This is a genomic window from Pseudoalteromonas sp. BZB3 (assembly GCF_040104455.1).
Taxonomy (GTDB): domain Bacteria; phylum Pseudomonadota; class Gammaproteobacteria; order Enterobacterales; family Alteromonadaceae; genus Pseudoalteromonas.
On sequence record NZ_JBECOS010000009.1, the window covers coordinates 170,894 to 228,564 of the forward strand.

The window sequence follows — 57,671 nt, forward strand, 5'->3', positions numbered from 1 at the left end:
TTCAACGGCCACTTTTAACGCTAACTACGTTGAATTCACTTACAATAGGCTTGCTATTGACGCGCAAATTCGCCTTGTTATCCCTAAAAGTTTCCGGCTGAAGACTACAACAGTATGTTTCACCTAATAAAAATGTATTTGTAAACTTCTGAACCAAAGTTCAGGTTATCTAAATAGATCATAAATATGCTACCTTTGACGAAAGAAAAAGAAAGCCAAATTTGATTGGCTTTCTTTAATTGAGTATGGATTATCTAAACACCAGTCACCCAAGAAGGTAAATAATTAAGTGCGATTGTTTCAAGTGTTTTATCAAATCCGGTTATGACCATAATAGCCAAAATGAGTAACAGAATTCCTAACAGCTTTTTTAGTTTCTCAACATTACTGAATACGTTCGGTCGAAATTTCTGTAAAACGCTGGTCGAGATAATACTGGTAATGATTAAAGCGCTGCCAGTGCCTAAGCCAAATAGAAATAGCACAGAGCTTGCCATCAGTAAGTCTTGACCTAGTGATGCTAGAGCAATGGCAGCGCCAAGTGTTGGCCCAACGCATGGCAGCCACACTAAACCAAGCATCATGCCAATCATAAATTGATTTAAAACACCGTCTTGCTCACTCTGTTGTGTTCGTTGCTCTGGTGTCAGTTTTGTTAATACCAATGATAGCCAACTCGCGACTTTAGGGAGCAGCAAACTGAGGCCCATAAGTACTAACATAGTTGCCCCAAACCAACGTAAAACTTCTGGCGATAGGCCAAGGCTAAATAAAATAAAGGTTAACACACCACCTGCAAGTGCAAATGCCACGCTTAAACCTAATGCCAATGCAAGTTGACCTGTTTTACCGCTATTTGATGATGAAGCCATCACAATGGGAACAAGAGGCCATACGCATGGTGAGAGTATGCTTAGCACACCAGCCATTAATGCTAATGGCAGAGAGACAAATTCAATACCCATGATTAAAACTTAAATGCGCTATTTAGTTTTTCTTCAATAACATTGAAACGGGTTTCAGCAACCGAATACCAAAACTGCTTGTCACCTTTGTATAAAAGCAACGTTGATTGCCTTGGGGCTCTAAATTTCTTTACCCACTGCTTATCGTTGTCATAATCAACAACAAGTACATGAAACGGTTTATCTGGGTTTTGCTCATGGTATTGTTGGAAAAGCTTTTGTTGCTTCTTACAAGTCGGGCACCAAGGGGCGTATACATCAATCATGATGACTGCATTTTGTGCTTGTAGTTCTGAAAACAATGCTTCACTAAAAGGTTGTTTTTCAAATGCAGAGGCAGAAAATGCCATAAATAAGCTAATAAAACAGGTGAAAATATGCTTCATGTTACTCTCTCTAAAAGACTGATTAATTGCTCTAGTAGAGAGAGTAAGTGCGTTTTTAATTTCAATAAAACATAAAAATAATTTTTAAACTAGGTTTAGTTATAAAAATCAACAAACAATTTAAGACTGACTAAAAGGCAAAGTTATTGTGATAACTCTGAAATATCATCAATTAAATCATCAATTTCGCTTAAGAGGTGCTGCTTTTGTTTGTCGGTTAAACTTAGAAAAACCCCATATAAAAAATCTTGGTAGCTTTGACGGTTTTGGTTGTTCAATTTGTTTAGCTCGTCGCTTCGAAATCTTTCGGGGCTTAGTAACAGCGATTTAAGCTTGTCTTGATCTTTACTCTCAGAAACAATATTTAATAACACTGTTTTGAGAGAGGCTTGATAACGTGCTCGATAATTTGACCACAAATGAGATGTAGGCGATTGAGCAAGGTAAAGTGATTTGACCATTTTGTGTTGAGATGAGGTGATGTCACCCAACCAATTTTCTAGTGAATTCTCTGTGCGAGTAAACCAGCGTTTTTGGCGTTTTTCATCACTGAGTTTTGCTCGCTTCTCTTGTTTTTCTTTTTCTTGCTCTGCGAGTTCTTCGAACAGGTTATTTACTTGTTTTTTAGTTAAATTAGGTGCTAAAGCGACTAGGTCGGGTACAATTTCTGCACGTACAGTATGCCAATGCGCAACGGCTTTATCGTTATGATAAGCAATACGCGCTGGGGTGATGTTTCCTTGTTCGATATCTGTTTTGATTTGTTTTAAATGGGCGATATAAGCAGGCAATTCGTTGCTTCTGTGCCAATCAAGCCAAGTTTTTAGGTGCTCATCGAGTAGATCTTCTTGGGCATCGTTTAATGACACATAATCGTCAACATACCAATAAGCTAACCAGTCCGCATTCTTATAAGCAAACTTAGTCGAGCAGCCTGTTAATAGTATGAATAATAAGAGTAAGTAATGCTTTTTCATAAGTTTTCCTTTCTGAGCTTACGTAAATCTACGTTGTTAATTTTGTTTTAGATTATTAACAAGCTTGTGTTGCCATGACTGTATCAGTCGAGGTTTTACTAAACATACTTATTTATTATTTAATGCTCAGACTTCGTGCCGCGAAATTTGTTCACTTTTTTGACCATAAATTGATAAAGTTCAACAAACTCGTGGCTAGCTTGGTTATAATGCCGTCAGTTATTAAGGTTTATTTTCGTGATATGGCAATTTCTTCTAAACGTGGACATGGGCGTTTTTCTACAACGCTTTTAGAAAATAATATTATCAGTGCAAAGCTAATTGGCAGCTTCAATGAAAGGGGCTGTTTTAATTATACCGAATCGGTAAAACACATAGTTAATGCATTAAATGGTGAGCCTTTTGCAATGCTGATTGATGATCTAGAACTTGAAGGTGGCACGCCTGAGGCGTATCAAACTTTGCAAGCCTATAATGTTTGGCTCAATACTCAGCCTATTATTGCTAAAGCATTTATCGTCAATGACAGAATGACGAAACATATCATACTGCAGCGTTCACCTGCTTTGCTCGAGCAAAAGATTGCTTTTTTCGAAACTCATGAGGAGGCTGAATCTTGGTTATCTCTGCAGCTATATCAAAAGTGCAGTTAAGTACTATTCTATTAAATAACCATACCTAGCATAAATGGATTTAATTTTTCCGGAGCTCTTTAACTGGCGCAAAGCATGGTTCAGAATCGGGATTAAATGCGCGTGTTGTGGGTGTACCCTCATGGCTACAGGGTATTCTGAAATTTCAAAAACCTTTTTAAAATCCCGATATCTTTCAATATTAGCGATATAATATGCGGCAGTAGCCTCGCCGATTAAAATATATTTGAACCTATTTTTGAAAAGTTGCTCAACTAGCATTTTTTCTGATTTATTGTCTACAGCAATTAATTTATTTTGCCCAAAGTACCTATCAAACACGCCATAGCTATACCCTCTGACTTTACCTATGACTTGTCCATATAATTCAGAGATATGCTTAATTTCTCGAGCTTGATTAGAAACGATGATTTCTTTGGAGGTAGCATAACTTATAGAATATAACCCTTGAATATGTTCGTTCTTTCTCCATATTGGGCTAATGCCGGGCTCAATGTCGACTTTTCCTTGTTCAAAATAGAGTTTTCCTCTTGCTACAGAGAGGGGGACGAACTCAAATTCTAGATTAGTTAAAATACTTATTTCACGAAAAATATCAATGAAAATACCTTCTTGGTTCTGTGCTTTTACAAAACTATATGGTGGGTTTGCTTGGTGATACAAAATAACGGAATAAGACCTAGGGGGCGCAGCTTGCACGAACTTGTAAACGAAAATAAGAAGTATAAGTAGCGCTTTCATAGTTGCTCTATATTAAAGCCTTTATTTTATTTTAGTACTAGAAATAAATTTTTACAGGGAACTGATTAATACTGACTATACTTATTTGAAGTCTTGGTTATGAGCGAAAGATATGTCAGATAGCAAAAAAAAAGTTTTGGCTGGCATTTTTATGTTTATTGGCTTTTTAGCTTTGGTAGCAGCTTTTGCGAATACGGTCAGTAAAATCAATGAGGCTACTGACAACCTTTATCAACACCCTTTTATAGTGTCAAATAGTGTTCAAAAGATTAAAACCAATCTACTACAAAGCCAAGTGCTTTTTCATTCGATAGTTGAGTCAGATTTTTATAATGAAAACTTTTCTGTTAATCAGTTAAAGGTCAGGATACAAACTTACAATGCACGAATAGAGGAGGACTTTTCTCAAGTAGAAAAGTATTACCTGGGTAATCCTAATAGTGTTAAATCTATACAACTCAATTTAGAAAAGCTTAATAAAAAATATAATAATTTCTATAACGCCATTGCAATAGAGCATAAAAAAGAGCCTTACGACTTACTTATTGCACAAATAGACCCTCTCTTTTTAATGATGCTTGATGATTTAGAGCAGTTACATGTATTTGCTCAGAATAAAGCGATAGAGTTCAAAAATGCTGCCCACCAAGACTACTTCGAGTCAATTGCCATCTTAGTTTTTATTATTATTTATGTATGTTTACTCGTTGCATATATTTACTTTTTAAATATTTCTCATGTTAAAAGAGCACTTAAGAGCCTTGAACTTCATTACAAGTGGCGTAAGAACATACTCAATTCAACACCTGATGCAATATTGATCATCTCTGAAAACGGAAAAATAATTGACTGTAATGAGCAAGCTACTCTGTTATTTGGATATACATCAGATGAACTAAAGCAGTTAGAAGTTGAAGCGCTCATTCCTCAAAAGCTCAGAAGGATTCATAAAGAACATAGAAAAGTACATTTAAAGTCTTCATTTATAAGGCCTATGAGTAATCTAGATGGGCTAAAAGTTTTGTTAAGAACAGGAAAGGAATTAGATGTCGCAATCAGCTTAAATGAAACTGAAATTAATAATAAAAAGGTTTATATCTCTGCGATACGTGATATTACTCGAGAAGTAAAAATAAGAGATGAGATTGAGTACCAAACCAATTTTGATGTGTTAACTGGGCTTGCTAATCGAAATATGTGCGAGAAACGGTTTGAACAGTTAGTTTCAAAAGGTAACGATCAGAACAGTAACCTAGATATCGCTTTGTTTTTCATTGATCTTGATGACTTTAAAAAGGTTAATGATACTTTAGGGCATGACACTGGAGATAAATTGCTTTGTCAAGTTGCAGAGAGGCTGAGTGGTACCGCAGAAAAGCATGGTCTTGTTGGTCGACTAGGGGGAGATGAGTTTATTCTCATTTTAGAGGTTGATAATGATGAAGATAGTGTTAAAAATTTAGCATTTGAAATAGTTAGCGATTTTAAGCGAACATTCTTCATAGATGCGAGTACTTTAAAAATCTCCTGCTCTATTGGTGTTGCCCTGTATCCATGTGATGGAAAGACATATTCTGAGATCCTCAGAAAAGCGGATGCGGCTATGTATCATGCTAAGTCGTTAGGCAAAAACCAGTTTACCTATTATTTTGATTCTCTAACGGTTGGCTTATCAAAATACTTCAAAATAGAAGAAGCCTTTCTTACTGCAAATATAGAGCAAGAGTTTTATATGGTTTTTCAACCGCAAATTGACTTCAGTAATAATGAAGTTATCGGTGCAGAGGCGCTTATTCGTTGGGAAAAAAGAGCGAATGAATTAATACCACCTCAAGAATTTATACCTGTAGCTGAAAATAATGGAAAAATCTTAGAGTTGGGTGAGTTTATTATTCGCGAGTCGTTAAATTTTGCTTTGATGGCTATTAATTTAACTGGAAATAAAAATTTTAAAATATCTATCAATGTATCACCTAAGCAATTGATGGATCACTCTTTACTTGAAAAGCTTATTGAGCATATTGATGATAGAGGATTATCAGCGAGTAATTTAGCGCTTGAGATTACCGAAGGGGTTTTACTTGATAGCTCTTCAAGTACGATTGAAATATTAGAAAAAATTGCTAATGCAAATATTATTCTATCCATGGATGACTTTGGAACAGGTTACTCTTCACTCAGCTACTTAAGAAAGTTTCCGTTTAAGCACGTTAAATTAGATAAGTCTTTTATTGATGACTTGGCAGTTAGTGATAACGCCGAAGCTTTAATCCGATCTTCTATCATGATGGCCCATGCCCTTGATTTAAAAGTAGTCGCAGAAGGTGTAGAAACTAAAGAGCAGTCAGATATATTGGCGTCATTTGGTTGTGATTATGCTCAAGGTTATTATTACAGTAAACCATTGAAAAAAAATGAGTTTAAAACACTTATCCGTGATGCAGATAAATATATATCCAAGATTGAAGATGCAAAAAATAAAAGGCAAAGAAATTAAGGCACAAAAAAAGCAGACACTGTCTGCTTTTTTAAGAGTAATTTAATTAAAAAATTAAAGTACTACGATGTTTTCAGCTTGAGGACCTTTTTGACCTTGAGTTACAGTGAACTCAACTTTTTGGCCTTCAACTAGAGTTTTGAAACCATCGCCAGAAATTGCACTGAAGTGAGCAAATACGTCTGCGCCAGACTCTTGAGCGATGAAACCAAAACCTTTAGATTCGTTGAACCACTTAACTGTACCAGTTACTTTAGACATAATCATATCCTAAAAAAAATATTGTAAAAATGTGCCCGAAGGCGGTATTGCTTGGAAAATAAAACTTGAACTTAAAGCTTCAGGACGAGTATTACGAGTAGTACAACGAAATGTAGATTTTAAATTTAGACTTTCTTTCTAGCTGATGCGCACTTTATAGGCAATGGTTGAGTAAGTCCAGTGATTTCTTAAAAATTTTTCTTGAGTGAATGGTAACTAGACAGTAACTGGACAGCTCAAAACATCTGAAATATGATAACTGTATTGATATACAGTTGTTGTTTGTTATGAAAGCCCTACCTGAAAAGTATTACTTGTCACATTTCAATGAATTAATGAACTTCTTGCGCTCGACAAGTATGCATCTATTCACTGATAAACAACGGCAGCAATTAGAAAAGTTGTCTGTATTAAATGAATCAGCGCTGTGTTTGTTATTGCGTATCGTAAATAGAAAAAGTGAGTTTGTTTTTAAAGATCACTTAAACTATGACGAAATAACAGATGTTGAGCGGGCTCTCAGTGAGCTACTTGACGCTGAGCTAGTTAAGTTTGCAACTCATAAACCACCTCATGATTTAATTAAAGAGCTGAAAAAGCAAGATCTTCAGCAAGTATGTATTAATTCAAATCTCGAAAATACGCCCGTTAAATCAGCTAAAAAACAAGCTTGGCTAGAGGCGGTCTTGCAGCAAGTGCAGCATATAAATGTGCAGCAGTGCTCGGTGTTTAATCGTTATGTATATTCTGATTTTAAGCCGACTTTTGAGCTTTGCTTATTTGTTTATTTTGGCAAATTAGGCGGCACACTTTCGCAGTTTTCCATGCGTGATCTCGGTGTTTTAAATGTACATGAAAAAGTGAATACTCAAATAAACGCTCATTTTGACGAGCAAGAAGAAACGCAAACCGCTTTTTATTTTTCTAAATTACTTCAATCTTTAAAAACATTGAGTGATGATGAAAAACTGACATTGGCACACACCCTTGCAAGTTCTGATGTTCTTCAACCAACAGGTTTTCAAGCCGAATCTAAATACAACACGCTGACTTATAAACTCGCTGTGTTTTGTCTGCCTGAGCATACTCAGCTTGCCACACAGCTAATGATGCTTAGCGGTCATGTCAGTGCGCAAGAAAAGTTAGTAAGAACTTTATATGCTCAAGGTGACATAGAGGCTTGTAAGCAAAAGCTTGACGATATTATCGAACACTCAGCGGATGAGGGCTTATTAATTTTTGCCGAGGACTTTTCAAGAAGAAAGTTTGGCGCTGAGCGCACTTCAATTTTAACAAATATGCTCAGAAGTGCAGGGGAGGCAATTCCGTTAGATGAAGCATTTGTTGGCTCGCCAGAGCAGGGGCTGATAGATAACTTTGCCCGCCAAGGGATCACCGCGATTCACTGCGAGAATGCTATCTGGCGTGCACTATTTTGTTTAACATTTTGGGCCGAGCTATATGAACATGAACTCAGTGGATTAGGTAATGAATTTTCTCGACTACCTAAACCCATAAAAGAAAATATTTTTTACGACATATTTGAAGCAAATATTGAAAAGCGTTTAGCTAGTTTTTCGAGTAATCATGACTTATACACTTGGTTGCTAAAACAAACTACAGCCCATTATGGCAAGCCTAACGGCTTTATTGCTTGGTATGAGAGTCTGTTTGATGAGCTTTCATTATTAATAAAGCATGCACCCATTGAGGCGCTTTGTGCGCATCTTCGAGCCATGGCGAAAAATTATAAAGGGCTAAAGGACGGCTACCCAGATCTTATTTGTGTTAAGAATACAGAGCTTTTTTGTGTCGAAGTCAAAGCACCGGGTGACAGTTTAAGACGCAATCAACTGGTGACTATGAACCAGTTATTAAAAGCAGGCTTTGATGTCTCAATTAAAAAAGTCGAATGGCAAATTGATCCCGCTCAGCCTTATGTGATTATTGACGTAGAAACCACAGGAGGTAAAAAAGAATACGAGCGCATTACCGAAGTGGCGATGGTTAAAGTCATTGGTGAAGAGATTGTTGAACATTGGAGTTCATTAGTTAATCCGAACAAGCACATTCCAAAATACATTACTGAATTAACAGGCATTGATAATCAAATGGTTCGCGATGCGCCTGAGTTTGTTGATATTGCTGAACATATAGAATCATTTACAAGGGGGTGTATATTTGTTGCCCATAACGTGAATTTTGACATGGGGTTTATTCGTGCTGAGTTTGCACGCTGTGGCATGTATTATAAACGGGCTAAGTTATGTACCGTGTCACTCGGCCGCAAGTTTATTCCGGGGCATAAATCATATTCTTTGGGCAATATTTGCAGAGATTTAGGTATTAGCCTTGTCGGTCACCACCGCGCGTTAAATGATGCGATGGCGACCGCTGAGTTGTTTATTAAGATTAATAAGTCTCGTATAACTTAACGACTTTTAATGTATAGAGTACATTCGCATTTTAAATGTCAGCTAGACGCCAAGTCTCATCTAGCTGAATATATTTTGTATTTTTAGACTTAGCGTTCACCCATAACTTCGAATTCATCTTCAATAAGACGCGCTTTGTTATCTGCTTCAATACGCCATAGTTCACGATGCACAACACCAAATGCTTTATTCATGGTCCATTTTGAAGTCAAAATGAAGCTCGTATCATCAAATTTGCGCCACTCTACATTAGTATATTCAACATCTCTGAAGCCTTGATCAATAATGCCTTGCCAAAATGACTCTATCATTTGCTTGCCTTCAAAGGTGCCAAATGGTCGCGCTTGCATAACAGCATTATCATTATATTGCTCAGCACAGCCTTTAGCGTCTTGGTTGTTGAAGGCTTTTTGCCATGTTGCGATCCCTTCTTTGCATGCCTCTAGTACTTATTGCTCGGTCATTTCTAGTCTCTCTTTTACATCAATATTTGTGAGGCTAGATTAACGAACTGAAAAGTTTTGAAAAACAGATATAATAGAAAAAACTGTTTTCCTATACAGAACAATAAAATGAAACGTTTAAAACAAATGATGATTTTTGCCGCGATAGTTGAAGCTGGATCTATCTCTGCAGCAGGTGAGCAGCTATCGCTCTCAAAGTCAGTGATCAGCCAAAACTTAAAAGACCTTGAGCATGCACTTGGGGTTATTTTGTTAAAGCGTACAACGCGAAAGTTGTCTCTCACAGATGCGGGAAATCGGTTTTATTTTCAATGCAAAGAGATAAACCTGATTGCCAGTAATGCGTGGGAACAGGCTCAAACTTTTCTAAATGAACCTAAAGGGCGAGTAAGGATCACAGCGCCAAACGCCTTGATGGAAACTCTAGTGACGCCAGTGATTGCTGAGCTGATAAAGCGCTACCCAGACCTGAAACCTGAATTGGTTAATGCCGATGAGCAGTTAGACTTTATGGAGCATGATATTGATTTGGCCATTAGAGTTGGCCGGTCTTCTGACAGCAGTTTAACGCAAAAGCGCATTGGCTCATTCAAAGATGTACTTTGTGGTATGCCAGAGTTTGCTGGTCAGCAATTAGGCTCGTTACCCTATATTGCCAATGTGTGGCAAGGTAAAAAGATTTCGCACACCTTTGTGAAAGAGAATAAAGAAGTGCAGCAATTCTCTACAGAGGCACAATGTATAACGAACTCGTTTTACTCATGTATATCATTGCTTAAAGCGGGTGCGGGCATTGGAGTTGTGCCTGATTTTTATTTGTCTAAATTTGCCGATGAGCTGGTGGCTGTAAATTCTGAATTAATACTGCCTAGTAACCCTGTTTTCGCAATGCATCCTTATGGCAAAAATCAACCATTGAATGTCAGAGTGTGTACTGAAGCGATAACAGAGCAACTAACAAAAATTAGTTGCTCAAAGTACCCATTAATTTAAACTTGATAAAGTTCATAGAATGATACTTGATCAGGCTTACTGAGCGCCTTAGGGCGCATTGCTTGTACTTTTTCTTTCGCTTCAGCTTTACTGTAGCCCAGCTCAACGAGCAATATGGCAATCATTAAGCCTGTGCGACCAGAGCCGCCTTTACAATGTACTGCGACAGTTGCCGATGTATTCAGTAAAGTCAGCAGCGCTGATTTTTGCTTATGCCAAGCATCAAAAAATCGTTCATCAGGTCCTTTATCATCAGAAATAGGTAATTGAAACCAAGTGATGTCTTGGTTAGCACAGACTTCCCCGAGCGTTGAGGCACTATTTTCAGCAAGCTCTTCATCAGACATTAGCGTCACAATGGCACTGGCACCAGCCGCTTTTAATTGCGTTACAGAGTCGACCAAGCTAGCGTCTTTTATTCCTGGGCAAGGCGTGAACAAAAAACTAATGTTATTTTTTACAGTTAATTTATCAAATGGATGTAAAGACATAATCTTTCCTATCTAGAGTTATGGACAACAAGCTGAAATACGAGCTGGTCTGTCACCCATTTCATTTAAGCGCGCCAAATCATTAGCTAAAAAGTCAGGGTTATTCTCCGTAGTGCTGCTCAGTACAGTTTTAGCCCACTCAGGAAGTTCGCTATTTATGCTGTAAAAGACCCATTGACCCTGACGCTTGTCGGTCAGTAAACCGCATTTTCTGAGCTGAGCTAAGTGACGCGATATTTTGGGCTGGCTTTCTTCAAGTGCTGCCATTAATTCACATACACACAGCTCTTGTTCTTTCTCTATGAGCAGCAAGCTTTTCAAGCGAGTTTCATCTGCAAGACATTTATAAAATTGTACAGGTTCCATCATGTTTCCAAGTATTCAAGCCGATTGGTATGAGTTTCAACCAATATATGGAAAATCATATGTTTTAGCTTTTAGTTGATCAAGTATTTATAAAATTATGTGTTAAAAATAAGGTGACTAAAATTATTGGTGCCATATTGGCACTAATGTTTTTAAGAATTGCGTATTTTTCTGCACAGATATTCTCCGTACGATCACATTAGTCACTTTTATCGGAGAATGTCATGAACAAACTTAGCTATACACTTAGCGCAGTTGCTTTAGCCTTAGTGCTGAGTGGCTGTGGTCAATCGAATGCACAACAAGGCCAACAACCGCCGCCATTAACTATTGATGTGGCTAACGTTCAATTAGAAGAAGTTCAGTCTTGGCATACGTTCACGACTCGCTTAGAAGCACCTGAACGTGTTGTTCTTAAACCACGCGTATCTGGTCAACTTAAAAGCATGGCATTCAAAGAAGGTGAGCGAGTAGAAAAGGGTCAATTACTTTTTAGCATTGACCCTCGTCCATTTGCAACTCAGGTTGAAAGCTTGAAAGCACAACTTGTAAGTGCAGAAGCAGCATTAAGCCAAGCGCAAGGCGAGGCAGAACGTGCACAACGTTTGGTTGCTAAAAATGCCATGTCGACAGAGCAAGCAGATCAACGTGACGTGACTTTACGCCGTGCCATTGCAAACAAGAATGCCATTGCTGCTCAGCTTGAAAAAGCGCAATTAGACCTAGAGTTTAGCCAAGTAACAGCGCCAATTAGCGGTGTTATTTCTCGTGCGGATGTCACGCAAGGTAACTATGTGAGTGCCGGTGATACAGCCCTTACAACCATTGTTTCTGATGATTTGGTATATGCGTATTTTGATGTAGACGAACGCACATGGAGCAAGCAGTTTGCTGGCATGAATGCAGATACTGGCGTGATGGTGCAGTTACAACGTATTAATAGCCAACAGCCAATTGCAGGTAAAGTCGACTTTATTGATAACGAAATCAACCCAACAACTGGTACGTTGCGTGTTCGTGCAGTTTTTGACGCGCAAGCGCATAACTTAAAGCCGGGTGCCTTTGCACGTATTTCAATGGCTGCACAAACGCCAAAAGCCTTGGCAATTGTACCGGAGCGCGCAATTGGTACTGATCTCAAAAACCGCTTTGTTTTAACTGTGGATGAAAATAACACCTTGCAATATCGCTTGGTTGAGCTTGGTGAGCGCTACGGGGCGTACCGTGCCATCAAAAGCGGTTTAGTCCGTGGCGACCGTATTGCAGTAAATGGTCCAGCACGCGTTGGTCCGGGTATGCCAATTACACCGAAGAAGGTGGCATTTAATTTTGAGAATACTCAGTTTGTTCTTAAGTCTGCAAATACCTCAAGTGATTTATTAGTTAGCGCAGCTAAGTAGAGAGTATTATGAACTTTTCACACTTTTTTATCTCAAGGCCCATATTCGCGGCCATGCTCTCTCTGATCTTCGTGATCACTGGAGCAATTTCATTGTTTCAGCTACCAGTAAGTGAGTATCCGGCAGTGGTACCACCTACGGTTGTGGTAAACGCAACGTATCCGGGTGCCAACCCAAAAGTTATCTCACAAACAGTTGCAACGCCTCTTGAGCAAGAGTTAAATGGCTTAGAGAATATGCTTTATCACTCGTCTCAAGCTACCAGTGATGGCCGTTTGACGTTAACTGTGACATTTGCACTGGGGACTGATCTTGACCAAGCGCAAGTACAAGTGCAAAACCGAGTGAATAACGCCTTGCCCCGTTTACCACAAGAAGTACAACGCTTAGGTGTAACGGCACAAAAGTCGTCACCAAACTTGGCGATGGTGGTGCACTTGGTTTCACCTGATGGCACTCAAGATACCGCTTATATGGCGAACTACGCTGATATTTATATCAAAGATGAGCTTAAGCGTTTACCGGGTGTGGGTGACTTACAGCTATTTGGTGGCTCAAAATATTCAATGCGTGTGTGGTTAAATCCAGATGCATTAGCGGCTCGTAATCTCACAGCGACAGATGTAATGGGCGCTTTGCGCACGCAAAACCAACAAGTGGCAGCGGGTTCTTTAGGTGCACAACCTTCGCCTGAAGAAAGCCAGTTTCAAATTCTGTTAAACGTTAAAGGGCGTTTAGAAAGCATCGAAGAGTTTGAGCAAGTCATTATCAAAGTGGGTGAAAACGGTCAGCTTACGCGTCTTAAAGACATTGCTAAAATTGAGTTGGGTCAAGAGAACTACGCACTGCGTGCCATGCTAGATAACCAGCCAGCACTCGCTATGCCGGTATTCCAGCGCCCTGGCTCAAACGCAATTCAGCTGTCAGATGACGTTCGTGAAACTATGGCGCGTTTGCAGCAAGATTTCCCAGCAGGCATGACGTATGAAATTGCTTATGATCCAACGGTTTTCGTACGCGGCTCAATCGATGCCGTGATTGCAACCCTAGCTGAAGCGATTCTATTGGTTGTTGTGGTCGTGGTGCTGTTCTTGCAAACTTGGCGCGCCTCTATTATTCCTTTAATTGCTGTGCCAGTTTCACTGGTGGGTACTTTTGCCATCATGCAATTACTAGGCGTGTCTATTAATACCTTGTCGCTGTTCGGTCTTGTGTTGGCAATCGGTATTGTTGTGGATGATGCCATTGTAGTTGTTGAAAACGTTGAGCGTAATATTGCCGATGGTCATAGCCCATTTGAAGCAACTAAAATCGCTATGAGCGAAGTAACAGGGCCAATTATTGCGATTGCGTTTGTACTGTGTGCGGTTTTCATCCCTACTGCGTTTATTACCGGTCTTTCAGGACAGTTTTATAAGCAGTTTGCATTAACCATTACTATCTCAACACTTATTTCAGCGTTTAACTCATTAACTTTATCACCTGCATTGTCGGCAATTTTATTAAAGCCACATGATGCACCACAAGATAAGCTTACAAAACTACTGAACGCGTTATTCGGTACTTGGTTATTCAAACCATTCAATCGCTTATTTGATAAAGGCGCACAAGGATATGAAAAAGTCGTGAAAAAGCTGATCCGTATGAGTGTGGTTGTCGGTGTAGTGTATCTTGCTCTAGTTGGCTCAACTATAGGCTTATTTAACTCTGTTCCGGGTGGCTTTATTCCTCAGCAAGACAAGCAATATTTAGTTGCAGTGGCACAACTGCCAGATGCGGCAAGTCTTGATAGAACTGAAGAAGTAATTAAGCAAATGCAAGAGATTGCGCTTGAAGTACCGGGCGTTGCGCATACGGTTGCTTTCCCTGGTTTATCGGTAAATGGCTTCACCAATAGTACCAATAGCGGCATTGTGTTCACGCCACTGGATGATTTTAGCGAACGTAATGACCCTAGCTTGTCAGCCTTTGCCATTGCAATGCAATTAAACCAACGTTTTGCTGCCATTGATGAAGCGTTTGTGGCTGTATTCCCACCACCGCCAATTCTGGGGTTAGGCACAACGGGTGGCTTTAAACTTCAAATTGAAGATAGAAGTAACCAAGGGTTTGAAGCGCTGTTTGCTGCACTGCAAGCAACCATTGGCGCTGCACAAAAAGACCACGCACTCATGGGTTTATATTCAAGCTTTAGAATTCAAGTACCGCAAATGGACATTAACATTGACCGTGAACAAGCACTAATTCAAGGCATTCCGTTAGACGAAGTATTCAACGCACTACAAGTTTATTTAGGTTCTGCATACGTGAATGACTTCAATATGTTTGGCCGTACTTATCAAGTAAAAGCGCAAGCTGAAGCGAAGTTTAGGTCGAAGAAAGAGCAAATCAACAACTTAAAAGTGCGCAATGCTGCAGGCCTCATGGTTCCTCTAGGTTCTGTTGTGACTGTAGAAGAAACCACAGGTCCTGATCGTGTGATGCACTATAACGGTTATGTTACCGCTGAACTGAACGGCAGCCCTGCACCGGGTTATAGCTCAGACCAAGCGCAACAAGCCATTGAAGCGGTCCTGACCAAAACACTGCCAGAAGGGATCACCTATGAGTGGACTGAGGTGACGTATCAACAGATCTTAGCGGGTAATACCATGGTGTATGTATTCCCACTGGTGGTTGTATTGGTCTTCATGGTATTGGCAGCGCAATATGAAAGCTTACGCTTACCATTGTCGATTATTTTAATTGTACCAATGACGATTTTCTCAGCGCTGGCAGGTGTTTACATGCTCGGTGGCGATAATAATATCTTTACGCAAATTGCTTTGATTGTACTGGTTGCGCTGGCTTCCAAGAATGCAATCTTAATGGTCGAATTTGCCAGAGATAAGCACTTACAAGGTGCAACGCATCTAGAGGCGATTATTGAAGCGTGTCGTTTACGTCTTCGTCCAATACTGATGACATCGATTGCCTTTACGGCTGGTGTAGCCCCTCTGGTACTGGCGTCAGGTGCAGGGGCTGAAATGCGTCAAGCAATGGGTAATGCCGTATTCTTCGGCATGATTGGTGTAACGGTATTTGGCTTGTTATTCACGCCAGTATTCTATCGTCTAGTAACGGCTAAGGAGCAATAAAATGCGCGTATTTAAAATGACGTTATCGGGCATTGCTCTGGCTGTGTTGGCAGGATGTGCAAGTGCCCCAAATATTGACCAAGCACAGCACACGTCGCAAACCTTCAGCAATGCGTTAAGCACACATGTGTTGTTATCTGAAGTGGCGAAACAAAGCGAACAAAACTGGTGGCAGCAACTGAACATCGCTGAGTTAGACCAACTTGTGGTTGATGTATTGGACAAAAACCAAAACTTAAAAGCATCGTCGGCGCGTTTGCGCGCCGCCCTTGCTGGGTTATCAGAGCAGCAACGCGCAAACCTGCCGCAAGGTGGCTTAGCGGTATCTGGTAACCGTTCTAATACGCCTAGTAGTTTAAATCCAAACGCAGATGTTGTGAGTACAGCCGCCGCGGGTGGTAACGTGAATTGGAAACTGGACTTATCGGGTCGCATTGCTGCACTTACTTCAGCGGCAGAAGCGGTTGCAGTTGATAGCCAAGCGCAATATCAGCAGTTACTGACTGAGCTAGTTAGCACGTCTGTTCGTAGCTTTTTACAATGGCAGAACTTACAACAGCAACATGCATTAACCCTTAATCAATTAAAAGCACTCGAAGACTCGATGGAGATCATTCAAGTGCGTATTGAAGAGGGCATAGCGACTGAGCTTGAGTTAAACAGAACACGTGTGCAGTACTTTGAGCTTAAGCAACGATTACCTCAAATTGGTGTTGAGCTTGCCCAAGTTGAGCAAATTCTAAGTGCATTAACCGATAAACGTGCCGATGAACTTAGTTTCACTGTGTTGAGTCAAACAGACTACGATGCGCTTAATTTAACAGTGAATGTGCACTCGGCAGATGATGCGCTCATGCAGCGCGGTGATATTCGTTCAGCGATGGCCAAGGTACATCAACAAGGTTATTTGGCACAAAGTGCAGAGCGTGCGCTTTATCCTGATATTAGCTTATCGGCCTTTGCTGGCGTGTTAAATATATCGGGTATGAACTTCAATAATACCCAATCGAATTGGCAAGTTGCGCCAAGCATCAATTGGTCTTTATTCAGTTACCCGCAGTTATTGGCTCAACTTGACGCTCAAACTGCATTATCAGAAGCAAGCTATCGTAGTTATAAGCAAACTTTGACCGATGCATTGTCGCAAACTGAGCTGTCTTTACGTGCTTTACAACATGCTCAGCAGCAGTTTGCACTCTCTACGCAAACTGTAAAAGCCGCGCGAGCTGCTTATCAACAAGCTGAAGCGGGATATCAAGAAGGGCAATTAGCCTACCTTGATTTACTTGCAGCAAGACAAGACGTGCTCAGTGCTGAGCGCAGCCAAGTGTTGATCCGTAACCAATGGTTAAGTGCTTCTGTTGCAGCATATAGCCAATTGAGCGGTGGCTGGTCATCACAATTAATTTCTAATCTCTAACAGAGGAGGCCTCATGTACAAGGATAACAACAAAATGAATGCATTGGAGTTACGCCAACATGGGGCTGACTTCGATTTGGAAATGACACAACTCGATTTGCCTATTCCTAGAGGCAATGAGCTATTGATAAAAGTAGAGTATGTCGCGTTAAATCATTTAGATGCCAGCTTTGCTGTAAAAGGCTTTAGCCAGTGGCAATATCCGCATATTTTGGGCTCGGATGCTGTTGGTACGGTTGTTGACGCACCAAAAGGGGTGTTTCCGGCTAAAGGCGCACGGGTTTTATTTCATGCGAACCTTGCAGAGCAAGGCATGCTAAAGCAATTTACTGTTATGCCAAATCATGCGGTTTCTGAGTTACCAGAGCAAATCGAAAGCGAATTAGCTGTAGCATTGCCAAACTCGGGAATGGCAGCATTACTTGCTCTTGAAAAAATTAAGCTGCAAGAAGGGGATACACTCGCAATCAACAGTGCACAAGGTGCAGTGGCTCATTTTGCGATTCAGTATGCAAAAAAACAGGGAGCACAAGTATTTGCGTTTGCTCAAAAGCCACATCATAAACGTTTGAAAAAACTGGGTGCTGACTTTGTGTTTGATTGTAGTAAAAAAGACGATGCAATCTGTGCGCAAATAAAGCACGAAATTGGCCCTGACGGCTTTGATTGTGTGATCAATACTATTGGCAAAGAAAGCGTCGTTCAAGATATTCAAAAACTAAGGTTTTGTGGGCGTATAGCTTGTCTAAATGGGTTTTCTGCGATCCCCGAAGAGTTACTATTCGAAAAAGCACCTAATATTGGTGTGGTGTCGATTGCAGGTGCTTGGTTGGCAAATAGTTTATGCGCACAGCAGCATTTATGTTTTATGGGCGAAACGCTTTTAAAGGATATTGAAAGTGGTGCCATACAAGCACCAGAAATAGATTTGATAGAGTTTAACTCCGAAAAAGTCAAAGAGGCGTTACAGTGCCTTTTGAACCAAACCTGTATCAAGCGACCGGTTGTAAAAATTACTTAATGTTACTAAAAGCTTATTGAAAATAAGCTTTTACAAAGTCGATAAATACTCTTAGTTTGTAAGGCGGGTAAATGAGCTGATGGTAGAGCATATAAAGCCCGCCACTGTTTTTTATTTTCTCTTGTTGTAACACTTCAACGAGCTGACCTGAATCTAGCTCATCTTTAACGAAATAATTCGCGATCCTGAAAAGCCCACCGCCTTGTTGAGCTGAGCGCTTTAACATGTGATTGTCGTTACTAGATAGCCAACCATTGATGTTTACTTGCTGGGAAGCAAAAGGCCAGATGGTTTGCTCAGTCACTGTCAGGCAATGGTGGTTTTCTAAATCAACAAGCGAGTCTATTGGGCCACTTGATTTCAGATATCTCGGTGAGGCAACAATGATATGCTCATAGTCGAACAGTTTATTGGCAACCATGTTATCTGGCGGTGATGAGGTGGCACGAAAAGCCAAATCAAAATCTTGTTGGTTTAAATTAAACGTTCGGTAACTTGAGTTAATTACAAACTCAATATTCGGGTGCAGTTGTTTAAATTTATGGCAAATGTCGAAGAGAAAGGTGCTCGCAAACATTTTTGGTGCAGTGAGTCTTATAGTCCCAACAACTTGTTGCGAGTCAGTGGTTTTTTCTATATCAAACAACTGGGTTCTTATTTGCAATGCTTGTTCATAAACGTGAACACCTTGAGCGGTAAGTTTGACACTACGCGTTGTTCTGATAACTAAAGGCGTTTTTAAATGGGTCTCAAGCTGTTTTATTTTTTCAGAAAGATAACCTTTAGAGATCCCTAACTGTTCAGCGGCTTTTGTAAAGCTAAGTTGTTCTGCTAGTGTTAAAAATAGCATCAGCAACTCAACACGTTTATGTTCATTTATAATCATTACTGTTTGCTATATAAAACAATGTTTTCTTAATTATACTCTTTTATTCATAACACAGAACAATAAACTAGTGAGACTAAAAACAAATTAAGGTGACTTGATGACGAAACAGACTTTACCACTTAAAAAATATTACCCTGATGTCAGTCGCATTGCCTACGGATGTATGGGTTTAGGCGGTGAGTGGGATAACTCTGCGATTGTAAATAAAGATATCTCGCAAGCTCACTCTGTGATTGAAGCGGCCATGGCTTATGGTATTAATTTCTTCGATCATGCTGATATCTATCGAAATGGTAAAGCTGAGCAGGTTTTTGGTGAAGTATTAAAGAAAAAGCCTGAACTGAGAGAAAACATGATACTGCAATCTAAATGCGGGATCCGTTTTAAAGAAGAGGTTTTACCTGGCCGCTATGATTTTTCTGAGAAGTGGATCAAACATTCAGTTGAAGGCAGTTTAAGACGTTTAAATACTGAGTACTTAGACATTTTAATGCTGCACAGACCAGATCCCTTAATGCAAATTGAAGAGTTGACTGAGACATTATTAGAATTAAAATCAGCAGGCAAGGTTAATCATTTTGCGGTTTCTAATATGAGTCATCACCAGATTTCATATATGCAGAAACTTCTTGAGCTGCCAATAATCGCAAACCAAATCGAGATGAGTTTAGGAAAGCTGGATTGGCTCAATGACGGTGTCATGGTGGGCAGTGCGGGCAACCATCAGGTGGACTTTGTGAGTGGTACTTTAGAATATTGTCAAAATGAGCGGATCCAACTCCAAGCTTGGGGATGTTTAGCTAAAGGTCGATTCTCAGAGCAAGGTTTGCAGTCAGAGTGTCATGTGACGAGACAAACTACCAAGCTCATTTTTGAATTGGCAGAAGCACACCATGCAACACCAGAAGCGATTCTACTGGCATTCCTATTAAAGCACCCGAGTAATATACAGCCTGTTATTGGCACAACTAATTTAGATAGAATAAAAGGTACGACTATGGCGCTCGATTTCGAGCTTACAAGAGATGAATGGTATAGCCTTTTCGTGAGCGCGAGAGGGCAAGTACTGCCTTAGAATGAAGAGGAATTAATAAGTGCTATTGGTTGTTAAAAAGGGTGACATAATGTCACCCTTTTAGTTTGAAACTCTCTTATAAAGAGAATGTTCTTGCTACTGACAGCACGATACGTTCATCGGCTGTATCCCAATCTAGGTTGGTGTTTTCAGCAGCCACTTCAATATTAAAACCTTCGTAGCTTGTCTGATAAGCTAGACGATAATGATGGTAAGACTTGTCAGTTGCTTGCCAGCTAAATTTATCACCATCTAATGAGTTTGAGATATCAAAGCTGGCTCTTAAATTGTGGTTTGGCGCAAGCTCAACGGTGTGTGCTACCATCGCAATAGTATGGCCTGCATCTGTTCCAAAATAATCCCAGCTATACCAGAAGTTAAACTCGGTATTACCTAGCTCATTGTTAAAACCGAACTTGGCGTATACTTCAGGGTAGTTACCGTCGCTAGAAGCGCTTTCACCATGATACGTGTAATAAGCGATACCATAATCAATGCTCCATTGGCTGTTTAATTCAGCGTAGCGGCCTACATAGAAATCCCACTCTAAGTTAGTGTCGGTACCAAAATCGACATTCGATGCCCAAGAGCCTGCATATACGCCATTATCGAATGCTTTATCAAGACTCGCTTGAATAGCTGGGCCATTATCAGTTTGGCTAACACCATTGAAAGTATAATCAGATGCGCCAGTAACGGTTGTACTCCAATCTGCCATTGCCAAATTTGAGCATAGCGCGAGAGAAATAAGAGATGTTTTAATCATTGTTGTCATAATTAGCTTACTGTTTCTATTTTTGTATAGTCGATTTCATTTTCTTTTGGTGAACCTTCAATATTGGCTACGGCTTTATATTTTTTCACTAAGATATAACCAAAACAGGCGAAGAAAATGCCGATCACAATGGCGCCAACCCATTGGATCTGTAAAAAGTTGAGTTTGAAAAGTAGGGTCAGTAGAGACAATACGCCAATGTTCAGCGCGATGTACTTTGCTTTACCTAATTTCTGTACTGTCATGCCCAAATTGTCGGTGTACAAACGCACAAGCGAGTCGAGAGAGTTGATCACAAAGACAATACCAACAAACACCATGGCAAAATTCACTAAGCCATTTGTGGCAATGCCAGCTTCATGGTAGTGATAAAGCACTGCAAACCAAGCCGCAATTGGAATTGATGGGAATATCAACATCGCAGCGAGTACTTGATAGGTCTTTAGTCCACCCACGAAACGTGAAGTAAATTGACCGATCATAATGCTCCAAGCAAACCACCAGAATAAGTAAAATTCATGGTAATCATTGATCGGTAAAACAAACTGATGCATGTTGGCAAAATAGTCGCCGATCAAAGCAAAGTTACTGAAGTAGCCCGAAATCACACTGTCACCAAATACGAAGGCATTGGCCCACATTAACCCAATTAAACCAATGAATACCCAAGTGGTAGTGATACTTAAAAAGCGCACATACTTAATGTCAGTACTTGAGTACACAGCAAACGCGATAGCTGCAAACACAATGAGGTAGAAAGTTGGAATGATTGACTCACCGTCTCCCATGCTCGGTAAGTACCATGGCAGGTTTGAAAGTAATAGGTATGCGGTAAACGCACAGGTGCCGATGATCACCACGTTATTAATAAGCTTTACTAGAGGGATCTCGAAGAACTTTACTTTAGGTTCAATTACACAGAAATAAAAGCAGGTAAGGAAGTAGAATCCCCAGATCAAGAAACCCCAAAAACCAAACTCGATAGCAAGTGGGTTTGTGAAGCCATATTCTGGGCTTGCGTTTATGTCTGCATAACCTGCAAACTCAGTGAGAGGAAACATCACTAAGCCAACATCTAGGCCTGAAGTAAACAAGATAGCAATAAAGGTAAAGGTTTTGACCGGTGTCACACCGACCACTTCGACGTTGCCCCATTTATAAATAATGAAAGCAATTGAAAGTAGGGTAAATAAAATGCCCGCACTAAGCCATAAGGTCATTGTCACCCTCCCAAAATAAGTAGAAATAACTCATATTTTCTCCCGTTATGATTGTTATATGTCGTTGCTCTCATTCAACCTAAACGGCTCACAGTGAGAACAAGGTGCAGCAATAAAGTGCACCTGTGTGATTCTTTTTATCTTTGCTTGTTACGCCAATCTTCATGTAAATGCACCTTGGCATTCATAGGTGCCAATGGTGCGTTACCTAAAATCATATCTGCGGCTTTTTCAGCGACCATGACAGTCGGTGCATTCAAGTTGCCATTCGGAATAGTTGGAAAAATAGAAGAGTCCACCACTCTCAGGCCTTGAATACCGTGAACTTGGGCTTGCGAGTTCACAACGGCCATATCATCTTCGCCCATCTTGCATGAACAAGAAGGGTGATAGGCGCTCTCAACAGCTTGTCGAACAAACTCATCAATCTGTTCATCAGTTTGAATATGTTCACCAGGTTGAATTTCGCCATCACGATAGTCATCAAAGGCAGGTTGAGAGATGATCTCTCGCGTGAGGCGCACACAGGCTCTAAAACCCTCAATGTCATCTTGGTGTTGCAAGTAATTAAATTGAATTTTCGGCGGCACCAGCGGGTCATTTGACTGAATGGTTACACTCCCTCGACTCTTAGGTTTGTTATGTCCAACATGTACTTGGAAACCATGGCCATCAAATGCAGACTTACCATCGTAACGGATCGCCGCTGGCAAAAAGTGATATTGAATATCAGGCCACTCAATACCGGCTTTTGAGCGAATAAAAGCACAAGACTCAAAATGGTTAGTGACGCCAAGACCTGATTTATTCAACACCCATTCAGTGCCGATCAAGCCCTTTGAAATCAAGCCAAGTTTACCGTTTAAAGTAATTGGCTTTTTACACTTGTATTGGAAGTAAAACTCAAGGTGATCTTGTAAGTTTTTACCGACTCCCGGCAACTCATGCTTAACTTCGATACCCGCATTTTCTAAGGCTTTGCGTTCACCGATACCAGATAATTGCAGAATATGAGGAGAGCCTATTGGGCCCGCACTTAAAATGACTTCTTTACTAGCATCCGCTTGGCATACTTTGCCATTAACACGATATTCAACGCCTGTGGCTTTTTTATCGATCAAACACACCTTACTGACAAGGGCACCTGTGACCACAGTTAAATTGTTGCGATGTTTAATTGGGTCTAAATACTCGCGAGAGGTTGAACTACGCACGCCGTCTTTTACTGTCATGTGCATAGGGCCAAAGCCTTCTTGCTGCTCACCGTTGTAGTCATTTGTCACTGGGTATCCGGCTTGAGCGCCCGCATCAATAAAGGTGCTATAAAGCGGGTTTTTCATTTCATTACCGTTGTTGACGCCCAGTTCACCTCTACCACCACGATAAGTGTTTTCGCCTTGATACCAGCTCTCAGCTTTTTTGAAATAGGGCAAGCAGGCTTGGTAATCCCAGCCTTGCGCGCCGTGCGCTTGCCATTCATCAAAATCTTTGGCGTGACCTCTAACGTACACCATGCCATTTATTGAGGACGACCCACCTAGCACTTTGCCACGTGGGCAGTGCATTTTGCGATTATCTAAATAAGGTTCTGCCTCAGTATGAAATTGCCATGCATACTTATCGGTATTCATCGGAATAGACAGCGCCGTAGGCATTTTGATAAAAATACTTTTATCAGAGCCACCAGTTTCTAGTAATAGCACCTTATTTTTTGCATCTGCTGAAAGGCGGTTTGCCAGTACACAGCCCGCAGAGCCTGCACCGACGATGATGAAATCGTACTGCATATTAGACTCCTAAAATGGGCTTTCGATTTGACTCATACCCACATAAACAGACTTGGTTTGTGTGTAGCTATTTAAAGTTTCGATGCCATTTTCGCGACCAATACCTGATTGTTTGTAACCGCCAACAGGCATTTCGGCAGGAGAGTTACCATAGCTATTTATCCAACAAATACCGGCTTTAAGCTGGTGGATAACACGGTGTGCGCGTTGAATATTTTGACTAAATACACCTGCGCCTAACCCTAGATCTGTATTGTTAGCGCGCGTGATCACATCAGCTTCATCTTCAAAAACTAACACGCACATAACAGGGCCAAAGATCTCTTCTTTGACAATGGTCATGTCGTCAGTACAGTCAGTGAAAATAGTCGGAGCAACGAAGTAACCGTTAGGGGCTGATTCAGGTGATAAAACATGACCACCTGTTAATAAAGTGGCACCTTCGGCTTTGCCTTTTTCGATGTAATCTAGCACCAATTCTTGATGCTTTTTAGAAATAAGCGCGCCCAGATTAACATTAGGATCAAGGGGATCTCCTGCGATAATATTTGCTTCAGTGCGCGCTTTAAGCTGGTTAATAAATTGTGTGTAGACAGATTTGTGTACATACACACGAGTACAGTTAGTACAGATCTCGCCCTGGGTGTAAAAATTACCTAACATAGACGCACTTACAGCTTCTGTGATATCAGCGTCATCAAACACAATTAAAGGTGATTTGCCACCAAGCTCCATGGTCACATCTTTTAAGTTCGATGCGGCGCTTTGCATGACTTTTTTACCAGTGCCAACTTCGCCAGTGAACGATACTTTTTCGATCTCTGGGTGTGACGTCAGCCATTGTCCAACTTCAGCTGCACCTTGTACGACGTTGAATACACCTGCAGGCATACCCGCTTCAATGAAGATTTCAGCCAGCTTAATTGCACCAAGAGGAGTTTCTTCTGATGGCTTAAAGATTAAAACGTTACCAGCAGCAAGTGCAGGGCCTGATTTCCAACAGGCAATTTGTAGCGGGTAGTTCCATGCGCCGATACCAGCACAAATACCTAAAGGCTCTTTGCGGGTATAGAAGAAGTCGTTACCAACGGGTTGTTGTGTACCGACTTGTGTTGGTGCAAGACCTGCAAAGTACTCAATCACGTCAGCGCCAGTTTGAATGTCGACGCAGTCCGCTTCTTGAATTGGTTTACCTGTGTCTAATACTTCAATTTTTGCTAGCTCGTCGTTACGTTCACGTAATAAGTACACTGCTTTATTTAGAATTCGACTTCTTTCGATTGGAGCCATTGCTGACCAAGCTGCAAAACCTTCGCGTGCACTGGTAATGGCTTTTTCTTGAATTGTCTCGTCTGCAACTTCGACATGATAAATTACTTCGTCAGTTGCAGGGTTTTTCACTGCAAAAGTTTCTTTACTTTGGTTTGGCACAAATTGGCCATGGATAAAATTCTGATAAACAGGTGTGGTCATTTTTAAGCTCCACAAGATGAAATGAGGGAAGACACATAATGTTTTGCAAGCTGCTCAGCTTGCTTAAATTCTTGCTCTGAGGCCTTACTTAAAACAGCCCTTAGCCATAAGCCATCGATCATACCCGCCGCTAATTTAGCAGCGCGTTTGGCATCGTTTTCTGGCATTAGTTTTTTGAAAGAAGATGCTAGGTTACTATACAAGCGTTTTGCATTTACGGTTTGCAATCGGTGCAATTGTTCATCGTGCATTGATTGCGCCCAAAAACTTAACCAAGTTTTTGTACTACTGGTTTGTTGTTGGATAACTGAAAAGTTAGCTTCAACAATAAACATTAACCGCTCTTCAGCAGAGCAAGATTGCTGAGTTTTACTGATCAAACTGGTTTTTAAACTATTTAATAAAAAGCGTACAGTGGCCTCGATGAGACCCTGTTTTCCCCCAAAGTAATGGCTAATGATCCCTGAGGATAAGCCCGCTCTCTTACTGATGCTGTTTATGGTCGTAGCATGTAAGCCCACTTCTGCGACCGACTCCAACGTTGCTTCAATGAGTTGCTGGCGACGTATCAGTTCCATTCCTACTTTTGGCATAACTTTTTATTAATTGACTGTTCAATTAAAATAAATTCTATAGAGTTCTAAGTAATTTTTCAAGCTTGTATAGGTTTTTGCTATTTGTGCTTATAAATGTGCTTGGTTTAACTTGTTGTTTATTATTAGTTTTAACTTTTTATTATTGGTTTTAATTATTTTTGTTTGAGTAGTTAAATTTATAGTTAAAATTATTTGTTCCTGTGGTTTTTTACTGGTTTTTACATTGATTAAGTTGTTTTAAATTGCGGGGAGGGGCGTTTTTTATGGTGCTATTTTAAAATTTACAGGGTGTTTGCTGAAAATATAGTCTGAAATAGTGCTTGTGCGGCTAGTGTTCCTAGTGATTTGTAATTTGATTCGAGTTCTAATAATTGTTAATATGCTTCGAATACAAAGTATTTGAAAGCCACTTTGTAGCGTCATGCCTTTCTTGGTTAAATTTATAAATCACTGAATATAAAAAAATAACCTTAATTGGATTATTCGGGTGTGTGTGCGTTTTAAAGTTTTAAATCAAATTATTTTCGACAATGGTTTGTATTTAGTAAGTGTTTTCTCGCATTAACTTATTTATGGAGAGATCATGTCAGCCGTAGCAAGTAGTTATTACGACTGTGATGAAATTGTTGAATTTAATCAAATCCGCCATGGTCAGTTAAATAGCAGAATTTATGTGACTGACTCGACGATAAAAACCCCAAATACTTTCCATGAGGCATTAGTTCAAGTCGCTTTAGAGCAAGGTTATGGCAAGATAATCGCAAAAGTAAAAGGCTCACAATTATTATCTTTTTTGAAAAAGGGCTATAAGATTGAAGCGACAGTACCGGGTTACTTCGGGAGCGAAGATGCGGTATTTATTTCTTATTTTTTAGATAGAAATCGTGAGCAAAGTGAATTCAGTCAACAATACGATGAAATCGTTGCCGAAGCCTTAAAAGCTAACCCTTGGCATCTGGGAAAGTTTAACGAGCCGGTTCAATTCAGAAGCTGTAATCTCACCGATATTCGTGCTTTAAGTAAATTATATGGGCATGTTTATACTAATTACTCATCCCCTGTAAGTAATGAAGAATTCATTAAGACGAGCATGAATAGTGGTGTGCAATACTACTGCGCTGATTATATGGGCGTTATTGTTGGTTGCTTGCGCGTTGAGCTAGATAAAGACACCAGCAATGCGCGTATTTACGATCTAGGCGTGATGACGCAATTTCAGAATCAAGGCATAGCATCTGCGCTTTTAAACAAAGTTAAGCAGTTTTTACAACAACAAGATATTAAATACGTTTATACCTTATGTTTGGCGACTTCATTACCTATCAACAAGATATTTTCGCAGCAAAAATATGAGTTTGGTGGACGGCTAACTAATAACAATCGAATTGAAGATGAATTCAAGTCTTTGAACCTCTGGTTTAAAAAGTTAGCTGAGTAATAATACCAATCCTCGAAATAGATCACTTAATTAAGAGGATTGGTAAAATCAGAAGGGTGACAATATAAGATTACTGCCTTTGATTAAAAAGCTTATTCTGCTTCAGTTTGTTTTTGGCTGCTGAGGTGCATCGGATCAATTTCAAGCACAGGTGCAGCATCGATTTCTGTTGCATCCATCATAGAAGCAATACGTTGCATAGAGGAAAGCAATAAAGATTGCTCCCATTCTTCTAGCTGACAAAACTTTTGGATAAAGTGCTCTTGTAGAGGTTGTGGTGCATCAATTAATGCTGTCTTACCATCTTCAGATAAAAACAACCCAACACGTCGTTTGTCTTCAGAGCTTCTAACTCGTTGGATCAAGCCGCGGTTTTCAAGTCTATCTAATATGTTCGTTACTGTTGCTGCACTGAGGTTAATTTGTTTGGCAACCTGACTCGCCGTCACACCTTTAACTCGCGCAATTTCTTGCATGATAAGTAACTGTGGACCTGTTAGACCCGATGATTTATTTAATTGCTTAGAATGCAAGTCAATCGCACGGATGACTTTTCTGATTGAGACTAGTAGCTCTTCGTATTTTTCCATGATTACAGCACTGATAGACTATTTGTGCCGATAATAGCATCTATCTCAAAAGGATTAAAATACTGATGAAGAATCAGTGATTTTAGTATTTAGTGTATGTTGGAAAGGTACTATCAGGCAAGTTTTGCGTTTATCAAAATCTTTTTTAGTGCCTTAAATTGTTCTTTTTGTAAATTTTTTGTTCTTTTAAGTCTAATTAAGTTCATCCTTTTGCATTAAATTTGTTGCTATAAATACTCTCGCTCATATAATGTTCACAAAAAGTGCATAGTAGTGCACTTTACTTTGTGGTGCGGTGTGTATGCGGTTTTGTGTTCTAACATTTTTTCTTTTACTTCCTAATTTGTGTTTTTCACAAACGCCTTTGGTGGTAGATATCATGCAAAGTGAAAACTTTACGCAGCGTTATCAAAGCTTTTTAAATGGTCGCTCACCTTATGAAATCAGAGACTTTCATGCCACAACAAAAGGGTCACACATCGAAATCATCGAAATGATCCTTTTGCAACAAGCGTTAAAACTTGGAGGTATTGATAGACCTATCGTTTTTAACCCAAAACCTTCTATTAACATTTTAGAATATTCAGATTTAATTGCTGGAGACAGTCTGGTTTTGGCTCGCTCTGTGTGGCATGAAGACATTCTCAATTATCGAGGGTCATTGTTTGTAAGTGAACCTTTAGTTAAATTTGGCGAATACGAAGCTGGTTTATATGTTGCTAAGCGTAACGTGCATCTCCACAATTTAGCTAAGGCTCAGCTAGAAAACCTAACTGTTGTTGCAAACCCAAGATGGAAGGTAGATTGGCGTGCACTTCATAATACCGACTTAAACATTGTGAGCTTTATTGGCCCTTGGGAAACCATGTTGGAAATGGTAGAGACCAGTGTGGTTGATGCCATGCTGATTAATTTTAGTGTCAGTAATAGTTTAGAGCTAAACTTTGAAAATCGGCTATATGTACCGATCAATAATATTAAGGTATTTTTGCCTGATTCTAGACATTTTGTAGTAAGTAAGCGCCACCCAGAAGGTCGCGCCGTATTTCATGCACTGAATAAAGGTCTCGGCATATTGAGAACAAATGGCACAATAGAAAAAGCGTTGAAACAGTCAGGTTTCATTAATGAGAAAGTCACGGATTGGCAAACGATAAACATCCAAATGCTCAATCCGGGATTGCAATGATTAAATATACTTCTCAGCTTATTGCGCTATTCATCTTCTTTTTTTGTTTTGAATCTTCCAGTAAAACACCTGCATCTAAATTACAAACTAAAAGTTTTGCTGAGCTTCCCGCAAAGCTAGAGGTATATAAAAAAGCAGTATTGGCAACATATGACTTAAAATTATTGCCAAACCTAAAGGCTCTCGAGCAAGAAGCTGCTTCTGTTAACAATGCTAAAGTTCAAGCTGAAGCATTATTATTGGTGGCATTACTAAAACACCGTTACGGAGACTATAAAGAGAGCTTAACGCTTAATCAACGGGCCCTAGATATCGCGGTAGAGCTGGCCGATCCCGCTTTGTTGATCAGTGTTTACCTTTCAATTGTTCATCTTGAGGTATCGTTAGAGCGTTTTAAACAAGCATCAGAAAAAATGGATAAAATAGCACTTTTGGTTAATCAATTGCCTAAAGTCAGTATTTTGAGGGCTAAGGTTAGTCTTTGGAGGGCTAGGATCTATTTTAGTAAAGGAAGTTATTTGCAAGCATTGTATGTGCTTGATGATGCACAAGACAAACCAAATATGAGTAAGTCGATTTATATTGAGTTGCTGATTGAGAAAGCAAAAGTAAAGTTAGAAATGGGTGAGCACATTGCTGCACAGGATTTGATCGATCAAATCAGCCAGTACAATTCTGATAGTCAATTTCATCATACCAAGTTAATGGTTAAAGTGCTGCAAGCGAAGACATACCTTCAAGCTGGTTTGTTTGCTAAAGCGATTTTAACCGCCCAAGATGGTCTACAAAGTACTTTTCACACACGTTTTTTAGAAGAGCAAGCACAATTACAACATACTCTGGCTGCCAGTTTTGCTCAAATCCAAGATTACCAATGGGCGCATTTATATCTGAAGCGCTATGCATTTACGCAAAAGGCCTTAGACCTGCAAAAAAGAAATAATAAGTTACTGCAGCTTGAGGCAAGATTTGACTTTGATCAGCAAAGGCAGCAGCTGTCTTTACTTGAAAAAGATAATGCCCTAAAAGAACAGCAAATAACGCAACAGATGCAAGCAATAGAAAACACCGCTTTATTACAACAGCGAGTGATATTACTTGTGGTGTTGTTTTTTACATTACTATTTTTTATATATTGGCGCTGGCAAAACAGACGTACGTTGAAAATACTTGAGCAGCAAGTTGCTCAGCGTACACAAGAGCTTGCAATTAGAAATAAACAGCTTCAAGCATTAAGTTATACAGATAGTCTAACAGGGGCCTATAATCGTCACTTCTTATTCACCCACATTGACGAATATTTACCCACTGAGATTATGACCGAGTCAACCATTATGTGTTTAATTGATATCGACTTGTTTAAGCGGGTCAATGACACCTATGGGCATAGCGCAGGTGATGCAGTTCTAAAATCTTTTGTAACTGTGCTAAAACAAACGATTAGGCAAAATGATGTCATTATTCGTTGGGGTGGTGAAGAATTTTTACTATTAATGCCTAATATCTCGCGTGACGCAGCAGCAGAAATACTAGAGCGGATCAGAGTTAATATAGAGTCTTTTGAGTTTAAAGATAATAACATACGAATTCCTGTTACTGCTTCATTTGGCTTTACACCATTTCCTTTGCAAAGAAACTCGGCTTTGCTTGACTGGGAGCAAACCATCGAACTTGCAGACTTGTGTTTATATACGGCGAAGAACGGTGGCAGGAATGCATGGGTTGGGATCACAGAAGCAAAGTTTGACAAAGCCCTTAAGGCTGAAGATATTGTTAATAATACCAAGCAATTAATAGAGCAGGGCAACCTAAAGGCAATCTCAAACCGTGAGGAGATCGTCAATACCATGATAAACTAAACAAAAAGTTTATCTATTTGAGCGAAACTGTGCTGCCGATTGAATCTGTTTTTTCACAATTGACCGACTCCTTATCTTCTCATCCGAGTGTATTACTACAGGCCCCCCCAGGTGCAGGTAAATCAACTTGGTTGCCTTTACAACTCATGTTATCAGGGAAATTTAGGAAAATAGTAATGCTAGAGCCGCGCAGATTAGCGGCTCGTAATATTGCTAATTTCTTAGCTCAACAACTAGGTGAACAAGTCGGCGAGCAAATCGGATTAAGAATAAAGCAAGAAGCGAAAGTCAGTCACCGAACGCGTTTAGAAATCGTCACTGAAGGCGTTTTGACACGGATGATCCAGCAAGACCCAGAGTTAGATGGCATAGATTTACTTATCTTTGATGAATTTCATGAGCGCTCATTACAAGCAGATACTGCGTTGGCTTTATCATTAGAAAGCCAAAGCGCACTGAGAGATGACCTTAAAATTTTAGTCATGTCTGCGACATTAGACTCTGAGCGTTACCAGCAGTTTTTACAATGTCCTTTGATTCGCTCAGAGGGTCGAAGCTATCCTGTCGAAGAAATGTATGTGCCACTTCGCAACGAACGAGAGTGGTTAGCAGCCATGCCTAATGTAATACATAAAGCGATTAAAGAGCAATCTGGCAGTATTTTGGTCTTTCTTCCAGGCCAAAAAGAGATTAATTTTGTAGCACAAAATTTAGGTGTATTGGGCGACAGTATTGACGTTGTCAGCTTATTTGGCGAGCAAAATAAACAACAACAGCAAGCCGCTATTGCTCCAGCACCGCAAGGAAGAAGAAAGGTGGTGTTGACCACCAATGTGGCCGAAACGTCTTTGACCATCGAAGGCGTTCGTGTAGTGATAGACAGTGGCAAAAAACGCGCTGCGGTCTACAACTTGAACACCGGTGTGAGTGAGCTTCAAACACAGTCAATCTCAAAAGCGTCGGCGGTGCAAAGGGCGGGGCGTGCGGGTCGTATTGAGCCGGGAGTTGTTTATAGACTGGGTGAAAAAACGCAGTTCGACCGACGCATAGCCCACGATTTACCCCAGATAAAAACATCAGATATCAGTGCTTTAATGCTCGAAGCCAAAGTGTGGGGAGCAGAAGTGTCAGCTCTGCCATTACTTGATCAGCCTTCGCCAGCTCAACAAGAGCAAGCGACTAAATTACTGCAGATGTTAGAAGTCTTGGATGCCAACGGAAAATTAACCCCATTAGGCGCTCAGATCCATAGTTTTGGCATTGAACCAAGACACGCCCATATGTTATTTAAAGCCCAACAACTTGAAGTTGATATCCCGGATATTACTGCCTTGGCATGTGCATTGGTTAGTCTATGGGAGCAGGGAAAACAACATAACCCTGATGTAGTGATTGCACTATCTGCAATGCTCAGTAAGCCGACATCAAGTTTTAGGCAAGCGTATCAGCACTGGTGTAAAAGGCTTAAAATTGCAATACCTGCAGAGCTCCCTTTATCTGCAGTGCCACTCCTTATTGCATTAGCTTTCCCCGATCGCATTGCAAAACGTAGAGGGCAAGGCTTTTTAATGGCAAATGGTGCAGGTGTCAAAGTTAATGAACAAGTGTGGCCAGTTGCTGAGTACTTAGCCATTGTATCCTTGGGTGGAGAAAAGGGCATGCAGGTGTTTAGTGCGACTCCCTTACATATTGAAGAGCTAAATGCTTATCTTCCATACTTGATAAGCGAACAAACAGTGTGCGAATTTGATGAAAAACAGCAGAAGTTTATTCATGAAGACCGAGAATTACTTGGGCAGATAATCCTTTCGAGCAAACCAAGCAGAGCTGAAATTGACACACAAGCAAGAACGCAAGCATGGTTAAGTTTGATAGCTAAACAAGGTCTATCATTATTCAAATCTTACGGCGAGTGTGAGCAGTTACTTACTCGCTTTGAATTAGCCTGCAAGTTTTACCCTGACACATTTAATGATTTATCTGAGCATGCATTAACAGCAGATTTAACATGGTTGTATCCATATTTAGAGCAAATTAAACAGTTCGACGCGTTAACTAAACTCGCGCTCAAAGATGCGCTAATGAGTTGTTTAGAGTGGTCTCAACAGCAAGCGTTAGAACAACTCCTGCCAGTTAGAATACAAGTGCCTTCAGGGTCTAATATAAAGCTCACATTTCAACAAGAAGGACCTGCAAAACTCAGCGTTCGAATGCAAGAGGTGTTTGGTATGCTTGAAACCCCAAGACTGTGTGAAGGGCGGCTTCCTTTGTTAATGGAGTTGTTATCCCCAGCGCAACGTCCTTTGCAGCTCACGCAAGACTTAGCAAATTTTTGGGGTGAAAGTTACAAAGAAGTGCAAAAAGAAATGAAAGGGCGTTATCCAAAACATTTTTGGCCAGATGATCCAGCTAATAGTCCAGCAACAAATAAAGTAAAAAGTCGTATGTAGCGACTTTTTATCACTTAAAGTGCAGTTAGGGATCTCGCTTTAAATTGTAAGAAACAGTAAGTTATTGTCAGCGCTTTGCGCCTAATTTATTGACTTGATGCTGCTAAGGCTAAGAGAAATAAATACAATCTAGATCATGTTTACAATGAGTATGTCTACATTTTTTAAAAAGGAATTTTGCAATTTTCTGAGGCTTTGCTAATCGTTTTATTAAAGCCAATCACGGAGTTTGTCGCATGAAACCTTACCTGCCTGCTGTTTTAACTGCTTTAGTATGTCTATCCGGCTGCGGTTCAAGTAGCTCTGAAGATAGTCAGAATATGACATCTACCCCAGAGCCTACACAATCAACAAATGACGAAACTGAAGTGCCTAAAGTTGCTTTACGTTTCCCAACTAGTTTAATGGTGTCATCACCTTTTTCTGACAGTGCACAGCAAAAACGCGCAAAAACCAGCCCGAATTACGCGCCAAATACACCTCTCTTTGGCCCAACTGTCCCTAGTTATTTTTCCGCAACAGAGCAAATAGGGCAGGTGTTAGCCGGGGAGCTTGCAATTTCAGATGCATTTGATGTTGCCTCTTTCTATCAAGTTAGCATTAACTCAGATTGTTTCGGCCCCCAGTTAATGTATGAAGGGCACCCTGAAGCGAGTGGCTCAGGCAGTAGTTCAGGTACATTACCCAGTGGTGATTTGGGTTTGTGGCTTGCAGAAGATAGCAGTGGGAACGCTTGCGCCGTATCGCAGATAAATGCACTGCTTTCTGGTGTTGAATCACAAACACAAATGGCGTTAATGGTTATTGCGAGTTTTATCAGCGTTGCAGACAGTGAAGGTGAATCTTTGCCGGAAGAGGGCGCAACACTGGATCTCACCACTTATATGAATGCACAAGGGATAACAAGTGTTAGCTTTGATTCAGCAAGCATCTCTCTTGCGTCAGATACCTGGACATATAGTGCTGAAATGGACTATCAAGTTTCTGGCAATGATTATCGAATTACTATTTCAATGTCGCACACGCCTAGTTCAGAAGAAACTGAATATACCGGGTTATTACAATACACGGTTGAAGGAAAGCAAGGGGTGTCAGGTATAGAGTGGCCAGGGTTTAATTGCAGTCAGAATGAACGTACGTTCGCAGCGTCTCTCGCGTATGAAAGAGAAGATGATGAGATGAACTTGCAATTAAGAAATGCCACGTTATGCGGCCATAGTGCCTCAGGAGTATTTAATAGTAATGGTTTAGTTGATGTTGATAATACGTATAGCGCTTCAAACAGCGATGGTTGGAGTGAAAATTTTGCAATCTTAGGTGCTGATTTCGATTTAACCTCTCTGGCTGGTAGTTATAGCTATGTTTGGCAAGCGGGTGTGAACGACTCTCACAGTCGGATATTTAATATAGGATTTAATGATACTAGTTTAGACAATGGTGAAGCGCATTTTGGTTATGGTGAACAAGTCACAGACACTGACGGTTGGATCCAAGGGTTTGTATGTAATTGGGCTGGGCCAGGTGCAAGCCATGCACTCGTTGCTAAAACACAAAGACAATTCTTCGAGTACGATGCCAGTTTAAGTGTGTATTTAGGCACTGATCATAGAGCTAATATTGAATATGCACCGACAACAAGTTGTGACTATGATGGCTCAGGTAGTTTCATATTTGATATAGATTTAAGTGGTGTTTTAGGTGATATAACTGACGAAGATAGCAGTTCAGTATTTACGAACGATCTGTGGAGCGCTTCAGACACTAGCCTGACAGTACCAGAAGCGTTGGCCGCCAGAGGGCTTACTGTTCCCAGTATTCCATTTAACTGGCCAAAGGATGAGTGATGCATATTGTATAAGAGAATGACACGATTAACGCGTCATTCTCTTTACGAAAACCACGACGAATAATGCCAAGGAGAAACTGCCTGTAAATGCTTCAACCGTGGCAATAAAGCGTGAAAATCCGATGGGGGTTATGTCGCCATAACCCAGAGTTGTAAATGTCACCACACTGAAATAAAAACTGTTAAGCAGTGCACTTATATTGTCAGAAAAGCTTTGTGAAAAGTTAATAGATAGCACTTCATCCTGATAGCTGATGCCAAACAGGAAGTACATCAGTGCGCAAAATACAATCATTGAAAGGCTGAAACGGATCACATTTGCGGGTTTTTCACCATAACCGCAGAGTAGGTCAACAGCCGCACTCATAAAGCGTTTTTTTGAATGAGTTGGGTATTGATAATGACGCATACGCAGCTCTTTGTAGGTATAATTACCTGCCATTTCAAAAAGACCTTGTTGCTCAGCGCCTTTTCTAAGTGTGCGGTATGTCTCTTCAGATTGTAAGAAGAAATCAGCGGCATCTTCTGTTCGTTTCTCTTTGGCCGCTAAGCTTGCCTCATTTTCTTGCTGTAACTTACCACTTAAATCTATATTGTCGATCCGAGTGTTGTTTAGCTTTATACCCAATAAGTTGGAATTTGAAAGCTTACAGCAATGTAAATTGGCATCATGCAGATCTGCTTTCATTAAAGAGGCATTTTCAATTTTGTTGTTAAATAAATGCGCGCCTCTTAAATTTGCACGATAAAAATTGCTATATGATAAGTCGTAACCAGTATGGTCATTATGTTTGACAAGGTTTAGTCCTTCTAGATTCGCTCTTTTCAACTCCAAACCTTGCAGAAGCCCACCACGCTTGGCATAACGTTCTAGTTTTTGCGATAATTCAAGCCCACTTTTGTCGAACTTTGCGTCATGCCAAAAGCAAAGACCAGAGCCCATATCGATTTCTTGGCAGCGATGACCATCAGGAGATTGATATTGGCAAGTAGGTTTATCTTTCATAAATTAACCCCTTTATAGTCTTATTACACTAAAGGTAGCAGTAAATTTATGGCTTTGAATGTGAAGTAAAAAAAATTCTTAAAAATGTTTGATTATCAATTAAAGCTTAGTAAACGAAGAAAGACGGTTGCAATTAAAGTAACACCAGAGCAAGTGGTCGTGACAGCCCCCGAAAACGTGTGTGAAGTCGCTTTAGAAAATTGGCTCAAGAGCAAAAAAGACTGGGTACATACACAAAGACAGAAACTAGAGCTTGCGCCTAATAAACAAAAGCCTTTGCAAACAAGGTCACTTTTGGTTTTTGGTTCAGTTTACAAGATTGAATTTTCAGATATAAACAAGCCTGTGTTAGATCATGAGAGCCGCTTTATATATTTACCTGAGGTGCTTCGCCAAGAGAGCCTTAAGTTTAGGCGAGCGATCATTAAATTACTAACAGATTTGCTCTCTAGTTATTTAGAGTTGTGCTTAGAGCAATTGTCTAAGCAAATGAATTGTCATGTTTCAGCGGTGAAAATCAGGGAGTATAAAAGCCGCTGGGGGAGTTGTAGCAATAAACAAGCGCTTACTTTTAACAGCCTTCTTGCTGGGGCGCCAAAGCATATGATTGATTATGTCATTGTTCATGAGCTAGCACATTGTCATGTACTGGCACATAACACATTATTTTGGCAACTTGTTGAAAAGCACTATGAAGATTATAAGTCAGCAAGATTATGGTTTAACAAGAATGGTAAAGCGCTAATGATAGAATAAAATAAGATGATTTAATAAAAGAGAGATGGTGGAGGGGGCTGGATTCGAACCAGCGAAGGCAGAGCCGTCAGATTTACAGTCTGATCCCTTTGGCCGCTCGGGAACCCCTCCACAGGGTATATCTAATTTTGTACAACTTGGTGGAGGGGGCTGGATTCGAACCAGCGAAGGCAGAGCCGTCAGATTTACAGTCTGATCCCTTTGGCCGCTCGGGAACCCCTCCAAGTTGTAATGTGTTGTTGTGGTGGAGGGGGCTGGATTCGAACCAGCGAAGGCAGAGCCGTCAGATTTACAGTCTGATCCCTTTGGCCGCTCGGGAACCCCTCCTAAACAACGGCGCTGATAATAACAAAGTTTTTTATTAAGTAAAGAAAACAACTAAAGAAAATTAAAAAAATGCCGATAATAATATAACTTTTTAAATAATCGGTGAAACTCTATGCAATTAGAGCGCATTTTAAACAAGGAGCATCAGCTTGGTGACACGCTAGCAAAAAGCGTGGCACAAGAGCGTCGTGCTGACTTTGCGCTTTGTTTGGCTATGCTTTCACCAAACGCACTCGACTTCAGTGAATTTCATTTACCTGAATCAGAATTAACTGAGCCAGATAAGAGTGGAGATGCGTTAAAAAAAGAACTTCAAATTGGTCCCCAGCAACAAATGGCACCCAACACTTATGATATGACCATAGGTGAAAATAATAACCGTTTACTTCATGAGCAGGGACTTACAGAGTTAAGGCTAAGAAATTGTCTTTCGCCAGAACCTTTTCATATCAGAGACGATAAGAAGCATATTGAGTTAGCTATTATTGATAATTGTGAACCTACTGTGCAGGCTAAAATTTTCGCTCAAAGAGCTGGCGCATTAGAGATAGATAAACCCAAAATAGATGCTGCGGGTTTTTATGATCAATTAGCTAGCGGCGAAATGCAGCAGGCGGTTCAGTTGTCCGCCTAATGCGAGATGATAGTGAGTGAGCTTAAATACGGTTTAAATCAGCTAGCGTGACACTTTTTAAATTTTTTGCCACTGTCACAGGGGCAGGGATCATTTCTAGATACTTTTAACTCTGGCACATCATATAATTGGCCATCTAAGTAACGCCACGCCCCTTCTTCTTTAATAAATCTTGAAACCTCATGTATTTGGCAATGTTTTCCGTCTGCCAAATAATGGGCTTTAAACTCCACATAATCAAACTCAGGTTCAGTTTTTGTTGCGACGATCTCGAGCTTTATAAAGTTGGCAAATGAAGCGAATGCAGCGATGTCTTCAAGACTGTGATTACGTTGCTCAGATTTGGCATAAGTCTCAAGTATATACTGCGCATTATTAGTCGCATAAGCACTGTAACGAGAGCGCATAAGCTGCTCCGCTGTTTCAGGTAACTTATGCTTTGTAATGAATACATTGCAGCATGACTCATAAGGTTGAGTGTTAGAACAGTAACACATAAGAAAATCTTTTATTAACTTGCTATGCGCTCTATTGTACACGCTTTGCTGCTGGTTTCAGTAAAACAGTATAGCGAGATATCTGTTTGGCTTAAGTGCATTTGCGAAAGCAGCTCTGAATTCGTAATACCAGTCCATGTAATAACCGCCGCAAAATTGCCATTATTCAAAGCTGAATTTAGTACATATTCTAAATCAACGATGTGTTTTTTTCTGATCACTAATAATTTACTTGAATCTATTGAGCTGGCCTCAAGCATATCTTTATTTGGGATATGGTCAGGTGCGATTAGCAGTGTCCAGCCTTGTTTGTGATTGCATTGGTGAATGATCTTAAGTAGTTCAAGACTGGCACAAATTTCATCAGGGGTTTCAACAAAGTTAACGGCTTTTGGGGCATCTACTTTTTTTACTGAGCTTGGTAAAACTGCGGTTGTCTGTAACATAATCATCTCACTGGTTGTTTATACAGTATTTATATACAGTAGTTTACACAGTGTTTTAATGCAAGCAGAAATGTTACTTTTTAATCAGTTTTAATGAGGTTTATAAAATAAAGCTATTTTATTCAACTGGTTATGAGTTATGGTGTTTGGACTATTTTGACGTGCTATAGATATGGGGGGGTTATACAGTAGTTTTCACAGTGAGTACTGTATAAAACTACTGTATGAAAAAATAGACTTAATTAGACTGGAACTGTAGTTGATGAATTTGCTCGTACAAGGTGGCAGCATAGCACTGTGCATCTTTGATTCTTTTCGTTGTTAAATGCGGTTTGATTTGTTCTATTACTGCGTTGGCCGCATCTACACCTTGGCTTTGAGCGAGTGACAACCAAGCCATAGCATGAAATGCACTCTGTGGCACACCTTGTCCTTTTATAAACATCAATCCTAAATAAAACTGTGCTTTGTTATCTCCAGACATAGCAGCCATTCGCAGCCACTTCGTTGCCAGCGGATAAGATTTTTCTTGTAGGTAGTACAACCCTTTTTTAAAAGCAGTGACAGAGTCATGCTCTTTCGGATAGCGTAGTTCACCATTAGGAGGTGTTGTAACGAACTCAAGCACATTAAATAGCTGTTGCTCTAAGTCGTGATGCGCCGCGCTATTATCTGGCGATTTATCCATACTCTACCTATTTTTGAAAAGCTTAATATTATTGTAGTCAAAACTTTGTGACCATGTTGGGCATAAATTTAGTTATGCTAAATTCTTGCCAAATGATTAACTAATTATATATTTTTACGGTCATTATGCAGTTATTTTTTAAAGCTTTTTGTGATGAGATGCCTTTATTATTCATATAAGGTGCAAAAGCCCCTCCTTATTTTCTTTTATGTCACAGCATCTACTGCTTTATCGACTGGCTTACATCGAATAACCATGCTTTGCGACTTCAGTCAGCTAGTAGCCCCAGCCTTGAGTAAATACCAAACAAACTACGGTAAAAATTGAATCTGGAATATTAATAGGCCTGACAAATAACCTTAGCTAAAAGAAACTTTAATTGCATTTTTAATCACTGTCATTAACCGCTAGAATAGCGCCGCTTTAATAAGAATTATAAATTTCTTTTAACTTTTACCAATGGAAACATCTATGCTCGAAAAGCTATTTTCAATCAAGCATCAAGGCTCTAGTGTTAAAACTGAGTTAATTGCTGGACTCACGACCTTTCTCACTATGGTTTACATCGTTTTTGTAAACCCGGCAATGCTAGCGCAAACAGGTATGGACTTTGGTGCTGCATTTGTTGCCACATGTATTGCTGCGGCAATTGGTTGTTTTATTATGGGTTTTTGGGCCAATTATCCTCTTGCACTTGCTCCAGGTATGGGTTTGAACGCTTTTTTTACTTATGGCGTTGTGTTAGGTATGGGCTATAGCTGGCAGTCTGCATTAGGGGCCGTGTTTTTATCTGGGTGTATTTTTCTTGTCTTAAGTTTATTTAAAGTGCGAGAGTGGATTATTAATGCGATCCCCCTTGTATTGAAGCAAGCGATTGCAACGGGGATTGGGGCATTTTTAGCGTTAATCGCGCTTAAAAATGCTGAAATAATTGTCGCAAGTCCTGCAACGCTTGTGCAACTGGGTGATATCACCAGTGCAGGTCCGTTACTGGCAATTTTAAGTTTCTTTGTTATTGCAGCATTGATGTTCAGAGACGTCAAAAGTGGCGTTCTGATCAGTATTTTTATTGTAACGATTACTGCTTGGGCTTTAGGTTTGATTGAGTATCAAGGAATAGTGTCTGCTCCGCCAAGTATTGCCCCGACTATTATGCAATTAGACATCGCTGGTGCACTTGAGCTTTCTATGTTGAGTGTTGTTTTTGCGTTCTTGTTTGTAGACTTGTTTGATACATCAGGCACTCTGGTGGCGGTAACGCAAAAAGCGGGTTTAGCAGACGAGCAGGGCAGAATGCCACGTTTGGGTCGCGCACTTTCTGCTGATAGTACTGCCACAATTGCAGGATCTATGTTAGGTACTTCAACAACGACATCTTATATTGAATCGGTATCAGGTGTGTCAGTGGGTGGTAGAACGGGCTTAACCGCCGTTGTTGTTGGAGTATGCTTCTTATTAATGACTTTCTTTGCACCATTGGCAAAAATGATCCCGGCTTATGCCACTGCCGGCGCGATTCTTTATGTAGCAGTTTTAATGCTACAAAACTTAAAGTTAGTGAATTGGGATGATATGACAGATGCGATCCCGGTTAGTGTCGTTTTATTGATGACACCACTGACATTCTCAATTGCGCATGGTATTGCATTAGGTTTTATCGCGTATACGGCAGTAAAATTGGTATGTGGTAAGAAAGAACAAATCACAATCAGTGTATGGGCATTGACTGCTTTATTTTTAGTGAAGTTTGCCCTTAGTTAACAGGTAAACTTGAAACCGAAGAAAAGTGTTACCACTTTTTCTTCGGTGCAAATAAAACATCTAAGTCATCTTGCTCTTGTTCTTTTTTCTGTTTAACAGAGGACTCATTAGACGCTTTTAATTCATTACTGATTTCGTTTAAGTATGCTTCTAACTGTTGCTTTTTATTGGTTACATACTCATCAGAATAGGTGACTGCACAAATAGTAGCATAGGCCTTTTCAAAATATTGGCGTGCCGATCCGACCATGTTTGCTGTTCTTGCTGCAACTCCGCGTTTAATTTGGCTTTCAACATTAATTTTAAGTTGTAGCTTTTCAAGCCTTCTATCTTCTGCAACAAACTTTTGAGTGTCTACTTTGCCTTTTGAGTGCTCTGAGCGAAGTACACTACGTAACTTTTTAATACCTTGAACAAGAGCAATAAGTTGTTTATCACTGTCTGGTAAACTTAGGTTATCTGAGTTATTAATATTTTCAGGCGTAGAGCTCATACGCTCTTTTGACTCGTGAAGACGGTTTTTCAACTCTCTAGAGGTTGGAGAAAGATCCACCATGACTGAGAGCGCGTCATGTACACGGCGTTGTAGCACTTGGACCATGACCTCAGACATAGGAATGTTACTACTGTTAACAATGACGTCTTCAGACTCTTCAATTATACGTTTTTGTTTAGCAAGCTCTTTTCGACGCTCAGCTTCTTGCTTCTCTTTATGCTGTTGAATTGCACTGACCCATACGGCAATGATGATCAAAGCAATGATAAGCATAATAATAATCGAAACAAACATAGCAACTTCTCAATCATAAAGTTTTGAAACCATTTTTATCTTACATGAAATAATTCTTTACTGAATAGGTCAACACGATAATCTGATAAAAAATACATTTATTTCATAGCTTTTTATTATAGTTTAAGAAATAAATTCTGTTCAGTCATAAACAAATTTAGCAATTGCTACCTGAACGAGAGTAAATATGCTAGCCTTAGAAAACTAGGGCAAAATGCAGTAGGGCTCAATCGTGACGCCGTTGCTCATGAAAAAACTAAAACAATAAAAATATTATGAAATTACAACAATTAAAATATATTGTAGAAGTCCTCAATCACAATCTTAATGTTTCGGCGACAGCTGAAAGCCTGTATACATCTCAGCCTGGTATTTCTAAACAAGTTCGTATGCTTGAAGATGAACTAGGCGTTCAAATCTTTGGCAGAAGTGGTAAGCATCTTACGCATGTTACCCCAGCAGGTAATGAAATCATCAATATCGCCAGAGAAATCCTATCTAAAGTAGAAGGGATCAAAGCGGTTGCGAATGAGCATACTTTACCAGATCAGGGCAAGTTAAATATTGCGACGACTCATACTCAAGCTCGTTATGCATTGCCTGGTGTGATACAAGGTTTTATGCAGAAATATCCTGCGGTTTCTCTTCATATGCATCAAGGCACACCACAACAAATTTCGGATGCAGCAGCCCGTGGTGATGCAGACTTTGCTATCGCAACTGAAGCATTGCATCTTTATAGTGATTTAGTCATGTTGCCTTGCTATCACTGGAATAGAAGTATCGTGGTCACCAAAGATCACCCACTTGCACAGCTAGGTAAGAATATTTCTGTTCAAGATATCGCGAAGTATCCATTGATCACTTATGTATTTGGTTTTACTGGTCGTTCAGAACTTGATAAAGCGTTTAACGCTCATGGTCTAGAGCCACATATTGTATTTACTGCAACAGATGCTGATGTCATTAAAACTTATGTTCGTTTAGGGTTAGGTGTTGGTGTGTTAGCAACTATGGCAATCGATACACAAACTGATGACGACCTGGTTTGTATTGATGCAAGTCATTTATTTGAAGCGAGTACGACCAAGATTGGCTTTAGAAAAGGCAGTTTCTTACGCGGGTATATGTATGACTTTATTGAACGCTTCGCACCACACTTAACCAAAGAGTTGGTTGAAAAAGCGAGCTTGCTGCGTAATCAAGATGACGTAGACGAGCTGTTCAAAGACATTGAGTTACCAGTGAAGTAATTATCTTATCAATGAAAAAGGCTGCAATTGCAGCCTTTTTTGTATCTAAGATTCGGTATTAATTAACATTCGATAATATTAACCGCAAGACCACCGCGTGCAGTCTCTTTATATTTTGTTTTCATATCGTTGCCCGTGTCCAACATAGTTTTAATAACTTTGTCTAACGATACTTTTTGATCGCCCGTACCACGCATAGCTAGACGCGAAGCATTGATGGCTTTCACCGCACCCATAGCGTTACGTTCGATACAAGGAACTTGAACTAAGCCACCAACAGGGTCGCATGTTAAACCTAGGTTATGTTCCATACCGATCTCTGCTGCATTTTCAACGTGTACAACATTGCCGCCCATGATTTCAGTCAGCGCACCTGCTGCCATTGAACAAGCCACACCAACTTCACCTTGGCAACCAACCTCAGCACCTGAAATTGACGCGTTCTTTTTATAAAGAATACCAATCGCTGCAGCGGTTAATAAATAACGTGTGGCAATTTCTGCATCAACTTCTTTGATGAATGTATGGTAGTACATTAATACTGCCGGTAAGATCCCCGCCGCACCATTTGTAGGCGCTGTCACTACACGGCCGCCAGCTGCGTTTTCTTCATTTACTGCTAGAGCGAATAAATCAACCCAGTCCATTGCACGCAGTGGGTCGTTGTTATTTTCAACGTTTAGTTTTAAATATAAGCTCGGTGCACGACGTCTTACTTTTAAGCCGCCCGGTAAAATACCTTCAGTACGCATACCACGCTCAATACAAGCTTTCATGACGGTCCAGATATTGAAGAGTTCGTCTTTAATATCTTTTTCCGCGCGAAGTGTTTTTTCGTTTGCCATCATCAAAGATGACACACTTAAACCTGTCTCTTTACACATATCCAATAATTCTTGAGCATTATTGAAAGGGTAAGGTGCTGGGTTTTCTGCGCGAATATCAAGTGCGGCTTGCTTTTCTTGATCGAAGGCTTCTTCGGTCACAATAAAACCGCCGCCGATAGAGTAATAGACCTGGCTATGAATTAGCTCATCGCCAGCATATGCGAAAATTTCCATGGCGTTTGAGTGCTTAGGCAAGGTTTTACGACGATGGAAAACAATCGCGCCTTGCTTTGGAAAAGCCGCTTTATGGGTTTTATCTAAGTAGATAACTTGTTCGTTTTCGATGGTGTCTAAGATTTCAGGTACTGCATCGGCATCAATGGTTTCAGGATCGTAACCAGCTAAGCCTAAAATCACCGCTTTACCTGAGCCGTGACCAACACCAGTTTGACCAAGTGAGCCATATAGCTCTACTTTGACAGAAGTAACCTTGTCGATTAATTGTTTTTCTTGTAAATCTTTTACATAAAGACGTGAAGCGCGCATTGGGCCGACCGTATGTGACGACGACGGGCCAATCCCGATACTGAACATATCAAATGCACTAATCATAAACTTCTACTCAACATTGCCTTTGAACGGACGCACATCATAACGTTAAAGTATTTCAATGTAACTATTTTGCGCTGGCTAAGTGGTGGTTAGTTGACCAGTTGAGCAAGATTTTTAACTAATTTAGCCGTCGCGCCCCATAGTAAGCCATGCTCAGTAGGAAAAATATCGAATTTTCGGGCTTTTCCGCCTAATTGTACTTCGATTGAGCGCCAGTTTTTTTCGTCAAATAAACGCTCGAGTGAAATTGTAAATACGCGTTCTACCTCATCACTGTCAGTGTGCCAAGATGCGTGAGATTGAAGTGTTGCGACAATAGGGGAAATGGTAAAGCCTGTTAATGTGTTATGGGTAGGTAATTGGCCGATAGAATTAATGTGGCTAGGACAAATACCCAGCTCTTCATTGGTTTCACGTATTGCTGTGGCCTGCAATGAAGGGTCAAATTGCTCAAACTTACCACCCGGAAAGCAAATTTGGCTAGGGTGGTGTTTTAAGTAGGCTGCGCGTTTGCAGAATAATAACGCGGCCTTGTTATCCACTTCGAGCAAGGGCAATAATACGGCACTTGCTCTGGTATTTTCAAAGTGGGCAGAGCCAATGAGAGGCGCACTGAGGTTAAATTTACATACAATGTCAGATAACTTCATTTGCTCCTCCCGTTTTACTACTTAGCTATTACTTAGTATAGGTAATATTTTGTTTACCTTGTCTAAAGTTTCTTGGTATTCCAATGCGGCTTTTGAATCAGCGACAATGCCACCGCCAGCCCAGCAATGAATTTTATCTTCATTGCATATCAAAGTTCGAATAGTGATTGATGTATCCATCTTGCCACAGGCACTGATATAACCGATAGAGCCACAATATACACTGCGACGGTGAGGCTCGAGTTCTTCAATAATTTCCATGGCACGAATTTTAGGTGCACCTGTGATTGAGCCGCCAGGGAAAGCAGCTTCTAATTGATCAATAGCGGTTTTGCTTTCAGCTAGTTCACTTTGTACGGTACTCACTAAGTGATGAACAGCAGGGAAGCTTTCAATATCGAATAGTTTAGGCACAGTCACAGTGCCTGGTTTGGCCACTTTACCTAAATCATTACGAAGTAAGTCAACGATCATCACATTTTCGGCGCGATCTTTAGGACTATTCTTTAGTATTTCGGCTTGCTCTTTATCGGCTATAACTTCTTTTAATCTGGGCAGCGTGCCTTTTATTGGCTTAGTTTCGACTTTGTTATCTTCAACTAAAATAAAACGCTCAGGAGACACCGATAAAATTGACCCATGTGGGTGATTTATAAAAGCAGCAAATGGTGCTTTGTTGTGTGCTCTGAGAGTTTTGTAGGCTGACCAAGGGGTGCCATTAAACTCTGCACTGAAGCGCTGAGCTAAGTTAATTTGATAGCAGTCGCCACTTTTTAAATAAGCTTGAATTTTATCAAACTGTTTTTCATAAGCACTTTCATCAAGATTCGATTGCCACTCAGAGGTGAGCTTAAAAGGAACTGCTTTTGCAGCTTGTTTGTTAATTGCCGCTAAATATGTGTCAAGGCGATCAAAGTTTGGCTGAGAAACATAAAACCACTCGGATGTCTGATTATCAAAAATCAGTGCATCTAAATATAGACCTGCACTCATATCAGGCATATTAATGTCTTCGATTGCCAACTCGGGCATGGACTCAATATAACGACCCAAGTCGTAACCAAAGTAACCCAACCATCCACCGGTAAAAGGTAAATTTTCAGCGGCTTGTGTATTCGATAAATCACTTAATAGTGATTGCATAATGGCAAAACAACTTTGCGCTTGTTGTTTACCATCCAAAAATACGTGCTTATTTTTCGCTTCGACGAGGTGTTTTGGCTCAAAACTGATGATGTCGTAACGGCTATTTTCGTGTTGCGCGTTACTTGAATCTAATAAAACTGTGTGAGGCAAATGGGCGAATTGCTCAAAAACTAACTCAGTAGATAGCTTAATGTCTAATTTTTTACAATTGATTTGCTCATTTATCATTTACTTGAACCTGAAAACTAGCCCGAAACGGGCGAGGAGGGTATCATATTTGCCAGTTTTACAATAGTGATGCTCTATACCAATTGAATTAAAAAATCGATCATTCTAACGCGCTAAATGATTTACTAACGTCATTGAAAACTATTTGTATAGAGCCTCTATGCACACTAATTTTCGCCTAGTTATTGAACCATTACCGTTAACCGATTCTCGGTAAACGTTATCTGTCGTTATAATTGAGCAAAACTCTAATACAATTGGTAAAATCACTTAAAACCGTCAACATGTTAAAGGCGTAAGCTATATTTGACTTACGATTATTAAGGAACCGTCATGAGTATGATCCGTCAACAAGACTTCATCGACAGCATTGAAGATGCATTGCAGTATATCTCTTATTACCACCCACTCGATTTCGTTCAAGCTTTAGAAAAGGCTTACCATAAAGAAGAAAGCAAAGCGGCTAAAGATGCGATTGCTCAGATCTTAATTAACTCTCGTATGTCTGCTGAAGGCAAGCGTCCACTGTGTCAAGACACAGGTATCGTTACGTGTTTCGTTAAAGTAGGTATGGATGTTAAGTGGGATAAAACAGACTTAACTGTACAACAAATGGTTGATGAAGGTACACGTCGCGCTTATAACAGCCCTGACAACCCACTTCGTGCATCAATCGTTGCAGATCCTGCAGGCGCACGTAAAAATACTAAAGATAACACGCCATCAGTAGTACATATTGACATGGTACCAGGTGCTGAAGTTGAAGTGATGATCGCAGCGAAAGGCGGCGGCTCAGAAAACAAAACGAAAATGGTTATGCTTAATCCATCTGACGATGTTGCTGCTTGGGTTGAGAAAACACTGCCTACTATGGGGGCAGGCTGGTGTCCACCAGGCATGCTAGGTATAGGTATTGGTGGTACAGCAGAAAAAGCAGCGGTACTAGCGAAAGAATCATTAATGGATCCGGTTGATATTCACGAGCTAATCGAGCGCGGAGCAGAAACAGCTGAAGAAAAGCTACGTTTAGATATCTTTGAACGTGCGAACAAGTTAGGTATTGGTGCACAGGGCCTTGGTGGTTTAACAACGGTTGTTGATATTAAAATCAAAACAGCTCCAACACACGCTGCATCTAAGCCAGTTGTCATGATCCCGAACTGTGCGGCAACTCGTCACGTACATTTCACGTTAGACGGTTCAGGTCCTGCTGATCTTAAAGCACCTAAAGTTGAAGATTGGCCTGAGCTGACGTTTGAAGTGGGTGAAGACACACGTCGCGTAAACTTAGACACATTAACGAAAGAAGACACGCTAGATTGGAAGATGGGTGAAACTGTGCTTCTTTCAGGTAAAATCTTAACAGGTCGTGATGCAGCGCATAAGCGCCTTCAAGACATGATCTTGTCAGGTGAAGGTTTACCTGAAGGTGTAGATTTCGAGAACAAGTTTATCTACTACGTAGGTCCTGTTGATGCAGTAGGCGACGAAGCTGTAGGCCCTGCAGGTCCAACTACAGCAACGCGTATGGATAAGTTCACCGATCTAATGCTAGAAAACACTGGTATCGTGGGCATGATCGGTAAAGCTGAGCGTGGTCCAGCGACAGTTGAATCTATCAAGCAAAACAAATCAATCTACCTAATGGCAGTAGGTGGTGCAGCTTATCTTGTATCCAAAGCAATCAAGAAAGCGCGCGTAGTAGCGTTCGAAGATTTAGGTATGGAAGCAATCTATGAGTTTGAAGTAGAAGATATGCCGGTAACAGTTGCAGTAGACAGCGATGGTAACAACGCGCACACTGCAGGCCCTGCGATTTGGAAAGCGAAAATCGAAGAGCTAGACAGCAAATTAAAATAAGCAATTAGCTTGTTTTAAATGGAAAAAGGAGTGAATTTTCACTCCTTTTTTATGCCTGATAATGACTGAATATTATTGAGATTTGCTATTATCCAGTCCAATTGTATAAATATAAGGATGGTCATAGTGAAGTATTTTGAAGTGCCAAAATGTTTTCATGAAGTATTTGGAGAGCAACAAACTCGATTAGAAGTGTTCTTAACAGTATTGTTCGCTTGTATTGCGACAATAGTTACTTTTTTCTTGTCAGGTTTATCGCTTAATCATTGGCAGGTAATCGCCGCCTTTTTAATTGTGTTTGATGTTTATGCAGGCTGTATCGCTAACTTCAGCCAAGGAACAAATCAGTTTTACGCTCAACGTTATAAAAGTAGATTAATATTCATCGCGATACATTTTCATAACGTGATCATTGCGTTACTACTTGATATGTATGTTCAAGAAAGTTTATTGATTTGGGGTTATACAATTGTTTCAGCGTGTATTGTTAATTTTTTAAAGAGAAATAGACTACAAACGTTTATTGCCGCCAATTTATTTTGTTTTGGTATTTTAGTACTACTAAGTTTATCTATGCCAAATTGGCTGATACTCATCAGTTTATTCTTTATGTTTAAAGTCATTGTTAGCTTTGCTGTTGATCATCATAAGCAAAAATAAATACACAAATGTAACTCAACTCTCGTTTTTATAGCCTCACAAAGCTACGCTTTTAGATTTAAGCCTGATTATTATTTGTCAGTATCAGGCTTACTTCATCACTCCCAAGTAAATTCTTCAAATTCAAACTTGAAAACCAACTAATTAACTGTAATGATAATGATTATCAATTGTGATTTTAAAGTCGGTTCATATGTGTTTGAAAGAAACTATTGCTTGTTACACACCTTGTTTAAAAACCCACTGTCGAAGACCTCAATTAGAAGCACCTGTTTTGGTATCTCAATATATTGAGGGCAGTTTGGCATTAGCAAAATGGTACGGCAGCAGTCACTGCACATTGTTACAAGAACTGTATTTAAAAAGAGTATTCAATGAGTTACTCAATAAAATTGCTGATCCACTCGTACATGAGTCAATCAGAAAGCAATGTTTTGAGCAGCTATATAAGCCTCTTCTCGCTTTGAAGCGATTCTACAAACAGCAGCAAGCCGATAAACAAAAATATTTGGCGCTGGAGCTTGAAGCAAGAGTGCTGTGTCGTGAATTTAATCCATTTTTATAGGAGTCAAAGATGACTACATTTCGCCAAGAGTCAGACAGCATGGGTGTTTTAGATGTGCCAGAAGCCGCACTTTATAAAGCGCAAACCCAGCGTGCAGTCAATAACTTTACAGTTAGTAAGTTAACTATGCCGCAAGAGTTTATCCGAGCACTTGCTTACATTAAACAAGCTGCGGCAGAAGCAAACGCAGAGTTAGGGCACCTTCCACAAGATAAAGCACAGGCAATTGCCAAAGCAGCGCAAAGTATTATTGAAGGTGAGCATTTAGACCAATTCCCGGTTGATGTTTTTCAAACAGGCTCTGGCACCAGTTCAAATATGAATGCCAATGAAGTGATCGCGACGCTTGCAACACAGCAAAGTGGTATTCAGATCCACCCGAATGACGACGTTAACATGGGTCAAAGCTCAAACGACGTGATCCCTACCGCTATTCATGTCAGTAGTGCGGTCGCAGTAGTTTATGAGCTATTACCTGCGTTAAAGCACTTATCGCAAGTTATAGAGCAAAAATCTAAACAAGTCGGTCATGTAGTTAAAACAGGTCGTACGCATTTAATGGATGCAATGCCCGTAACATTTGCGCAAACCTTAGGTGGTTGGCAGCATCAGATTGACTGCGCGTACCAAGGTATATTAAGTAGTGTAGAAAGAGTCTACGAACTTGCACAAGGAGGCACAGCAGTAGGCACAGGTGTAAATGCCGATGCACAATTTGCCAAGGTGTTCACGCAATATTTAAGTACAAATATTGGCATTCGTTTTAAACCAAGTAGTAATCATTTTTACCATATTGGTTCACAAGACGCGATTGTTGGCCTTTCAGGACAATTAAAAGCAATGGCTGTAGCGAATATGAAAATTGCCAATGACTTACGTTGGATGAACTCAGGCCCGTTGGCAGGTCTTGCTGAGATTGAACTTGAAGCGCTACAGCCAGGCTCTTCAATCATGCCTGGTAAAGTTAACCCGGTGATCCCAGAAGCGGCAGCCATGGTCAGTGCACAAGTCATTGGTAACGACACGACAATTTCGGTAGCGGGTCAATCGGGTAACTTTGAGCTCAATGTCATGTTGCCTGTGATTGCGCATAACATTATTGAAAGTATCGACATCTTGGCGAATGTCAGCCGACTACTCGCTGATAAAGCGATTGCAACATTTAATGTGAACGAAGAAAACGTTAATAAAGCTTTGGCAAAAAATCCAATTCTAGTGACGGCTCTCAATCCGATCATAGGTTATGAAAAAGCGGCATTTATTGCCAAAACAGCCTATAAAGAAGGCCGACCGATTGTTGATGTTGCGAGTGAACATACCGATTTATCTGTCAATGAACTAAAAGAGTTATTGAACCCAGAGAAGCTGACCAAAGGTGGTTTGTAAATTAAAACTTCTAATGTCTAGCAATCCTTAACTTTTAAAAGGTGAAACATATTTGTTTCACCTTTTTTGATCTGTAAATTAGCTTCTGTAATCTCATGTAATTATCTTTTGTTAACTTTTGATATACATTTTATTTTCTTAGGAATATAAACATCGCGTAGAAAACTTAATGGATTGAGTAGTGTTGCGGTGAAGCATTCTCAGATTATCAAGGATGGGTTGAAGGTGCGCTGCGCTCGACAGATTTAGTCCTCAAGCAAGGCTTTAATCTATACACGTTTGCTTCGCTACACCCTGATGCGTCAATTGTTATTCGAGAAAAATATAACGCACGCCGTGAATCTCTGATCAATAAATATTTTGATTTAGGATATCGAGAAACGACCGATGTTGAAGAAGGCCAATGTCATATTGAAACACTTCAAACTGTTCTTGGCGTTGATTTAACCTACTTCGATAAAGCTTAACTACTTCCCCAAGACTTAGGGCCTTTTTGGCCCTTTTTTCATTTTGTATTTCCAGGAAAGAAATTATGAATATCATCGAGAATTTTACCGTTGCAGATTACTTAAAAGTAAGAATGGAACAAATAGGCATTGAACAAACGTTTGGGGTTGCAGGTAATTATACAGCTGCGTTATTAGGCACGATTTTGGCAGATGACAATTCCCCGATAAAAATATCAGGCAACGCCAACGAAATTTGCGCAGGCTTTGCCGCTGATGCCTATGCAAGATTAAAAGGCGTGAGTGCACTTTATGTGACATACAGTGTGGGGGCATTTAGTTTACTTAATACGATTGCCGGCTCTTATGTCGAGCAAGTGCCTGTGATTTTAATAAACGGTGCGCCAACCAATAAAGAAGACCAAATTTCAAAACAAGCAGGCTTACTGTATTCACATACAACGGGATATGAGTTTGTAGACATTCATATGTTTAAACCTGTGACTGTCGCAGCTGAGCGGATCACCAATGCCAAACAAGCGCCTTATCAAATTGATGCCGCGATTACCGCCATGTTGACAGAGCGCCGACCCATATATTTTGAAGTAGCTGAAGATGTGTGGCGTGCGGATTGTCAAAAACCAAGCGGTAAACTTAGCTCTGGTATGGGTGCAACAGTTACAGTGAGTGAAGCAAAACCAGCAGCAAAAGCTGCGGTAAATTTAATGCGCAGTAAACCAAAAAGTATTTTCTGGGCGGGCGTCGAATTACAAAGGTATGGCCTGCAAGACAAGTTCTTATCATTGCTCGATTTTATTAATGAAACCCATACTGTGCCGGATCAACATATTCATTTTGTGACATCAGCATTGAGTAAGTCAGTCATAGAAGAATCACATCGTTACTTTGAAGGCTGTGTCACACTAAAAAAACAAGAAGTTGATAACTTAGTCGGTGAAGATGGTGTGTTAGTTGGCATCGGTGCATGGACCACAGGTAAAGATACTGGCAATGAAGATATACGCAGCAGTAACACTATTCTAGCTGCTCACGGTGGGGTGTTTGTCGGCGCTGAGTTTTATGCATCCGTCACTCTAGAAGCTTTTATTGATGCCATGCTGGCTGAATTTATTGATATAGCTGCGAAGAAGGAATTGCTAGAGCTCGCAGGCTTACGCACTCAAAATAACACGAGCTTTAAACTTATGTCGAGTCAGAGTAATTTAGCGCAATCTTTAGGGTATGACAGCTTTTTCTCAGCCATGAGTCAGTGGCTAACTGAAGATGATATCATGGTCGTCGATGCCGGCTTCCCTTTGATTGGTGCGCAGAGTGTTAAAGTACCGAGCCGAAATGGTTTTGTTGCGCAAGCTGCTTGGCTTTCTATAGGCTATTCAGTGCCAGCAGGTACTGGTATTAAATGTGCATTTCCTGATAAGCGCGCCATTGTTGTGGTCGGAGATGGCGCATTTCATGAAACTTGCCAAGCGGTTGCTGACCAACATGCTTATGGGCAAAACACGGTTGTATTTGTTATTGCAAACGGAATTTACGGCATTGAACAATACTTGGTTAATCCGAATCCATTTAGGCAACCCCCAGTCGATTATCCAGATAAATTGTTAAATGATGTTTATCATTATAATGATTTACCCAATTGGGAAATTGCAAAAATTACCGATGCATTTGGTGGAGAAGGTCGTAAAGTGACCTCTGTTGAGCAATTTTACGGAGTGCTAGAAGAAATTCGCGCTGATGAGCATAACAATTACGTTGTTGAACTCTGTATTCCTAAAGACAATGTGCCTAATGCAATTACGGTTGAAGCTGACAGTGCAGTAGGGGAAGATGAAATCGATAACCCAAACTGGCCACCAGCAGGGAAATTTTAACTTATCGAATGTACAAACAAAAAAGGTAGCCAAATAGCTACCTTTTCTCGTTTTAGGGCTTTAGATTAAGCGCCAGCTTCCATAATAGAAGTACTACCCGTTTTAGCTAATTCAGCAAGATCTTTGTCTATCCAGAATAGTGCTTTACCATCTTCACCAATAAGCTCTAGCTTATCTAAAATACCTTTGAACAGCTTTTCTTCTTCATGTTGTTCGGCAACATACCATTGTAAGAAGTTAAACGTAGAGTAATCATGTGTAGTAAAAGCAACATGAGTTAGCTCATTGATTGCTTTAGTGATAGTGCATTCATGCTCAAGAGTGGTTCTAAAAACGTCACCAAGTGAGTTAAACTCATGAGGAGGCGCTTCGATGGCACCTAAAATTGGTAATGCACCGGTTTCACTTACATAAGTGAATAAACGGTTCATGTGTTCCATTTCTTCAACGGCATGCTTTCTTAAAAACTCAGCAGCACCTTCGAAGCCTTTGTCTTCACACCAAGCACTCATCTGTAAGTATAGGTTTGAAGAATAGAATTCTAAATTAATTTGCTCGTTTAATTTTTCAACCATTGCTGGGGCTAACATAGCGGTTACTCCTCTAAGAATTTATGCACGCATTGTTCTTTAATACGCTCATGAATACAAGTAGATCATAAAGAAAAACAAATAAAAATAACAATTTAGGCGAGAAAAAACGCAAAAATCCAGTTAAGCAAAAAGCGCAATCAATCTCATTAAAGCTCACCGACTAAAAAATGGTATGCAATAAAAATTTAGGTACAACTATAAGTAAGAATGCGAATGATTATTTCAGTTTTGTACCTTTGCATAGGTACTTTTTATCGCTTGCTGAACGGGCGCATTTTTTACAAATAAAGTGACTGGGTGAAACAATATCTCCAAGCTGAGATAGTTTGCTTTCGATGTCTTTTCTTTTCCACTCACACAGGGTTTTACTCATTTATACCTACTACAAAATAGTTAAATACAAATAAACATTATTATCATGTTTAAATCAAAGGGTGCTTTTTACATTAAATATGGGCAGATTACTAGCACAATAAATGAAGAGTTTGGAGCTAAAAAAGCCAAGACTATGAATTGCCTTGGCTTTGTTGACGGGTAACTATTTTATAAATGGGATTGTAAAAACTTTAAGTAAGCGTCAGATGCCGTGATGCGGTTTTTCTTTTTAGTAAAACCGTGGCCTTCGTCTGGGAATAGCACGTACTCAACTGGTGTGCCATTCTTCTTAACCGCTTCAACCAGTTCATCACTTTCAACCTGTAAGACGCGAGGATCGTTTGCACCTTGCACAACCATTAATGGCTTCACAATATTATGTGCATGGAATAGCGGGGAGATAGCTCTATGCCTTGCCTCATCTGTTGCAGGATCACCCATTTCGTCATATAAAGCTTTACGGAAGCTTTCCCACCAAGGTGGAATAGACTTAAGCGTTCTGACCCAATTTGTGACGCCGAATATGTTAATTCCGACTTCAAACTCTTCTGGTGCAAAGGCCAATGCAGCAGCCGTTAAATAACCACCGTAACTGCCACCCATAATGCCGATTTTGTCTTTATTAACCCAATCTAAGCTTTGTAGGTATTTTTTACCCCAAATAAGATCATTTAAGTCATCTTTGCCATGTTTCTTATCATCTAAATGAAAGAAGGTCTTACCATATCCACTACTACCACGGTTATTGATGGCATATACGGCATAGCCATGATTCACTAAATGTTGGATTTCAGGTCGGTAGCCTCTGACACTTTGTCCACCTGGACCACCATGAACAAAAATAACAACTGGCACAGGAGAAGCTTTAGATGCTTGCTTTGGTTTATACATTACTCCTGGGACTTCTAAACCGTCAAAGCTGTTAAAGCGCTCTATGGTACTGGTTACTAAGTGCTTTTCATCTATGGCTTTATTCAATGAAGAAGTTAACTGAGTTGCTTGTTGAGCACCGAATTGCCAAACATATAAGTTGTGTGGAGAGGTATCTGATGTCAGATAAAAAGAAATTTTCTGCTCGTCTTTAGAGAAGTTAACACTTCTTAAATTACCAGCGGGTAATTCTGGCATCTGGATGGTTTTTTGCGTATTTAAATCGGTGGCGACCAATTTTGTCATTGAATCTTCATTAACAAAATGAACGCGGTAACGCCCTGATTCTGAGAAATACATATTAGTGATATCCCAGTCTGCAACCAAATAAGGTTTATGCGCTTGGGTCGTTAAATTGTATTCCCAAATTTGTGCAAATTCACCATGGGCATTTGTGAGGTAATATAGCGTTTGACCATCTTTAGAGAATGAATTAGCTGAAAACGTTGCATCATGCTCTACGTTAGAGAGTAAAACTGGTTTTTGACCTTTAGCTTGGTTATCAACCAAGAATAAGTCAGAATCTTTATTACTATTTGATTTACTCAATACAAAATAGCGTTCATCAGGGCTGACCGCTTGAATGTTTAAACCAGACTCGTTTTTATATAATAAAGTACGTTTGTAAGTTTTAGTGTCGTACTTGTATAAATCCATAAAACGCATATCACGTTCGTTACTCTGCACGTAAAAATGACTATTATCGCCTGAAAAACCGAACATAGTTGCACGTGTCTTAGGTCCAGGAGTTAAATCCTTTACTGAGCCATCTAGTTCACGAACATATAAGTGAAATAACTCATTACCACCAGCGTCTTTGGTAAACAAAACGCGATCATCATTTGGAAAATAGCCAACAGGGTATGTGGTATCGGTATTATTGGTCAGTTGCGTTTTATTACCTGTTTTAGTATCTACTTGATACAGGTTGAAAATGCCTGTTTCATCACTACTGACTAAAATGCTTTTCCCATCATTAGAAAAGCTACTGCCCATGACGTTAACAGTATCGTAGAAAGTTTCAGCACTATAATGTTTAAATGCTTGGACACTTGCGGCTGGCTTAACCTCTAGGTTTTGTGGGGAAGAAGTCGTGTTACACGCGCTCAAAAGCGAGAGTACCGCACAGGTAAGTAAAGATTGTCTGATCATATTTATTCACACTTGCTTTGGTTAAAAATAAGCGAGCAACCCCCCGTTGAATAAGGTTGCTCACTTGGGTTTCGATTAAAATTGGTATTTAAGACCTAAGCGATAGTTTCTTCCTATCACATCATATAAAAGACTGCCTTGGTTAAGTCCTGGTAATCTTGGAGGTCGTTTATCAGTGAGGTTATTGACGCCTAAATACATAGATAAAGAGTCAAGCCATTGATAGTTAATTTGCAGGTCATGGCTGGTGTAGCTACCTACTTTATTTGCAAACGCAGAAGGGTAGTACTCATCAGAGCGCGTTTTATCAAATGTAGAACTGCCAACATAGTTGCTATTTAAACTTGCTGTTAGATCGTTGTAGGTGTAAGAAGTACTGAAGTTTGCTCTTACACGAGGGTAAGTCACTGAGCCTGCTGCGTTCTCGATAGGTAAACCTGCTTTCGGGTTTTGCTCGTTAATGCGTTCAGCTAGGTATGAGGCATTGACTCTGAAGCTGAGTTGCCCAAAACCAGTTTCGTAACGTAATGCGGTTTCTAAATCAACGCCTTTTGCTGAGAAGCGAGCGGCGTTTACGGCATTAACGCCAACAAATAAAATGTTGCCGTTTTCAGCGCGTTTCACCTTGCTACAAAATGCGTCATCAAGCTGACTGCCATCAACACAGTTCGACAAGATATCACTGCCATCAATTTGCGTGATGGCATCTGTGATTTCAATATCCCAGTAATCAACAGCAATATTTAGGTTAGCATTAGGCGAATAAGTCAAACCTAGCGTAAAGGTATCAGCTGTTT

Annotated in this window: 50 protein-coding genes and 3 tRNA genes (2 of these 53 running past the window's edge); 23 read left to right on the forward strand and 30 right to left on the reverse strand. The window is 40.1% G+C overall.

The features are described from left to right. The 4 genes from ABMY35_RS08960 to ABMY35_RS08975 form a co-directional block, all read right to left on the reverse strand. Positions 1-5, reverse strand: partial view of a DUF2798 domain-containing protein gene (locus ABMY35_RS08960; protein ID WP_349285895.1) — the beginning only. The gene continues 265 nt to the left of window position 1, outside the view; only the first 5 of its 270 coding nucleotides appear in the window; its start codon is at positions 3-5; the stop codon falls past the left edge of the window. A 249-nt stretch (positions 6-254) separates the two neighbouring features. Continuing rightward, positions 255-965 carry a cytochrome c biogenesis protein CcdA gene (locus ABMY35_RS08965; RefSeq protein WP_349285896.1) on the reverse strand — a complete coding sequence of 237 codons (711 nt, stop codon included), beginning with the start codon at positions 963-965 and terminating at the stop codon, positions 255-257. A gap of 2 nt (positions 966-967) precedes the next feature. After that, on the reverse strand, positions 968-1,351 hold the full coding sequence (locus tag ABMY35_RS08970; RefSeq protein WP_349285897.1) for a thioredoxin family protein: 384 nt from the start codon (positions 1,349-1,351) through the stop codon (positions 968-970). Between the two features lie 143 nt (positions 1,352-1,494). Beyond that, positions 1,495-2,328: a DUF6279 family lipoprotein gene (locus ABMY35_RS08975; protein WP_349285898.1), complete on the reverse strand. Its 834-nt coding sequence runs from the start codon at positions 2,326-2,328 to the stop codon at positions 1,495-1,497. A 242-nt stretch (positions 2,329-2,570) separates the two neighbouring features. Here ABMY35_RS08975 and ABMY35_RS08980 point away from each other — a divergent pair, with 242 nt between their 5' ends. Next, complete coding sequence (locus ABMY35_RS08980) at positions 2,571-2,981, forward strand: hypothetical protein (protein ID WP_349285899.1); 411 nt, start codon at positions 2,571-2,573, stop codon at positions 2,979-2,981. Between the two features lie 3 nt (positions 2,982-2,984). Here ABMY35_RS08980 and ABMY35_RS08985 read toward each other — a convergent pair whose 3' ends face one another. Then, a complete protein-coding gene (locus tag ABMY35_RS08985; RefSeq protein WP_349285900.1) occupies positions 2,985-3,722 on the reverse strand; it encodes a transporter substrate-binding domain-containing protein in 738 nt (245 codons plus the stop codon). A 112-nt stretch (positions 3,723-3,834) separates the two neighbouring features. Between ABMY35_RS08985 and ABMY35_RS08990 the strand changes: the two genes are divergently transcribed. Further along, on the forward strand, positions 3,835-6,219 hold the full coding sequence (locus ABMY35_RS08990) for an EAL domain-containing protein (protein ID WP_349285901.1): 2,385 nt from the start codon (positions 3,835-3,837) through the stop codon (positions 6,217-6,219). Between the two features lie 54 nt (positions 6,220-6,273). Here ABMY35_RS08990 and ABMY35_RS08995 read toward each other — a convergent pair whose 3' ends face one another. Next, positions 6,274-6,480, reverse strand: a complete 207-nt coding sequence (locus ABMY35_RS08995) for a cold-shock protein (RefSeq protein ID WP_058029451.1) — start codon at positions 6,478-6,480, stop codon at positions 6,274-6,276. 287 nt (positions 6,481-6,767) lie between these two features. Here ABMY35_RS08995 and ABMY35_RS09000 point away from each other — a divergent pair, with 287 nt between their 5' ends. Beyond that, positions 6,768-8,915 (forward strand): exonuclease domain-containing protein, encoded by a 2,148-nt coding sequence (locus tag ABMY35_RS09000; protein WP_349285902.1) that lies wholly within the window; start codon positions 6,768-6,770, stop codon positions 8,913-8,915. A gap of 89 nt (positions 8,916-9,004) precedes the next feature. Here the strand turns inward: ABMY35_RS09000 and ABMY35_RS09005 are convergent, their stop codons facing one another. Further along, the gene (locus ABMY35_RS09005; protein ID WP_349286122.1) at positions 9,005-9,340 is read right to left on the reverse strand and encodes a nuclear transport factor 2 family protein; all 336 of its coding nucleotides are present in this window, start codon (positions 9,338-9,340) and stop codon (positions 9,005-9,007) included. A gap of 147 nt (positions 9,341-9,487) precedes the next feature. Here ABMY35_RS09005 and ABMY35_RS09010 point away from each other — a divergent pair, with 147 nt between their 5' ends. Beyond that, entirely contained in the window at positions 9,488-10,372 is an 885-nt protein-coding gene (locus ABMY35_RS09010) for a LysR substrate-binding domain-containing protein (protein ID WP_349285903.1), read from the forward strand. On the opposite strand, the gene ABMY35_RS09015 is transcribed toward ABMY35_RS09010, so the two are convergent. Then, positions 10,369-10,863, reverse strand: coding sequence for a tyrosine-protein phosphatase (locus tag ABMY35_RS09015; RefSeq protein ID WP_349285904.1), 495 nt, complete (start codon positions 10,861-10,863; stop codon positions 10,369-10,371). The two genes, ABMY35_RS09010 and ABMY35_RS09015, sit on opposite strands and share 4 nt — an antisense overlap. An 18-nt stretch (positions 10,864-10,881) precedes the next feature. Next, positions 10,882-11,232, reverse strand: coding sequence for a metalloregulator ArsR/SmtB family transcription factor (locus tag ABMY35_RS09020; RefSeq protein WP_349285905.1), 351 nt, complete (start codon positions 11,230-11,232; stop codon positions 10,882-10,884). A 221-nt stretch (positions 11,233-11,453) separates the two neighbouring features. On the opposite strand from ABMY35_RS09020, the gene ABMY35_RS09025 reads away from it, so the two are divergent. From ABMY35_RS09025 to ABMY35_RS09040, 4 genes are read left to right on the forward strand one after another with little or no spacing between them, the layout of a single operon-like run. After that, positions 11,454-12,629, forward strand: coding sequence for an efflux RND transporter periplasmic adaptor subunit (locus tag ABMY35_RS09025; protein WP_349285906.1), 1,176 nt, complete (start codon positions 11,454-11,456; stop codon positions 12,627-12,629). 8 nt (positions 12,630-12,637) lie between these two features. Next, entirely contained in the window at positions 12,638-15,766 is a 3,129-nt protein-coding gene (locus ABMY35_RS09030) for a multidrug efflux RND transporter permease subunit (RefSeq protein ID WP_349285907.1), read from the forward strand. 1 nt (position 15,767) lies between these two features. Beyond that, positions 15,768-17,186: a TolC family protein gene (locus tag ABMY35_RS09035; protein ID WP_349285908.1), complete on the forward strand. Its 1,419-nt coding sequence runs from the start codon at positions 15,768-15,770 to the stop codon at positions 17,184-17,186. A 13-nt stretch (positions 17,187-17,199) separates the two neighbouring features. Next, entirely contained in the window at positions 17,200-18,207 is a 1,008-nt protein-coding gene (locus ABMY35_RS09040; RefSeq protein ID WP_349285909.1) for a zinc-binding dehydrogenase, read from the forward strand. Positions 18,208-18,220: 13 nt separating this feature from the next. On the opposite strand, the gene ABMY35_RS09045 is transcribed toward ABMY35_RS09040, so the two are convergent. Then, positions 18,221-19,093: a LysR family transcriptional regulator gene (locus tag ABMY35_RS09045; protein WP_349285910.1), complete on the reverse strand. Its 873-nt coding sequence runs from the start codon at positions 19,091-19,093 to the stop codon at positions 18,221-18,223. A 100-nt stretch (positions 19,094-19,193) separates the two neighbouring features. Between ABMY35_RS09045 and ABMY35_RS09050 the strand changes: the two genes are divergently transcribed. Continuing rightward, positions 19,194-20,171 carry an aldo/keto reductase gene (locus tag ABMY35_RS09050; protein ID WP_349285911.1) on the forward strand — a complete coding sequence of 326 codons (978 nt, stop codon included), beginning with the start codon at positions 19,194-19,196 and terminating at the stop codon, positions 20,169-20,171. A gap of 76 nt (positions 20,172-20,247) precedes the next feature. Here ABMY35_RS09050 and ABMY35_RS09055 read toward each other — a convergent pair whose 3' ends face one another. The 5 genes from ABMY35_RS09055 to betI form a co-directional block, all read right to left on the reverse strand. After that, positions 20,248-20,946 carry a TorF family putative porin gene (locus tag ABMY35_RS09055; RefSeq protein WP_349285912.1) on the reverse strand — a complete coding sequence of 233 codons (699 nt, stop codon included), beginning with the start codon at positions 20,944-20,946 and terminating at the stop codon, positions 20,248-20,250. Between the two features lie 2 nt (positions 20,947-20,948). Further along, entirely contained in the window at positions 20,949-22,166 is a 1,218-nt protein-coding gene (locus ABMY35_RS09060) for a BCCT family transporter (RefSeq protein WP_349285913.1), read from the reverse strand. Positions 22,167-22,303: 137 nt separating this feature from the next. Beyond that, positions 22,304-23,953 (reverse strand): choline dehydrogenase, encoded by a 1,650-nt coding sequence (gene betA / locus ABMY35_RS09065; RefSeq protein WP_349285914.1) that lies wholly within the window; start codon positions 23,951-23,953, stop codon positions 22,304-22,306. A 9-nt stretch (positions 23,954-23,962) separates the two neighbouring features. Beyond that, entirely contained in the window at positions 23,963-25,426 is a 1,464-nt protein-coding gene (gene betB / locus ABMY35_RS09070; RefSeq protein ID WP_349285915.1) for a betaine-aldehyde dehydrogenase, read from the reverse strand. Positions 25,427-25,428: 2 nt separating this feature from the next. After that, entirely contained in the window at positions 25,429-26,019 is a 591-nt protein-coding gene (gene betI, locus ABMY35_RS09075; RefSeq protein WP_349285916.1) for a transcriptional regulator BetI, read from the reverse strand. 586 nt (positions 26,020-26,605) lie between these two features. On the opposite strand from betI, the gene ablB reads away from it, so the two are divergent. Continuing rightward, a complete protein-coding gene (gene ablB, locus ABMY35_RS09080; protein ID WP_349285917.1) occupies positions 26,606-27,460 on the forward strand; it encodes a putative beta-lysine N-acetyltransferase in 855 nt (284 codons plus the stop codon). A gap of 92 nt (positions 27,461-27,552) precedes the next feature. On the opposite strand, the gene ABMY35_RS09085 is transcribed toward ablB, so the two are convergent. Beyond that, the gene (locus tag ABMY35_RS09085) at positions 27,553-28,050 is read right to left on the reverse strand and encodes a MarR family transcriptional regulator (RefSeq protein ID WP_349285918.1); all 498 of its coding nucleotides are present in this window, start codon (positions 28,048-28,050) and stop codon (positions 27,553-27,555) included. 379 nt (positions 28,051-28,429) lie between these two features. Here ABMY35_RS09085 and ABMY35_RS09090 point away from each other — a divergent pair, with 379 nt between their 5' ends. From ABMY35_RS09090 to ABMY35_RS09105, 4 genes are all read left to right on the forward strand, one after another. Further along, on the forward strand, positions 28,430-29,239 hold the full coding sequence (locus ABMY35_RS09090) for a hypothetical protein (RefSeq protein ID WP_349285919.1): 810 nt from the start codon (positions 28,430-28,432) through the stop codon (positions 29,237-29,239). After that, the gene (locus ABMY35_RS09095; protein WP_349285920.1) at positions 29,236-31,098 is read left to right on the forward strand and encodes a GGDEF domain-containing protein; all 1,863 of its coding nucleotides are present in this window, start codon (positions 29,236-29,238) and stop codon (positions 31,096-31,098) included. The genes ABMY35_RS09090 and ABMY35_RS09095 overlap by 4 nt, the downstream gene beginning before the upstream one ends. Positions 31,099-31,127: 29 nt before the next feature. Then, positions 31,128-33,548: an ATP-dependent helicase HrpB gene (gene hrpB / locus ABMY35_RS09100; RefSeq protein ID WP_349286123.1), complete on the forward strand. Its 2,421-nt coding sequence runs from the start codon at positions 31,128-31,130 to the stop codon at positions 33,546-33,548. Between the two features lie 236 nt (positions 33,549-33,784). Continuing rightward, positions 33,785-35,392 carry a hypothetical protein gene (locus ABMY35_RS09105; RefSeq protein ID WP_349285921.1) on the forward strand — a complete coding sequence of 536 codons (1,608 nt, stop codon included), beginning with the start codon at positions 33,785-33,787 and terminating at the stop codon, positions 35,390-35,392. A 27-nt stretch (positions 35,393-35,419) separates the two neighbouring features. Here ABMY35_RS09105 and ABMY35_RS09110 read toward each other — a convergent pair whose 3' ends face one another. After that, a complete protein-coding gene (locus tag ABMY35_RS09110) occupies positions 35,420-36,400 on the reverse strand; it encodes an ion channel (RefSeq protein ID WP_349285922.1) in 981 nt (326 codons plus the stop codon). A gap of 84 nt (positions 36,401-36,484) precedes the next feature. Here ABMY35_RS09110 and ABMY35_RS09115 point away from each other — a divergent pair, with 84 nt between their 5' ends. After that, positions 36,485-37,156 (forward strand): SprT family zinc-dependent metalloprotease, encoded by a 672-nt coding sequence (locus tag ABMY35_RS09115; RefSeq protein ID WP_349285923.1) that lies wholly within the window; start codon positions 36,485-36,487, stop codon positions 37,154-37,156. A gap of 26 nt (positions 37,157-37,182) precedes the next feature. Here the strand turns inward: ABMY35_RS09115 and ABMY35_RS09120 are convergent. The 3 genes from ABMY35_RS09120 to ABMY35_RS09130 form a co-directional block, all read right to left on the reverse strand. After that, positions 37,183-37,267: transfer RNA gene (locus tag ABMY35_RS09120), tRNA-Tyr, on the reverse strand. A gap of 27 nt (positions 37,268-37,294) precedes the next feature. Then, a tRNA-Tyr gene (locus ABMY35_RS09125) sits at positions 37,295-37,379 on the reverse strand. A gap of 19 nt (positions 37,380-37,398) precedes the next feature. Beyond that, positions 37,399-37,483 (reverse strand) — tRNA-Tyr (locus tag ABMY35_RS09130). A 112-nt stretch (positions 37,484-37,595) separates the two neighbouring features. Between ABMY35_RS09130 and ABMY35_RS09135 the strand changes: the two genes are divergently transcribed. Continuing rightward, on the forward strand, positions 37,596-38,117 hold the full coding sequence (locus ABMY35_RS09135; RefSeq protein ID WP_349285924.1) for a VC2046/SO_2500 family protein: 522 nt from the start codon (positions 37,596-37,598) through the stop codon (positions 38,115-38,117). A gap of 38 nt (positions 38,118-38,155) precedes the next feature. Here ABMY35_RS09135 and ABMY35_RS09140 read toward each other — a convergent pair whose 3' ends face one another. The 3 genes from ABMY35_RS09140 to ABMY35_RS09150 form a co-directional block, all read right to left on the reverse strand. Continuing rightward, positions 38,156-38,614, reverse strand: a complete 459-nt coding sequence (locus ABMY35_RS09140; RefSeq protein WP_349285925.1) for a YchJ family metal-binding protein — start codon at positions 38,612-38,614, stop codon at positions 38,156-38,158. Positions 38,615-38,628: 14 nt separating this feature from the next. Further along, positions 38,629-39,060 carry a SulA-like leucine-rich domain-containing protein gene (locus ABMY35_RS09145; protein WP_349285926.1) on the reverse strand — a complete coding sequence of 144 codons (432 nt, stop codon included), beginning with the start codon at positions 39,058-39,060 and terminating at the stop codon, positions 38,629-38,631. Between the two features lie 238 nt (positions 39,061-39,298). After that, complete coding sequence (locus ABMY35_RS09150; RefSeq protein ID WP_138480444.1) at positions 39,299-39,748, reverse strand: SEL1-like repeat protein; 450 nt, start codon at positions 39,746-39,748, stop codon at positions 39,299-39,301. Between the two features lie 471 nt (positions 39,749-40,219). On the opposite strand from ABMY35_RS09150, the gene ABMY35_RS09155 reads away from it, so the two are divergent. After that, positions 40,220-41,509: an NCS2 family permease gene (locus ABMY35_RS09155; RefSeq protein WP_349285927.1), complete on the forward strand. Its 1,290-nt coding sequence runs from the start codon at positions 40,220-40,222 to the stop codon at positions 41,507-41,509. 28 nt (positions 41,510-41,537) lie between these two features. Here the strand turns inward: ABMY35_RS09155 and ABMY35_RS09160 are convergent, their stop codons facing one another. Continuing rightward, a complete protein-coding gene (locus ABMY35_RS09160; RefSeq protein ID WP_138565917.1) occupies positions 41,538-42,299 on the reverse strand; it encodes a hypothetical protein in 762 nt (253 codons plus the stop codon). Between the two features lie 275 nt (positions 42,300-42,574). Here ABMY35_RS09160 and cysB point away from each other — a divergent pair, with 275 nt between their 5' ends. Further along, a complete protein-coding gene (cysB, locus tag ABMY35_RS09165) occupies positions 42,575-43,552 on the forward strand; it encodes an HTH-type transcriptional regulator CysB (RefSeq protein WP_349285928.1) in 978 nt (325 codons plus the stop codon). Positions 43,553-43,614: 62 nt separating this feature from the next. On the opposite strand, the gene ABMY35_RS09170 is transcribed toward cysB, so the two are convergent. The 3 genes from ABMY35_RS09170 to pabB all read right to left on the reverse strand — a co-directional run bounded on the left by ABMY35_RS09170 (position 43,615) and on the right by pabB (position 47,015). Beyond that, on the reverse strand, positions 43,615-44,991 hold the full coding sequence (locus ABMY35_RS09170; protein WP_058029480.1) for an L-serine ammonia-lyase: 1,377 nt from the start codon (positions 44,989-44,991) through the stop codon (positions 43,615-43,617). 89 nt (positions 44,992-45,080) lie between these two features. Continuing rightward, positions 45,081-45,641 (reverse strand): CoA pyrophosphatase, encoded by a 561-nt coding sequence (locus ABMY35_RS09175; protein ID WP_349285929.1) that lies wholly within the window; start codon positions 45,639-45,641, stop codon positions 45,081-45,083. 21 nt (positions 45,642-45,662) lie between these two features. Further along, a complete protein-coding gene (gene pabB / locus ABMY35_RS09180; RefSeq protein ID WP_349285930.1) occupies positions 45,663-47,015 on the reverse strand; it encodes an aminodeoxychorismate synthase component I in 1,353 nt (450 codons plus the stop codon). Positions 47,016-47,348: 333 nt separating this feature from the next. On the opposite strand from pabB, the gene ABMY35_RS09185 reads away from it, so the two are divergent. From ABMY35_RS09185 to ABMY35_RS09205, 5 genes are all read left to right on the forward strand, one after another. After that, positions 47,349-48,875, forward strand: coding sequence for a fumarate hydratase (locus ABMY35_RS09185; protein WP_130255919.1), 1,527 nt, complete (start codon positions 47,349-47,351; stop codon positions 48,873-48,875). Between the two features lie 126 nt (positions 48,876-49,001). Next, positions 49,002-49,535 (forward strand): hypothetical protein, encoded by a 534-nt coding sequence (locus ABMY35_RS09190; protein WP_349285931.1) that lies wholly within the window; start codon positions 49,002-49,004, stop codon positions 49,533-49,535. 193 nt (positions 49,536-49,728) lie between these two features. Further along, the gene (locus tag ABMY35_RS09195; protein WP_349285932.1) at positions 49,729-50,100 is read left to right on the forward strand and encodes a hypothetical protein; all 372 of its coding nucleotides are present in this window, start codon (positions 49,729-49,731) and stop codon (positions 50,098-50,100) included. A 9-nt stretch (positions 50,101-50,109) separates the two neighbouring features. Further along, positions 50,110-51,486, forward strand: a complete 1,377-nt coding sequence (locus ABMY35_RS09200; RefSeq protein ID WP_349285933.1) for a class II fumarate hydratase — start codon at positions 50,110-50,112, stop codon at positions 51,484-51,486. A gap of 532 nt (positions 51,487-52,018) precedes the next feature. After that, the gene (locus ABMY35_RS09205) at positions 52,019-53,824 is read left to right on the forward strand and encodes a thiamine pyrophosphate-dependent enzyme (RefSeq protein WP_349285934.1); all 1,806 of its coding nucleotides are present in this window, start codon (positions 52,019-52,021) and stop codon (positions 53,822-53,824) included. Positions 53,825-53,889: 65 nt separating this feature from the next. Here ABMY35_RS09205 and ftnA read toward each other — a convergent pair whose 3' ends face one another. From ftnA to ABMY35_RS09220, 3 genes are all read right to left on the reverse strand, one after another. After that, the gene (gene ftnA, locus ABMY35_RS09210; protein ID WP_058029484.1) at positions 53,890-54,414 is read right to left on the reverse strand and encodes a non-heme ferritin; all 525 of its coding nucleotides are present in this window, start codon (positions 54,412-54,414) and stop codon (positions 53,890-53,892) included. Positions 54,415-54,960: 546 nt separating this feature from the next. Beyond that, the gene (locus tag ABMY35_RS09215; protein WP_349285935.1) at positions 54,961-56,874 is read right to left on the reverse strand and encodes an alpha/beta fold hydrolase; all 1,914 of its coding nucleotides are present in this window, start codon (positions 56,872-56,874) and stop codon (positions 54,961-54,963) included. 75 nt (positions 56,875-56,949) lie between these two features. Further along, positions 56,950-57,671, reverse strand: partial view of a TonB-dependent receptor gene (locus tag ABMY35_RS09220; protein WP_349285936.1) — the end only. 2,236 nt of this gene lie beyond the right edge of the window; the window shows 722 of its 2,958 coding nt (coding positions 2,237-2,958); its start codon lies beyond the right edge, outside the window — the gene reads right to left on this strand; the stop codon is at positions 56,950-56,952.

Excerpts from the sequence above, each read along its gene's own strand:
- ABMY35_RS09000 (WP_349285902.1), top strand. The coding sequence starts at position 6,768 with ATGAAAGCCCTACCTGAAAAGTATTACTTGTCACATTTCAATGAATTA.
- ABMY35_RS09030 (WP_349285907.1), top strand. The coding sequence starts at position 12,638 with ATGAACTTTTCACACTTTTTTATCTCAAGGCCCATATTCGCGGCCATG.
- ABMY35_RS09050 (WP_349285911.1), top strand. The coding sequence starts at position 19,194 with ATGACGAAACAGACTTTACCACTTAAAAAATATTACCCTGATGTCAGT.
- ABMY35_RS09090 (WP_349285919.1), top strand. The coding sequence starts at position 28,430 with ATGCAAAGTGAAAACTTTACGCAGCGTTATCAAAGCTTTTTAAATGGT.
- ABMY35_RS09160 (WP_138565917.1), bottom strand. The coding sequence starts at position 42,299 with ATGTTTGTTTCGATTATTATTATGCTTATCATTGCTTTGATCATCATT.
- ABMY35_RS09040 (WP_349285909.1), top strand. The coding sequence starts at position 17,200 with ATGTACAAGGATAACAACAAAATGAATGCATTGGAGTTACGCCAACAT.
- betI (WP_349285916.1), bottom strand. The coding sequence starts at position 26,019 with ATGCCAAAAGTAGGAATGGAACTGATACGTCGCCAGCAACTCATTGAA.
- ABMY35_RS08990 (WP_349285901.1), top strand. The coding sequence starts at position 3,835 with ATGTCAGATAGCAAAAAAAAAGTTTTGGCTGGCATTTTTATGTTTATT.
- ABMY35_RS09035 (WP_349285908.1), top strand. The coding sequence starts at position 15,768 with ATGCGCGTATTTAAAATGACGTTATCGGGCATTGCTCTGGCTGTGTTG.
- ABMY35_RS08965 (WP_349285896.1), bottom strand. The coding sequence starts at position 965 with ATGGGTATTGAATTTGTCTCTCTGCCATTAGCATTAATGGCTGGTGTG.
- ABMY35_RS09195 (WP_349285932.1), top strand. The coding sequence starts at position 49,729 with ATGTGTTTGAAAGAAACTATTGCTTGTTACACACCTTGTTTAAAAACC.
- ABMY35_RS09010 (WP_349285903.1), top strand. The coding sequence starts at position 9,488 with ATGAAACGTTTAAAACAAATGATGATTTTTGCCGCGATAGTTGAAGCT.
- betA (WP_349285914.1), bottom strand. The coding sequence starts at position 23,953 with ATGCAGTACGATTTCATCATCGTCGGTGCAGGCTCTGCGGGCTGTGTA.
- ABMY35_RS09085 (WP_349285918.1), bottom strand. The coding sequence starts at position 28,050 with ATGGAAAAATACGAAGAGCTACTAGTCTCAATCAGAAAAGTCATCCGT.
- ABMY35_RS09200 (WP_349285933.1), top strand. The coding sequence starts at position 50,110 with ATGACTACATTTCGCCAAGAGTCAGACAGCATGGGTGTTTTAGATGTG.
- cysB (WP_349285928.1), top strand. The coding sequence starts at position 42,575 with ATGAAATTACAACAATTAAAATATATTGTAGAAGTCCTCAATCACAAT.
- betB (WP_349285915.1), bottom strand. The coding sequence starts at position 25,426 with ATGACCACACCTGTTTATCAGAATTTTATCCATGGCCAATTTGTGCCA.
- pabB (WP_349285930.1), bottom strand. The coding sequence starts at position 47,015 with ATGATAAATGAGCAAATCAATTGTAAAAAATTAGACATTAAGCTATCT.
- ablB (WP_349285917.1), top strand. The coding sequence starts at position 26,606 with ATGTCAGCCGTAGCAAGTAGTTATTACGACTGTGATGAAATTGTTGAA.
- ABMY35_RS09170 (WP_058029480.1), bottom strand. The coding sequence starts at position 44,991 with ATGATTAGTGCATTTGATATGTTCAGTATCGGGATTGGCCCGTCGTCG.
- ABMY35_RS09045 (WP_349285910.1), bottom strand. The coding sequence starts at position 19,093 with ATGATTATAAATGAACATAAACGTGTTGAGTTGCTGATGCTATTTTTA.
- ABMY35_RS09140 (WP_349285925.1), bottom strand. The coding sequence starts at position 38,614 with ATGTGTTACTGTTCTAACACTCAACCTTATGAGTCATGCTGCAATGTA.
- ABMY35_RS09155 (WP_349285927.1), top strand. The coding sequence starts at position 40,220 with ATGCTCGAAAAGCTATTTTCAATCAAGCATCAAGGCTCTAGTGTTAAA.
- ABMY35_RS08995 (WP_058029451.1), bottom strand. The coding sequence starts at position 6,480 with ATGTCTAAAGTAACTGGTACAGTTAAGTGGTTCAACGAATCTAAAGGT.
- ABMY35_RS09175 (WP_349285929.1), bottom strand. The coding sequence starts at position 45,641 with ATGAAGTTATCTGACATTGTATGTAAATTTAACCTCAGTGCGCCTCTC.
- ABMY35_RS09110 (WP_349285922.1), bottom strand. The coding sequence starts at position 36,400 with ATGAAAGATAAACCTACTTGCCAATATCAATCTCCTGATGGTCATCGC.
- ABMY35_RS08975 (WP_349285898.1), bottom strand. The coding sequence starts at position 2,328 with ATGAAAAAGCATTACTTACTCTTATTATTCATACTATTAACAGGCTGC.
- ABMY35_RS09145 (WP_349285926.1), bottom strand. The coding sequence starts at position 39,060 with ATGTTACAGACAACCGCAGTTTTACCAAGCTCAGTAAAAAAAGTAGAT.
- ABMY35_RS09055 (WP_349285912.1), bottom strand. The coding sequence starts at position 20,946 with ATGACAACAATGATTAAAACATCTCTTATTTCTCTCGCGCTATGCTCA.
- ABMY35_RS09060 (WP_349285913.1), bottom strand. The coding sequence starts at position 22,166 with ATGACCTTATGGCTTAGTGCGGGCATTTTATTTACCCTACTTTCAATT.
- ABMY35_RS09025 (WP_349285906.1), top strand. The coding sequence starts at position 11,454 with ATGAACAAACTTAGCTATACACTTAGCGCAGTTGCTTTAGCCTTAGTG.
- ABMY35_RS09015 (WP_349285904.1), bottom strand. The coding sequence starts at position 10,863 with ATGTCTTTACATCCATTTGATAAATTAACTGTAAAAAATAACATTAGT.
- ABMY35_RS09105 (WP_349285921.1), top strand. The coding sequence starts at position 33,785 with ATGAAACCTTACCTGCCTGCTGTTTTAACTGCTTTAGTATGTCTATCC.
- ABMY35_RS09095 (WP_349285920.1), top strand. The coding sequence starts at position 29,236 with ATGATTAAATATACTTCTCAGCTTATTGCGCTATTCATCTTCTTTTTT.
- ABMY35_RS09185 (WP_130255919.1), top strand. The coding sequence starts at position 47,349 with ATGAGTATGATCCGTCAACAAGACTTCATCGACAGCATTGAAGATGCA.
- ABMY35_RS08980 (WP_349285899.1), top strand. The coding sequence starts at position 2,571 with ATGGCAATTTCTTCTAAACGTGGACATGGGCGTTTTTCTACAACGCTT.
- ABMY35_RS08970 (WP_349285897.1), bottom strand. The coding sequence starts at position 1,351 with ATGAAGCATATTTTCACCTGTTTTATTAGCTTATTTATGGCATTTTCT.
- ABMY35_RS09215 (WP_349285935.1), bottom strand. The coding sequence starts at position 56,874 with ATGATCAGACAATCTTTACTTACCTGTGCGGTACTCTCGCTTTTGAGC.
- ftnA (WP_058029484.1), bottom strand. The coding sequence starts at position 54,414 with ATGTTAGCCCCAGCAATGGTTGAAAAATTAAACGAGCAAATTAATTTA.
- ABMY35_RS09135 (WP_349285924.1), top strand. The coding sequence starts at position 37,596 with ATGCAATTAGAGCGCATTTTAAACAAGGAGCATCAGCTTGGTGACACG.
- ABMY35_RS09115 (WP_349285923.1), top strand. The coding sequence starts at position 36,485 with ATGTTTGATTATCAATTAAAGCTTAGTAAACGAAGAAAGACGGTTGCA.
- ABMY35_RS09150 (WP_138480444.1), bottom strand. The coding sequence starts at position 39,748 with ATGGATAAATCGCCAGATAATAGCGCGGCGCATCACGACTTAGAGCAA.
- ABMY35_RS08985 (WP_349285900.1), bottom strand. The coding sequence starts at position 3,722 with ATGAAAGCGCTACTTATACTTCTTATTTTCGTTTACAAGTTCGTGCAA.
- ABMY35_RS09205 (WP_349285934.1), top strand. The coding sequence starts at position 52,019 with ATGAATATCATCGAGAATTTTACCGTTGCAGATTACTTAAAAGTAAGA.
- ABMY35_RS09020 (WP_349285905.1), bottom strand. The coding sequence starts at position 11,232 with ATGATGGAACCTGTACAATTTTATAAATGTCTTGCAGATGAAACTCGC.